Genomic DNA, 57,671 nt, shown 5'->3' with positions numbered 1-57,671 from the left:
GTAGTCCTGGGAGGGGAGTTCTACCTTGGCGGTACGCTGCTTAACCCAATGTATTCGGGACAGTTATCGGTCGTGGAAGGCAGCGCTACCTATCTCGACAGAAGATTTGCCATCACCGAGGGTTATGCCCGCCAGCCATCCAGCGAAAACATTAACCCACTTTTATCGGTAAATGCCCAAACAGAAGCAACTGATATTTCTACCGATGAAAAATATGAAGTCTTTCTCAACTTTTCAGGAGACCTTGACAGCCAGACAATACGCCTTCGCTCCAATCCACCGCTTCCCGAACCCAGAATTGTCAGTTTGCTTACCTTTGGAACGGTCAACCCCGTTGGAGTGAATCGTCAGGAGCTGGCAAAAAGCCGCGCGTCGGCCCTGGCCAGCCAATCCCTCTCGTCAATCGCTTCCCGCTATGCTACCAGAGCAGCCCGGGAGTTTTTCAATATCGACAGAGTTGAAATAGAGCGTATCTCATCCGCAAACATTTCCGATGAAGGGACATCTTTAACAGTCAGTAAAAAAATCGGTAAAAATGAAAATATCACCATTACCTATTCCGGAACGCTTGGCGACCCTGAAGATCAGAAGGCGATTGTTTCATGGAAAGTCTATAAGAATCTCTTTGTTGAAGGTGAGACCGATACCGAAGGTAATGCCAGTGTTGAACTGAAATACAAGATACGAAAATAATATGAGACATTATATATTATCTTTAGCAGTATTTTCACTTTTTACAGCACCGCTGTTTTCTCAAAATGAGCAAGCCGGAAGGTGGAACGATCGTGAAGTCTGGAAAGTGTCGCGCCTTAAAATTAAGGGCACAAAAAAGCTGAATAAACGAAATATTCTTCCCGCCCTCCGTCTTACACCCTCACTTTTCGATCAGAAGAAATACAGCCGGCGGACATTGCAGAAAGACAGTACGACCCTTTATCAGATCTACCGCAGTCATGGATTTTTGAGAGCCACAATTACCATCGATACCATTGTACACGACAGTTCGGACAGGAGAGTGCGTATCGTTTTTCTGGTTGATGAAGGTCCACAGACAGAGATCGACTCGGTTGATATTTCGGGGAATATCGAGGACTATGAATCGCCTTTGAAAAAGGAGCTTCAGGCAAATCCCGGCAAGGCACTCTCTTTCTCTATAATCAACAGCGACATACAACGAATTGAAACCTGGCTCGGGAATCGCGGATATCTGGAGTCATCGGCGGATTGTAAAATCGGACTCAATAACGACTCCCTGGAATCCTCACTCTCCTACACATTTAAAAGCGGCCCTCGAATCCGAATAGACAGCATTTATATCAGTCATCCGGAATCGGTAAAGCCCCTGGTGGTCGAACGGGAGCTGAAATTCGACAGGGAAGACACCTTGACCAGGAAGTCGATACGACGATCCGTCAACGATCTTTATTCGACCGGTTTATTTTCTTTTGTTACGCTCAATTACGATTCGCTTGCCGACATATCGCCTGTCGATTCTTCACTGCGGATTGTAAATATTGATGTGCGAAAACGGCATTTTTTTACGGCCGAATTCGGTCTGGGATATTATACGCTGGGTTCGAGCTATAAATTCTGGCAGCAGTTCCGGGGCAGTGTCGAATCAAGCTACAGCAATTTTCTTGGTCTGGGAATCAAGGGGCTTCTCAGAGGAAAGGCAAGTTTTATCAATCAGGAAATCGAGGGTGGTCTTGTTATCCCCTGGATTTTCGGATTACCTGTTGATTGGGATGGCCGCGTTCTGTGGGGGCATGATAATGAAAAGCCCATTAATTTTGCTCGTACCAGAGTTGAACTCAAGCAACGGTTTGAATACAGACCGGCAATAAATTCAGAAACCCACATTATCCATCGGTGGGAAAAGAGTAATACCTATGAATCGGCGGACCCCGATTCGGTTGAAGATAAAACGACACATAGTATCGGATGGGGATTCAGTTACGATTCCCGTTCGGATATAATCGACCCGGAAAAGGGCGTCTTCACGACAATGGATATCGAAATCGCCGGATTAGGCGGAGCCCGGGGTAATCAGTTCATAAAAGGCGAAACCGTATCGAGGGGATATATGCCTGTTCTGGGATCCAGTGTCCTCTCATCAGCACTCCGATTCGGCCTGGCGCTTCCCTACGGCGCCAGTGAAATCGTTCCTTCACAGGAACGTTTTTACCTCGGCGGACCAAATGTCATGCGCGGCTTCGAGGAAAAGCAGTTTGGAGAACTCGATTCTGTTGACGGCAAACTGGTACCAATCGGCGGAACAGCCTATTTTGCCATGAATGTGGCGGAACTCCGGTATCCTATCTATCGAATACTTGGCGGAACCCTTTTCCTGGACGCCGGTATTCTGAAAAATGTCCAGAGTACATCACTCGATCAAACACTCAGTTCACTTTCCTTTAATGATCTGAGTTTTAACGCAGGAGCTGGATTGCGAGTAAAAACACCCCTTGTTATTATCCGTTTTGAAGTAGGACATCAGCTCGACAAATCGCTTGATGACAAGTCATCCTATGCTTGGCACCTGAGTGTGGGAAACGCATTTTGAGTGTTTTTTGGATACCGATTTTTCTCTCAGTACTGATCGAAATGATACCACTCTGCATTTTCGAGCCATTCACCCGGGTGACGCTGAAACTCTTTTAAGGAAGTAATCAAGCGAGCATGTTTCTTTTCCTGGTCGATAATGCTTTTCAGTGTATCACGATACTTACCATCGTTCATACCGTCCCCAAGCTTATCCAGGGCATCGGTGTACAGGGAAATACTTTTATTTTCAAATTCGAGGGCTTTGTTGTATGCCTCATCCCGATCAATTGCGACAAAGCTTGCGGTCTTGAAATGGTCCGACAATTTCTGAAATGCCCCTTTTGCCTGTGTTAGAATACCGGTATTGTCTACTGAAGGAACAGCGCTTTCTTTTTGCCAGGAATCGAATATTTCATAATGCCGTTTTTCCTCCCGTACCAGAAACTCGAAAATACTCTCAAGCTCTTTAAGCTCCACCTCTTTAGCCAGATTTGAATAATGCTCGATACCTTGCGATTCAATCTCTTTGGCATAATCCAGAATATCCATTACATAACCCTTTCCATAAAAAATGTAACACTTTAAATGTATAATTGTTCTTTGATGAAGAAGGTGCAAGAAGCATGCCTGAGATGGCACATACAGAAAAATACTGCTGCACAGCCGTTTTTCGCAAAAGTGAGAATTGGTATTAATGATTTTGAGAATATAAAAAATCTAATACTATTGTATTAAATGATTGATAATCAAATTCAGAAGCTATACAATAAGGGCAGTATACTTTCTCCCTCATTACATAAACTCCAGTGCACAAAAGGTGCATTATCCATAGTAGAAATGAACGATCACGATCTCAAAAAGTGTCACACCATTGAGGAATGCATTGCAGAAATTAACACTCTGCAGAAGGAAAACGTCAAACTGTGGGATATTATAGAATTCCTTCCCGATGCCGCCTTTGTGCTCGATCATGAGCACCGTGTCACACACTGGAACAAGGCGGCTGAGAAAATGACCGGGGTTCCGAAAGAAAAAGTTCTGGGATCGCACGACTATTCAATCCCGTTTTATAAAAAACGGAGAACGATCGTTGTCGATCTGCTCGATGCCGATGATGAGGTCATAAAAAGCAAATATGAATATGTTCGCCGGAACGGTCACGTTATCAATGCCGAGACCTACATACCCCATTTCAACGACAATAAGGGTGCCTACATCTGGATTGCCGCCTCTCCCCTTTTCGATTCGCAGGGAAACCGAGTCGGCGCTATCGAAGTGGTACGGGATGTTTCGGAGTTGCGCCTGCTTTTAGATTCACTGAAGGAGAGTGAAGAACGATTTCAGCAGTTGGCGAACAATATCAATGAAATATTTTTTCTTCTCGATAAAGAAACCAGATCTTTTCTCTATATCAGCCCGGCAGCGCAGCAGATTCTCGGGATCCCCCCTCCCCGGGCAATGCAAATGGGTCAAGAGCTTTTTTCCATAATCCATCCCGACGACCGTGACACTTGCCGCTTTGCAGATCCGGAAATACGGTATACATCACCAATTAACGAGGAATTCCGGATTGTCCGCCCCGATGGCACGACAGCCTGGCTCAGAGTACGCACATTTCTTGTCAATGATGAAACCGGGAAAACCGTGCGAGTCGCAGGAATCGCTTCAGATATTACCATCTATAAAGAAGCCGAAGAAAATGCAAAACTTCATCAGCAACAGCTCGTCCAGGCCGACAAAATGGCCAGCCTGGGGATTCTGGTATCGGGTGTTGCTCATGAAATCAATAATCCGAACAATTATATCACGCTCAGTATTCCTCTGCTGCGCAAAGCCTGCGATGCTGTCGCGCCGATTCTCGAATCTCACTACAAAACCGGTATAGCACCGCCGCTCGGAGCAGCAAATTTTGAAGAATTCCGGAACAATATCAACTACCTGCTGACCAGCATCGAAGAAGGGGCCGAACGAATCAAAAATATCGTTTCAGACCTGAAAGAATATGCCAAAACAGATATGTCGGGCAAGGGTATGAAAGTCGATCTCAATGTGGTTGCCGAAGCGGCAGTTCATCTTGTAAAGAGCTATATCAAAAAGCACACTACCGCATTTTCGACGAACTTTACAGAAGGCAATGTGTTTATTACCGGAAGATTTCAACGCCTCGAACAGGTAGTCATCAACCTAATCCAGAATGCCTGCGACGCCTTAACAGACACCTCACAGACAATCCAGGTGTCAACCAAAATACTATCCGATAAAGAAGTGGCATTGATTGTTCAGGATCAGGGATGCGGCATTCCTGAAGAGGCGATCGGGAAAATACTGGATCCCTTTTTTACCACAAAACGCGACAATGGCGGCACAGGACTCGGACTCTCCGTTACCGCCGGCATCGTGCGCGATCACAATGGCGTTATCGATTTCGACTCCACTCCCGGTAAGGGAACCAGGGTTACGGTCATATTTCCCAGGAGCACGGAACCATGACCGGGAACATTCAAAAAATTTTAAAACCCGAAAATCCCATAGTCATCATAGACGACGACCGTAATTCCCTTCACCTCATGAATATGACACTCCAGGCAGCCGGGTTTAATAACATTATTATTTTTGACCGCAGCACAAAAGCGCTGAGGTGGACGGAGCAAAATGAATTTGACACCGTGGTTCTGGATATTGTTATGCCGGGAGAATCCGGTGTAGACACTCTTGACACATTAAAAAAGAATCAACCCGATGTTCCGGTAATCATGGCTACCGGCGTTAACGAGATGAATACGGCAATCGGATGCATGAAAAAAGGAGCGCATGATTACATTGTTAAACCACTTGAAAGCGAGAGGTTTGTTTCGAGTGTCGCCAATGCCGTAAAATTACGCCGGCTTCAGCGGGACTACCTGCAGTTAACGAAAACAATCCTGGCCGAGGACCTTCGAAATCCGGAAGTTTTTGCCCCTATCCGTACTAAAAACCCACGGATTCTGTCGATTTTCCGCTATATTGAAGCCGTGGCGGCGACCCACTACCCTATTCTGATCACCGGCGAAACAGGATGCGGCAAAGAGCTTTTGGCGCGCGCAATCCATTTGTCGAGCGGTGTTGCCGGCGATTTTATTGCGGTTAATGTTGCCGGCCTCGATGACAATACCTTTACCGACACACTTTTTGGTCATGTCAAGGGTGCTTTTACCGGTGCGGATTCGGATCGCGCCGGAATTATTGTTACAGCATCCAACGGAACCCTGCTTCTGGATGAAATCGGCGACCTCAGCCCTCAATCGCAGATTAAACTGCTCCGCCTTTTACAGGAGCACGAATACTATCCTCTGGGCTGTGACTCGCCGAAAAAAAGTTCATGCCGATTGATTGCCGCTACCAACAAAAGCATCGATGAACTGGCGGCATCGAAGTCCTTCCGAAACGACCTTTACTATCGGCTCAGAACCCATCATATCGCCATCCCACCGCTCCGCGAACGTAAAGACGACCTTCCGGTACTGCTCGATTACTTTATCGAAGAAGCAGCAGAGGAGCTGAAGAAAAAAAAGCCTCCATACCCCCGGGAACTGATCGACCTCCTCGCAACCTATTCATTTCCCGGCAATGTACGGGAAATGCAGGCAATGGTCAGGGATGCGGTTTCCATGCATACTTCGGGTACCCTGTCGACAGAATCGTTCCGCAAAACAATATGCCCTGAAACCACTGCCGGTCAGACATCCGCAGACTCAGAAAAAGAAACACGTGTTACTTTCCATACTGCCCTTCCAACCCTCTCACAAGTCCAGGATGCACTGGTTCAAGAAGCGTTCGACCGTTCGAATGGCAACCAATCCCTTGCCGCCCAACTGCTGGGAATCACACGCCAATCCCTCAGTTATCGCCTTAAAAACATGAAAAAGCAGTGAAGGCCTGCAGAAATATCTGACACCGCACATTTTTCTGCCCTCCCATAACCCTTTGATTCCCTGAAATATAGACACCCATCTCCCTGCCCCGACGCAGAAATATCTGCACCCCCATAGTCTTTCCGGAAAAACATTCCACACTGTAAGTATATGGTTTTAAAGAAATTAGCCCCAACAAGTATCCTCTGGCACAACCATTGCATTGATATTTGGCCATGAAAACAGCCACACAACAAGCTTCACGAATACTTGTTGCCGATGATGAGGAAAAAATCCGATTCTGCATCAATCTTGCCCTCAAGATGAAAGGGTATGATGTCGAATGTGTTGCCGATGGTATAACGGCGCTGAAGAAAATCATCGAAAGCGAGGAAAGTGACCGCCCCTATGATCTTTTTATCTGTGATATCCAGATGCCATCCATGAACGGTGAAGAATTGATTGCCAAATTGCAAACCGCCGGTATTGAGATACCGATCCTTGCAATCTCGGGATATGGCGACAAAGACCTGGTAATTCGCCTCATGCGTAACGGATGTCATGATTTTATGGACAAGCCCTTTGAACCGGAAGAAATAGAAACCCGTGTTGAAAAGCTCTTATCAGAACTCAGGTTCAAATCGGCAGCCCTCAAGAAAAAAAATCGCCTTGCCCGTCTGGGAAAAAATTTCAGATCCGTCGCCCATGATCTCAACAATCTGTTAGGTGGCGCCCTGGGCTACGCCGATATGGCGCTGGAGCATTGCAACGATGCTGGTCGTTCCGATGATTATATCAGAAAAATGCTCAAGTCGACAACCATAGCCGCCCAAGTGTGCAAATCCCTTCTGGCAATAGACAAAACCGGTTCTTCAACGGAATCCTTTATGGTACGAACCGAAGCCGGTGCGATAGTCGAACGTGCAACCGCAGCGATCGCCGGAATCGCACCATCGAATATTACCGTCTCCGCAGAAACACTAAACCATCCGGTGTGGATCAAAGGGGATTCTCTGCTCCTCCAACGGGCAATACTGAACCTTGCACTCAATGCCCTCGATGCTATGCCCGGTGGAGGAGCTTTACATATAAAACTACAGCACGCCCCTGTCCCTCCAAAACAGAGCGACAACGATTTTGGTTATGTTCAAATAGTAGTCGGTGATACCGGAACGGGAATTTCAAAAGATATCGGGGATATAATATTTGAGGATAGATTCACGACAAAAAAGGACGGTAACGGTATGGGCCTCCCAATTGTCAAAAACATAATCGAAAAGCACGGCGGATGGATCGAGCGATCGAGTAACGGGGAGAATGGCGCCGTTTTTATCCTGTCTATTCCGCTCGATAACAGGAGGTGTGCTGTCGATGAAACAAGTGAAAACAACCATGTATTACAACCACCAGTTAAAGGAGGTGCGGATGTTTAAGGATATGAAGCTTGCCACGAAAATAACGCTGGGATTTGGAGCATTGATTGTTGTTGCTCTTGTTCTGGGTATTGCCGGCTGGATGAGTGTAAAGGGTATGTCGGACAATTTCGCCAGGACCGATGCCGGCAACGAATGTCTTAACGTGCTGAATCAAACCGGAAGTTTGCGCAGAGAATTTGCCATTTATGGTTTTGATGTACAAAAAGGCGAAACCAAAAACGCCGCGGAAAAATGGGCGGCGTCATACGACAACTTCAATAAAAAACTCTCCCATCTGGGAACCCTTAAAGGTCTGAAAATGGTATACAGGGATAAGGCCATGCAGGCCCAGAAGAGCGGCGAACGCTACAAGGATGCATTCGAGCAACAAAAAGAATCGCGCACCAGTAAAGATGATGCCTTTTCTGAATGGGGCAAGATTGGCTGGGAAGTCACCGATTATTTCGAACATCTCGACAATCAAAATATCGGCACACTTCGACAGGATTTTGTCGAGCCCTTCCTGCTTCTTCGAGTGACCGCGGTCTATTTGCTTGCCACCGACGGTGAGGAACAATGGGAATCATTTTCCAATCAGATTATAAAGGTTAAAGATGGGCTTGAAGAGTGGCGGCGGGGCGCTGCCCAAATGAATGAAACAGCTGAGATATATGCAAAACTGAGTTCCTATATCGAGCGATATGGTCAGGCCGGCGATCAATACTGGGATGCAGTCAAGAAGAAAGAGAAAGCCGATCAGCTTATGGCCGCGGAAGCATCTCATATCCTCGGTGATATCACTTCGATTCGGGAGGGTCTCGAAAAAGACATGAAATCGATGGCTGCCCAGACGACCGGGATGGTAATCATTATTACGATAATTGCCATTATTATCGGCGGCGCACTCTCCTTTTTTATCACCCGGAGTATTGTGCGTCCTATCAATGCGGTTATCGACAGTCTGTCGAGTGGCTCCGAGCAAGTGGCATCGGCATCAGAACAATTGTCATCATCGAGCCAGCAGATGTCGGAAGGCGCCAGCGAACAGGCATCAAGTCTCGAAGAAGTTTCCAGCAGTTTGGAAGAGATGTCATCCATGACAAAACAGAATACCGGCAACAGCCGCCAGGCAACCTCCATGGCCGGAGAGGCTTCCGGGTCCGTCTCCCAGGGCAAAGAACGAATGGGCCGGATGAGTGATGTTATCAACCGTATCAAGGTTTCGTCTGATGAAACCGCAAAAATAGTCAAGACAATCGATGAAATCGCCATGCAGACAAACCTCCTTGCACTCAATGCTGCGGTTGAAGCGGCTCGAGCCGGTGAAGCAGGACGAGGATTTGCCGTCGTTGCCGAGGAGGTGCGCAACCTTGCTCAACGGTCGGCTGATGCTGCTAAAAATACGGCAAACCTCATTGCGGAATCGCAGAAAAATGCTGAAGACGGCGTTGAATCATCAAAGGATGTCAATGATATCCTGGAAGATATTACCGAGAAAGTGAAAAAAGTCGATCAGCTCATCGCCGAAGTGTCGGCCGCCAGTGATGAACAATCGCAGGGTATCGACCAGATTAACACCGCCATTGCCCAGATGGATACGGTCACTCAGCAGAATGCCGCCAATTCTGAAGAGTCGGCCTCTGCAAGTGAAGAACTCTCCAGTCAGGCCCAGCAGTTGAATTCCATGGTGGGGGAGTTGACCAGAATTGTTCAGGGATCATCGATAATAACCCATTCATCATCCCGGATCTCTGATCACTCAAACAGCGGCGGTTCATTGTCGCCCGCAAAAAGAAAACGGGGTTTTCAGGCTTTGCATTCATCCAGAGACAGCGGATCACTGCAATTCCATGCGAAAAAGAATGGAAATCTGAACAAGAACGACGGCAACGGACATCGTCCGGCAACAGCACAGGCCAAAGAAGTAAGGCCCCAGGAGGCTATTCCCTTTGACGAAGATATCGACCTGAAGGAGTTTTAATCGACTCAATAACACCCGGAGTGTCATACGCTGCCTCGTGTCAGTTTGACGCTCCGGATTTTTATCCGACCATTACGGCCCGGTCTCCCGTACCCTGCGTCTTTCACCGGCGGTGTATCGAAGTCACAGCCTTGCGGCAATCGGTGTTGCCTGTCATGAAGCAGGTCATGCGATCCAGCATTCCACCGGATTCGCGCCACTTCACCTTCGCACCGCGCTTGTCCCCGCTACCAATGCCTCGAGCTGGCTCTCCTATATAGTCATTATGCTTGGATTCCTCTTTTCCTCACAACAGTTCATCTTACTGGGTGCATTGATTTTCAGCGCTGCCGTACTTTTTTCGTTGATCACTCTTCCGGTAGAATGGGATGCCGGCTGGCGGGCTAAAAAGCTGATGGTCAGTACGGGAATAGTCTCCTCTAAAGAATCGGTGTATGCGGCAAAGGTACTGAATGCCGCGTTTTTAACCTATGTGGCTGCGACGGTCAGTTCGGTGTTGACGCTCCTGTACTATCTAATGCGGGCAGGTATTTTCGGCGGAGGAAATGATTAAGGTCTTTGCAGATATCCCCTATTTGGGCGGACGGGAATTCTTTAGACATAACGCCGTCAGATCATCGATATTTGCCTCTCCGGCACACATGACCGTATCCGCACCACCCCAGTATATTTTAACGGTACCATCATGCTCCGGTAGTGCACCGCAGGTAAAAACCACGTTATGCACATAACCGGTCACCTCCCAGGGATCTTGAGGTTGGAGAATCCATTCATCACCGACACCGATAATCTGTGAGGGATCATTGAGATCGTGCAATGCAACACCCAGCCGATACACGGCGCCAGCCATGGTAGGAAAAACACCATGGTAAATGTGAAGCCATCCTTTATCGGTCTCAATCGGTGTTGCACCAGGACCGATTTTCATTTCATCCCAGTGATAGGTGACCGGTTTCATTACCACGCGGGAATCACCCCAATGGACCAGGTCGGGTGAATATGATATCCATATCGACCATGGTGAAATCTCCGAATGAGGACGGTCCAGCCGAACATATCTGCCGTCAATTTTCCGGGGGAAAATCACCACATTACGGTAATCAGCTTCGGTGATCAAGGCCACCCGCTTAGCCGATGAAAAATCGGTTGTTTTTGCCAGAGCAATTCTGACTCCATGACGGGAATAGGCGCTGTAGGTAAGCAGATATTCATCTCCTAAAGCGCAAACACGGCAATCCTCAACGCCATACTCTTCGTATTCGGCAAAAATTCCCGACCGGGCGGGGATCAGAAAAGGTTCCGGACGAACGTCAAAATGAAAACCGTCACTGCTCTCAGCAAGACCGATAACCGAGCGGCCATTGCGCCGGTGAGATCTGAACAGCATGATATACCTGTCATTAAATTTTGCCATGCCGGCATTATGCACCGTTTCAACCGGATAAGGCACATCTTCTTTTGTAAGGATCGGATTACCTGAATATCGGCGAACAATTTCTTTTTTCATACTATATCCCCCTCTTATGAATGCTCCCTTTTTGTGGTTTTAAATCTCATGTGACGGTTAATCGAATGTAATTCGCATGGCCGGGATGACCATGCCACATATCATTCTATGTTTCTTAACGGGGAACCCGAATCTATGAAGACCGGGAAAGGATCTCGCGGTAAACGCGGACATATTCTCGGGCCATCCGTTCTTTTGTAAACCGCTGCTCGACAACGTCACGGCATGTGCTTCGATCGATTTCACCAATTCTTCCCACACATTCCACTGCTTCGGAAACCGTCTGAACCAGAAAGCCCGTTTTATTGTGATCGATCAGTTCGGGCATACTTCCCCTGGAAAAAGCGATAACCGGTGTTCCGCATGCCATGGATTCGACGACCGACAGACCAAAGGGTTCATTGAAATTGATTGGGTGGAGCAGTGCCACTGCACGACCGAGTATATCGTCCCGCTTATCCGGGCCTACGCTGCCGATATAGCGGACTTCACCGGATTTTACCGCCGGCTCAACATAACGCTCAAAATAGCGCGTATCCTGAATAACCCCTGCCATAATCAATTCTTTGCCGCAAAGCCGTGCAATTTCTATCGCTTCCTTTGCTCCCTTGTCGGGATGAAACCTTCCGAAATAGACCAGATAATCGCTTTCCGGACTGGGATGAAATTTTATGGTACCGATATCGACACCGTGATATATCGTGGCTTTGTAGGTCAAATCAGGAGACCGATCGGCATTACTGATGGAAACATAATGGGAAAGACCGTTATACCTTTTGTAAACCGTTAGGATTTTCGGTGATGAAAACCCGTGGATGGTCGTGAGTATCGGGGTTGAAAGTAAATTGCTGTAGGAAAGAGGAAGGAAATCAAACTGATTGTGAACCAGATCGAATTTTTCAGCATTTTCAAAACAATGAGCGATATGAAGACACTCCCATACTTTCGGCTCGATTTCCGGATCATCTTCGTAGCCGCGGGGACAGACGGCTTTAAGTTGTGCCGTGGTGATTGAATCCTCCGTAGCGAACAACGTGACATCAATACCAATCCGTACAAGTTCTTCGGTGAGAAGCGAGGTCACCAGTTCCCAGGGACCATAATGCCGGGGGGGTGTCCTCCAGGCAATCGGAGCAAGCATGGCAATTCTCATGTGATTACCTTTATAAGAATAGGGGTGATGGAGTAGTGGAGTAATGGGACAGTGAATGCAATTCCTTGATTCCGAACTCCGTTACTCCATTCCTCAATTCGTTATTTCCATTCCATGGCGCCAACTATTTCCTTAATATCGGCAAGTGCGAAACTGGTTGCATAATCAGACATGGCATAAGGGATGATGAGTTTACCCTTATGCAGTAATGCACCGCAAGTGTACACAACATTGGGAACGTATCCTGCCCGTTCATTTTCGTTGGGCGCCAGAAGCGGCTCCCGGAGTCGTCCGATAATATTGGATGGAATGTTCTTATCAAGAAGAAAGGCGCCGATACAATATTCTCTCATCGGCCCGACGCCATGACTGAGCACCAGCCATCCCTCATCGATCTCAACCGGTGAACCGCAATTTCCCAGCTGAACATACTCCCAGGGAAAGGTCGGTTTAGCAATCTGGTGTGGATCGTACCAGAAATGGATATTGTCGGAATACATGATAAAGAGGTTTTCATTGTCCTGCCGGGAAAGCATCGCATAGTTACCGTTGATTTTTCTGGGAAACAGGGCCATTCCTTTGTTCTTGACCGCTGGTCCGTTGAGTGTAATGAATCTGAATGAGACGAAATCTTCGGTCCTCAGAAGTTCGGGGATAACGGTCTTACCGTCAAAGGCGGTAAAGGTACCATAGTAACACGTTGAGCCGTCATCGTCCACAAAGCGTACAAACCGGGCATCTTCAATACCGTTTCGTTGCGTTGCTGTTGATGGAAAGATCGTTTTTTCCGAAGTTCGTTGATAGGCCTCGAAGGTGACTTCATAATTCGAATAGGCCAGTGAGAGCATGCCTTCAACCGTATGCTCAGCCTCTCCGGAGCCCGGATTTTCCCGCCGAATATTATTGGTGACCTCTTTCAATTCATTGAGCGTGAAATTTTCAGGGAGTGTGGAGAGTGCGTGCCTGCTGAAATAATTTTCGAATTCGAGTTCCCCCAGTTTCCGGGCAAAAACATCTTTGTCGTACGTTTTATTCGGAATTTTCACCGGCTCCGTTACAAAAGTCGTCGGCCGTCTGAGTTTTACTTTAAAATTATCGGTAATTATTCCTTCCCGGAAAACAATCGAAGAAATATGCCCTTCACCGGTAGCCCGCAAACTCATGATAAACCGTATAGCACCCGAAGGAAGATCCGATTGATCGGGATGGAGAACAATTGACGGATTAAAAAGAGCGGCCGATTCAAGCGAATACTCCTGCGTGAAATAGGCGCCGATAAGTAGTCGGCGTTCTTCGGACAAGGGGGTATCGGTTACCGTCCATTTCTCCACCTTTTCAAAATGTTGAAGAAGCACATCTTTGATATTCTGATGCCTTTGAGTAAAGTCGGTGATTACATTTTTGAGATAATGACGAACCTGCTCTTCGGTTAATGTCATGACCCGGGCAATTATCCTCGAACGTTTGTTTTCATCCAGAGGAATAAAGGGACGGACCAGCACACGTTCCTGCGAGGGTTTGAGTATAGCCTCGAGCCGTTGTAATGAAATTTTCTTTTTCATAGTATTACTCATCTTTGCCTTGTTATTGGTTCAGCTTAATGTTCGATTGGATTAATATATTGTAATCGTTTTTGTTCTGCACAAAAACCATGCATTGCCAGAAGTGAAAGCAGCCAGGCAAGGGTCGATTCGGCTCCCTGATTCAAATTCGGCCCGTCGGGGGTCAAACCGTCCCGGCAACCACCGGTTGTATAATCGTAGAGAGGTTCGTTGAGATCGTTATGCCCTAAAAACCAGTTGAATACCATTTGCGCCATGGTGCTGTAATGATCGTTACCGGTCATGTTATAGGCAAGAATGCATGTTTCTACCATCGCCTGCGCTTCAATGGGCTGCTGATCGAACAGCGGCTTGGTTTCTCCCTTTTTCAGCCATCCATGGTTGCCGATGGGAGAGAACCGGTCGTTTCCTTTCTGAATATTAATAAGCCAGTCGAGCGTCTTGAATCCGGTCTCGATCATGTCGTCCCGTTGCAGCCATTGACCGGAAAGAAGCAGTGCCTGAGGAATTTTGGCATTAGCATAGGTAACAATTTCATCCTCGAACCACGGCCATTCATCATCAAGATGGGAATTAAACTGACTGGACAGGGTATTTGCAAGCTTCTCCCGGATTCTCCGAACTTCACTGTCACCGGAAAAGCGCGCAAGATAAGCATGAATCCCTACCAGGGCAAAGGCAAGTGCCCGGACATGTTTCAATTTTTCCACAACCTTAATGCCCTTATGAAACATGGTGGTACTCAGCGCCGTGCATCCCCGGTCCCGCGAAAGAGCCGCGCATACTCCCAGACCCCAAATGGCTCTTCCCTGACTGTCTTCACCACCTTTTGATTCGAGCCACCGCCTGTCGTAGGACATAAAATTTCGAAACCACCCGTTGTTACCGTTAAATGCATGCTTGATAAAGGCGAGATATTTCTTCTGAAAACGAACAAGCCGGATATCATCAGGCATCAAATTGTGAGCCATCACCATGACGATCAACGCCCGCGTATTGTCGTCAATACAGTAACCATGGTCATAATCGGGCACGGTAAAGGATGCATGCTGGGTCATTCCGGTATCATCGGTCATAGCAAAACAATGATCGAGGTTAATTTCCGGCAGGCTGGTTTTTTCCTGGTCCGGGATTTTATGATCAAATACGATTCGGGACCTGCTGGCGCGCTCGGCCTTTGCTTCACCCAATACCATCATGTAATCCGCCGCCACCTGATTCCAGACAGCTCTGCGGGAAAAGGTGTACGCCCGTTTCCTGATAGCATTCCGCTGTACTTCATCATCAAGAAGCTCCCTTACCGCACAGGCCAGGGCACGGGAATCTCTGAAATCGACAATCACCCCGCGATCATCGGCAATCATCTCCTGTGCATACCAGTACGGCGTCGAAACGGTAGCTTTCCCCACCCCCATTGCATAGGCAAGGGTCCCCGATACAATTTGCGCTTCCGAAAGATAGGGAGTGACGTAGACATCACAGGCCCCAAGGAATTCACATAATTCTTTGATATCCACAAAACGATTAAAAAACTTTATATTGCCATAGACACCTTTGGACATGGCTAATCGCTCGAGGTACTGACGATACTCTTCACCCTGTGTCTTCTTGATATGAGGATGTGTTGCACCAACAACGATATAGACAACATCAGGATGATGGTTTACAATCATGGGAAGTGCCTCAATCATGTATTCGATACCCTTATTGGGCGAAATAAGTCCAAAAGTCAACACAACCTTTTTCCCTTCCACCCCAAATTTGTCTTTATAATAATTAGGATCCACAAAAGGCATATCCGGAATTCCATGATGAACAAGAGCAATTTTCTCAGAGGGGATGTTATAAATCTCTTTTAAAAAATGTTTTGCCTTTTCCGACATCACCACCAGACGAGTAGAAAGGGAGCTGATTTCATCAAGCGCTTTTCTCTGCTCCGCAGTGGGATCCTTTAAAACGGTATGGAGGGTAGTCACCACCGGCATCCGCAAGCTCCGCAGGAGTGAATTGACATAACTCCCCGCTTCACCGCCAAAAATCCCATACTCATGCTGGACCAAAACTACATCCACCTGACTGATATTGAGGTAGTCTCCTGCAAGACGGTATTCGCTGAGACGGCTCTGATTGATCTCGAAGTGTACCTTATCGGGATAGCGATAGCCTTCAAGCCTGTCGTTCATTGCCACCGCCCAGCAATCGATATCGTTTCCCGCTTTTGACAATGCAGAAACAAGATCCGTGGTAAATGTCGCAATTCCGCACATACGGGGCAGATAATTCCCAATTACCGCAACTGTTCTGATTTTTTCCATGAATATGTCTCACCATCTCTTGTTAAGGTTTCGTACGACCATACCAGGTTTATCGAGGTAACAGCGATATCACCGTCTGTATCAGAGAATCAAATGTAAGCAACAAAGGAATGCGGACTATGAATCGCCCTAAAGAGTCATAATGAATATAAAGAAACTATATTCTCTTGTTTCGCCGTCTCCAGTCTCTATCTGAATTGTGCGAATCATGATTGGAATTGAAACTCTTTAAAAATATTCCATGGTGACTAAATCTTCAATAAAGAAATAAAAAGTTACGTCTCACGTATAATAACGGCGCATGCACCAAGAACTATTCCGGCGCCGATTATCATGGAAACGGTAAGCGATTCATTGAAAAAGAGTACGCCCGCCGTTACGTTGAGCACCGGGGCAGTCATGATAAAAAGCGCTCCGGTTGCTACTGATATATACCGATATCCTTCGGTAAATACCAATTGACCGATTGCAGCCAGTATTCCGATTATCAGAACAATTACCCCCGTCTTCATTCCCATAACCATGGGTGATTGCGAAGAAAACGCAGGAATCAGAACAAGCCATAAACCAACAATACATTGAGAAAAGTAGATCGATGAAGAATTGTCGGTAGCATGCAGTTTCTTGACCAGAACGACGGCGATTCCTCCGGAAACGGCCCCGACAATCGCAAGGATTTCATATTTCCCGATACCCAACAGGCCCCGGGAACCATCGCCTCTTGTTATAATCATTATGAGTCCTGCAAAGGCGGCGGCAATAGCACACCATTTCAGAATACTGATACGTTCTTTCAGAAACAACCCGCTGAACAGGGCGGCAAAGATCGGATAGGCATACAATACGACCGACCCTTTGATCACTCCCAGATGGGTAATGGAAGAAAAGGCAAAAATGATTGCTACTCCTCCGAACAGCCCCCGCAAAAACAGCGTCCTTTTTGCAACAAATTCGAGTTTTATTTTACCTGCCACGGCAAGAGTACTCAGCAATGCTATGCCGATCAGAAATCGGAACATGGTTGTCGTGTACGAATTAAATTCCGCTACATATCCAACAAGGCACACCATTGTACAGAAAGCCAGATTTCCCGCACAGAGCAGGGCTACTCCTTTGATTGTTCGACTCTCGATCATACGTCCCTCCCTCAGAGCCGTTAAATAAAAAAAGCCCGCCGTCGGACTCTACCAACGGCGGGCTTGCATATTCGTTGTATTACTCTGTGCACTAGGTCACCCACCATTGGCAATGCCGGTCGGCCTTAAAGGCGCGCGCTTTTACGGCTACTGTTCTGAGCCACTGCCAATTGGTGATATGTGCACACGAGTAAATCATGATTTTTTTTTCTTGATGTAATGAAAGGGTAATATACAAGATCGCAGGGAGATGCACAAATTTACCATTGATAAGCTCCCCGCTCAGATCTATTAAAAGCCGTGTAAAACCGCTATCGTCATGCTAAAACCATATCCTCACCCCTCTTCATCGACCGCTTCCGACTGCGGGTATTATCGCACCATTCCCTTTAGGGAATCTTTTCCGTGAAAAACCGGGATAATATGGGTATATTATAATAAATACTATTATATGAAACCCTCCCGGTTCAAAATCGAGAATTTGGGGATTCAGCAAAAAGGAGTCTACCACGTGAGGGAAGCAGCACGAGGGATATTGTGCCTTGCACTTGTCATTCCAGCCCATACGCAGGTTACTCTCAGTTCCACCGGTTCCGAAACAACGGTGCCGCGCGAGCGGATGATTACCTATCTTTTTATTGGTCATTCGAATATGGCCGGGCGGACCAACGATCCAGAAGATTTACGCCCGGTTTTCCACCAGCCCCATTCCCGCTGCTGGAATTTCAATATTGTCGATGATTTCACCGATCCTGCACTCAACGATTATCACCACCAGTGGATTCCGGCACAGGCACAGATCCATCAAGACATGAACAGCAGTTCCAGCCAAGTCCAATGCGGTCCGGCAATGGCTTTTTTAAAACAGATGGCCACCGAATATTCCGATTACTATTTCGGTGTTACTCAGAATGCCGAATCTGCGGCGTCAGTATGGAAATATCGTAACGATACCAACAAGAGCGACGGCCCCCCTCTGTATTCCCAGATACTTGCCGCGGCAACTGAAATAAATCAGAATACAACAATCGGTGGAGTGGTCATGATGCTCTGCCTTGCCGACGGGCTCCGTCACCCCGACACTTACAAACAGAATGTTAAGGACCTTGTGGCAATGCTCAGAAACGATCTGGATCTGCCTCAGCTCCCGGTATTTATTTCAGATTATGAATACGGCTCGACCGGACCACGCCACCCCGACGAACCGGGAGCGCAAATTGTCATCCAGGCCAATCAGGAATTACCCAATGAACTGGACCATTGCTATCTGATCCCTACCAATGAATGGTCGAACCAACAGGTGTATATGCAGGATGATCATCATTATAATCTCACGGGATATATACGGTGGGCCGAAGAACTGGTTGCGGTTATCAAGAACAACAATCTTGGCCCCGTGCCGTTGTCTGATACCGAGCCCCCCTCCGCTCCAGAGGGTCTTGTTGCCGAAAACGAATCCGCCAACAGCATTCGTGTTTCATGGAGTGCATCAAGCGATAACGATGCTGTTGAGAAATATGCTGTCTTCATTGACGGCGATTCGGCAGGAAGTACCGGAGGTATATCGTATCTTGTTGAAAATACTACTCAATGTCATACCTATACATTTTCGGTGAAAGCATTCGATTTTTCAGGAAATATATCCGGACCGAGTAATCCCCTGATCTTCGAATCAAATTGCACCTCCGATACTATTCCGCCGTCACCCCCGCCCTCCCTTTACGCGACCGATACGGCCTCCCGTTCAATTACCCTTTTATGGAAAGCCTCAAACGATAATATGAGCATCCACACTTATCATATTTACCAAAATGGACGTCTTGTCGACAGCACATCCGATACTACGACAAAAATCGTTAACCTTACCCCTGCAACATTCTATGCTTTCTTTGTAAGAGCAGTCGATAATGTGGGCAATTATTCGGTCCCGAGTGAAACGCTGACTGTTACTACAAAGAATATCTGTGCCGACTCTTTTCCCTTGAAAATTAATCTGGGAGGAGCGGCTTTCAACAATTACAAAGCAGACCAACCCTATACCGAAGAGGTATATTACGGCTATGTAACCGAAGGAAGAACCACCTCCACAGAAGCTGCAATCGACGGGACTGATGATGATGCTGTGTATCAGAGTATCCGTTACGGCGATTTTGATTATACGATCAGTGTCCCGCGGGGAGATTATATCATATCCCTTCTCCTGGCCGAAAGCTTTGCCGGGAAAAGTAGCGGATCGCGGCTTTTCGACGTCAGCTTCAACAACACCGTTATTGACGGATGCCCCGTTGACATTTTCGACAGCGCAGGAGCCGATGCTGCATTGAAATTGGTGCGAGAAATTCGGGTACAGAATACCACAATCGACATTTCATTCAGACGAACCCCGAACTCATCATATTCTCCTGTCTGTTCGGGATTCATTATTGAGCAGGCCCCGGCATATCGCATTGAACCCTTGACACACGACACCGCTGAAGCATACGACACTGTGCAAATCAACTGGAAAACCAATGAAGGTCTGGTAAATGAGGCCCGATTGTGGATTTCCCCGGATTTCGGTATAACATGGCACGAAATTTCGCCCGGCTCTATATCCGACCTCGATTCATCATGGGAAAACTTTGCCTGGGCAATACTCCCGGTAATCGAAGGTGATACGATTGCGGGTAAAACATGTTCGGTGAGAATTACCGATTATGATAAGATCTACAAAATTGTTGCAGATGATCAATTTTATGTATCGCCTTCCTTTGCCGATGCACACCCCCGTACCGGATCGTATTCTTTTCCCGCTCATATAAGGACTACCATATCGGATCGCAAAGCATCGCTCCATATCGGAGGGAAAGGTTCTTTTCGCATCACGCTGAATACGCTTGCCGGACAAACTGTTTACCGGTCCCGAGGTAAAGCTCCTGCGACAATCTATCTGCCGCACTCGAGTTATAAGGTGCAGAACTTCTTTATATTGCAGTTAGAATATAACGGCATAACAACCGTTCAAAAACTGCTAACCATATACTAAAGCCGGTCCTGCCTGTTTGCAAAGAACATACTCCTTTTTTTTATGTCCCTGTTCGAACCACGAAGCCCCTGTCCTGAAACCTGCTATTCCCCATTTTAATTCGGATTGGTCTACCATAGCGACATTCCCTTGCTCCAGGGTATGGGTTTTAATATTTTCATATAGCTGGATTTATGATGGTATGGGAGCACTGTTTACCTATGCGCTCCCCCCATCGTACAGGCAATAATACGTTTGCCCGTCGGCAGAACGCCGAAAAGGATGAATTTTTTCGGCAAATCTCACACAATTTCCCCCCTTGGAGGAATATATGAAATTCACTCATTGCAGTCGTGGTATTGTAGCGATACTCACCCTTATTGCAGGATTGTATTGTAGCAATCCAACCAGCGTCAAACCGAGCGACCCGATAATTCGTACGCTCTCTGTGGAAAACACCAGTGTTGGAATTAATGATTCGGTCCACCTTCACGCCAAGGCCAAAGACACCTATACCGGAGCAATCGTGAGCTATGAATGGAAAATCGGTGATGGATCATGGATTACGACCGACAGTGGGGGTGATACGACCATTATCGCTCCTTCAACGGCCCAAACCCTTGTCTGCAGCCTCAGAGCGACCGATGATGACGGTAAAAGTGTCAAAGGTGCGATAACCATAACGGTCGAAACACGAGCGCCGACTGCCGACGCCGGAAACGATACAACGGTCGGTATCAACGACACGGTCTATTTCAACGCTACCGGCGCCGATGAAACCACGGTTGCCGAGTATGCATGGAAATGCGGAAACGGCGACTGGATCGTGGTTCCCGACGGCGACACATCACTTGCCGCACCAGCAACAGCACAGACATGGACGTGCAGCCTCAGGGTAACCGACGACGACGGCAACATGGTTTACGATACAAAGACAATTACAATCGAGTCGCGGATCCCTACCGCCGACGCCGGAAACGATACAACGGTCGGTATCAACGATATGGTCCATCTCAAGGGAACCGGGACCGATGAAACCATGGTGACTGAATATGCATGGAAATGCGGAAACGGTGATTGGATTGTGGTTGATGACGGCGACACATCACTTGCCGCACCAGCAACAGCACAGACATGGACGTGCAGCCTCAGGGTAACCGACGACGACGGCAACATGGTTTACGATACCGTCGCAGTAACGGTGGAAACTCGTGCGCCGGTCGCCGATGCCGGAACGGACAAGACCGTGGGAATCAACGACTCCTACGAGCTTATCGGGAGCGGCAGCAGTGACGAAGGTGCTTTGGTCGCGTATGCATGGAAAATCGGCAACGGCGACTGGTCACCGGACAATGACGGCGATACGACACTTACGGCACCGTCCACGGCACAGACACTTATCTGCAGTCTCCGGGTCATGGATGACGACAACACCTTCTCCTATGACGCCGTAACCGTCACGGTCGAGACACGTGCCCCTGTTGCCGACGCAGGAACAGATACGCTGGTTGCTAGGGGCGAAACCGTTCATCTGACCGGCAGCGGCAGCAGCGATGAAACATCGATCACTGAATACGCATGGAAATGCGGCACCAACAACTGGGTGGTTGTTGGCGACGGCGATACCTCGGTAGTCGCCCCCACTTCGACAACGGAATGGGAATGCATTCTGAGAGTCACCGACGACGACAATAATATGTCCTATGACACGGCTTCCGTGTTCGTGACCGTAATTGCCTTTGATACTTCATCATCTCAGAGAATTTCCGGGGACTCGACGTTCTCCTGGGAACATAGGATTGGTGGAGAAAGTAACAGAGTTCTGCTTATCGGTATCGGCGCCAATACCGTCGTAGAGAGCAGCACCGCCAATATCGCCGTCAGTGTCACCTACAATGGTGTGAATCTCACCCGGGTGGCAAATGAAGGCGAGCTTGGTTGGGGCCACGACGCCGACGTCTCGTTGTGGTATGCGCTTGACGCCGACCTTCCTGCGACAGGGAGCTATACCGTTGAAGTTACTTTTGACAGCACGATCGATGACGGGGCCTGCGGGGGAATCAGCCTGTACAATGTAGCCCAAGCTGCTCCGGAAGCCATTGACTCATCGGTAATACGAGGACAATGGGACAATGTGATAAGCACTGATGTGACCACGCTGACCGACGGCGCCTGGGTTATCGACGCAGTTACCAACAAACCCGGGTTCGGGGCATATTCTCCTCTCGTGCCGACAGAAAAAGGACAATTCGAACGTCTTGACGTTGCAAATGCAAACGGCGGTGTGGCCATGAGCACAAAACCGGTCATATCGTCCGGACCATCAACCCTTGGCTGGACTTTCGACATTGGCCACGGCGGATGGGCCGCTCAGGTACTGGCGGTATTCGCTCCGGCTGCGCCGTAGTGAATATTGGTCCCCTTGGCAAAAAACGATCGCTTGAACGGGAGCGGGACGGGGATGGGGACGGCATTATGTTTTCGCCCCCACAAACTCTGCGATGTTGATGGAACAAACAATATCGCAGATAGAGCCTTCCCTGTCCGGCCGTTCCGGCCCATTTTTCCCGGGAAATCTATTTTGCCGTCCGTACCGCCCATACCTCGGTCTGCCGGAGAATTATAGTGAAATAGCGTCGCTGGCAATCATGCTGTAGATTTCCTTTTTGTTGTACATCCCATGGGGTCTTTCCTCAAGCAGGCCCCTCCAGCCTCAGGTCTCTTCCGGGAAGCAAAATCAACGTCCTTCATTCATCACCCGCCCTCAAAAATTATTTTGTTATAATATCACCCTGCGTGAAAAGGAAGACCTCTATGAATCAGGACTATCGTACAGAACACGACACCCTCGGCGCAATGGAAGTACCCGCCAACTGTTACTGGGGTGCGCAGACCGCACGGTCACTCAAAAATTTCTCGATCGGCACCGAAGGCATGCCCATTGAAGTGATCAGGGCCTTCGGCAGTATCAAAAAAGCCGCCGCGCTGGTCAATAATGAATTGGGCCTGCTTGACAATCTCACAAAAGAGCTGATTATCAAAGCGGCAGATGAAGTAATAACGGGGAAACTCGACTCCCATTTCCCCCTGCGGGTCTGGCAGACCGGAAGCGGGACGCAGAGTAACATGAATGTCAATGAGGTCATCGCCAACCGGGCAATCGAAATCCATGGCGGTATAGTAGGCAGCAAAGATCCGGTTCATCCCAACGACCATGTCAACAAATCCCAGTCATCCAACGATACCTTCCCCACGGCAATGCATATTGCCGCGGTTGATGAAATTCATAAACGGTTGCTTCCCTCGCTGGAAAAAATGCGGGCAACACTCGAGTCTAAAAGCAGGCAATTCGATTCTATTGTCAAGATCGGCCGGACCCATCTCATGGATGCTGTTCCCCTGACCCTGGGCCAGGAATTCTCGGGGTATGCATCACAGATAGAGAGCGCGCAGGAATCGATCAACCGCAGCCTCTCCCCTCTCTATGAGCTTGCCCTGGGCGGCACTGCGGTCGGCACCGGTTTGAATACGCATCCCGAATTTGCCGTCAAAACCGCTCAGAAACTCGCCGAACTCACCGGCTATCCTTTTGTCAGCGCCCCAAACAAATTCGCGGCACTTGCCGCGCACGACGCCTGTGTCCAGATGAGCGGGACACTGAAGACCCTCGCCGCGGCACTGATGAAATTCGCCAATGATATCCGATGGATGGCTTCCGGGCCGCGTTGCGGGCTCGGTGAATTACACATCCCGGCAAACGAACCGGGATCATCAATCATGCCCGGCAAGGTCAACCCCACGCAGGCCGAGGCGGTTACCATGATCGCCGCGCAGGTGATGGGAAACGATACGACCATAGGCATAGCGGGAGCATCGGGAAATTTCGAGCTCAATGTGTTTAAACCGGTAATTACCCATAATTTGCTTCAGTCAATACGGCTTCTTGCCGACGGCTGCACGAATTTCAACGACAAATGTGTTGCAGGCATTGAACCGGATGAGCATGCGCTTAAAAGGTATGTCGATAATTCACTAATGACCGTTACTGCGCTCAATCCTCATATCGGGTATGACAAGGCAGCAGAGATTGCAAAAAGAGCGCACAAAGAAAATACCAGCCTCAAAAAAGCGGCGGTTGCTTCGGGATATCTGACCGCAGAAGAATTCGACCGGACCGTTGTGCCAGCCAGGATGACACGCCCCGGCGCAGAATAAATGTACACTTGGTAGCTGTGCCCAAGCCGGAAAAAAGGCGTGTCTATCTATACACCCTAAATGTCTTGAAATTGAATCAAGATCACCCCTTTAGACAGCATACAAAACTATAATGATTTCATATGCCGGGCAAAAGCAGCTCCCAGTTCCTCTGCATTTTTCAGGTCCTCTTTTGTTGCTCCGCCCGGAAATTCATAGGACCTGAAGATATTCCATTTGAGGGGCTCGACAATTTTCTTGAGATGAGCCAGAGCGCCCCCGGACCATCCAAAACTGCCGAACAGCGCAGCTTCCTTATTTTTCACCGCTTTACGTGCCGCAAGCTCGAGTAGATCGGCAACGGGCGGAAACAAAGCAGCCTCATAGGTCGGCGTCCCGACTATCACTCCTTTTTTCGCCCAGAGGGATGGTAAAATGTAGCTCGGATGTATACGGGCAGCATCAAATATTTCCACATTGACACCTTCCTGCGAAATCCCCTGCCCCATCGCATTCATCATTTTTTCGGTGTTCCCGTACATCGAAGCATAAATGAGGGTTATGGCAGTCTCACCGCCGTCTTTGCCGTATTGCGACCATTTCTGATAAAGTTCGATAATCCGCTCCGGACGTTTTCTCCATACCAGCCCGTGAGAAGGAGCTATTGCTTCAATGGGAAGATCCGACAGTTTATTAATCGCCTTGAGTACCGGCATAAAATATTTCGACACAATATTTGAATAATACCGGAGCGCTTCCTGTTCATAAAAAGCGCAATCCGGACACTGATCGTCAAATATCGAACCTCTGAGCGCACCATACCCTCCGAATCCATCACAGGAAAACAGTATTTTGCCGGTCTCCTCGTAGGTCATCATGGTCTCGGGCCAGTGAACAAAGGGGGTCGAGAAAAACTTGAGCGTATGCTTTCCCAGCGACAATGTTTCGCCGTCGGATACCTCTTTGATATTTTCGGTAATACCATAAAAGTCTTCCAGCATCTTCCGGGTTTTGGGTGAACCAAGAAACTGGATCGAAGGAGCCATCCGTTTCAATGATTTTAATACGCCTGTATGATCGGGTTCCATATGATTTATGATGACATAATCGATCTCACTCAACGGAACAATATCGTCAATCTGATCAAAGAAATCATCGGATTTAAAAGCCTTGGCCAGATCGATAATCGCCTTTTTCTCATCGTTGATAAGGTAGGCATTATATGAAACCCCTTCCTGGGTAATGGGCCATAAGCCCTCAAAGAGATCTGTAGTGCGGTCATTGACTCCAATCCAGTAAATATCGGAAGACACTTTTATTGAACTCATATCTATCCCTTTCCTATAAACCGATTAATGGATCAGCAAATTCTGTACCACTATAACATACAAAATGGGAGCGAGAGAAAGACGCATGACTTGCTGATATTTTCCAAAATGTTTTATTACTACAATTATGTGTATTGGCATAACGTTTGCACCAACAAGAAAATAGTTGCTGTTAATTGAGAAGCGGAAAAGACTTGCGCAATGCCCTTGATGCTCTTTTAGAGGGCAAACCGGTTTCTCCCGATCAGAAGCCCAGTATCGGATGTAATATCAAATGGAAACCGGGGAATGAACCCGGCTATTTCGCTTTATGAGAATCAGGGATATTTCCCTTCAATTGAAGGTGGCGGTAAAGCCGAATCGATTACCTTGTCCGCTATGAAGGCACCGGCAAAACCCAGAAGAAACCCGCCTATCCCGACAATAACCGCCCCGCCGCCTTCAACGGGCAGCCCCAGAAGACTGTTCCATAGCACTAACGCCGCAACAAGTCCTGCGATAGGTAAACCGAAGACCAGAAGTGATGCAAAGGAGCGGCTCAGTCGGTAAAAGCGGATTCTCACATGTTCACCTTCGGAAAACTGTTGAGGATTCTGGAGAGGGACAGTAATTCGTTCAGGGTTTTTCTCCTGACCGCATCCTGAGGATTTTCCACAAGTTGCACACGCCGTAGAAACTGAACATCCGGGATTGACATGAACAACAAGATAATTCTCCGAGATTTTCGCCACGACCCCATTTTCGGTGCATTCGTTCGCAATTGCGGCGACAATTTTATTCATGACTACTCCAGGTACGCTCCAGATATCCTTCTCTCCCCGATCCTTTTTTGTACATTTTATAACGGAAAGGAGATTTTTTATAGTAGTCTTGATGATATTCTTCTGCAGGATAAAACTCACCGGCTTTTTCTATCCTGGTAACTATCGGGCTCTCATACTTTCCCGATTCCTCAAGCTTTTGTTTCGACCTTTCCGCCGCTGCTTTTTGTGTTTCGTTATGATAAAAAACAGCCGTCTCATACTGCGGTCCCCTGTCGGCAAATTGACCACCGGCATCGGTAGGATCGATATTTCTCCAGAACACCTCAAGAAGTTCTTCATAGCTTACCTTACCCGGATCGTAGGTTAGCTGAACGACTTCTCGATGCCCTGTCTTTCCCGAACAAACTTCTTCATAGCTCGGATTGGGGGTTTGACCGCCCGTATAACCGGCTTCAACCGAAACAACGCCATCAAACTGCTCAAAGGGCGGTTCCATACACCAGAAACACCCTCCCGCAAAAGTGGCTTTCTCATAGTGTTCCCCTGAAAAGGAGACACCCATAAATCCAAAAACCATACGTAATACTCCTTCCTTTATATACTTCACGTTTGATGTTCTCTTTTTTCCATTGCCCTGAGCGACGCAATTATTTTGGAGGCCTTTTTCTTTGGCAATCGATTCAAATTACGGACATGAAATCGCCGCCATATAAAAGAATCAAGCGCCTTATTTTTACTTTCCCTGTCAGGAGCCCGGGTTACTCTGTTCCATAGATATTGAATGAATCGAAGTTGCCGGGAAGAGGCATAAATTTTATCATACAGCCCCGGTGTTTTTTCAATTAATTGTTCCAGCTGTTCAATCAATTCAGAAGCCTGATCTCGAGACAATTCACTACTCATCTTAGCAGGTCTTCCCGGTATTACCCTAAATGATTGCACCATACTATGATAAACATCATCCTCAAGGCCCAGATCGTTTTTCAAAGCGTGGATCTTTTTTATTTGTTCGACCGTTGCCATAGCTGGGTACTCATCGCTCCCATCGTAGTGCAATTTTTGTGTCATCAGGTCCATAATCCAGGATCAGATCTCCCTTGAATGATCTATATAATCCCTCGCCGATCTTTTGAGCCAGACGAATCCCGGAAGTAGCGATAAAAGCATGCCCATCTTCAACATCATAGGCGACTATTCTTTCAAGAGGATGCAACTCCCGCTCTTCATTCTCGATATCGCGAATTTTTCGCTCGACCTCTTCTGCGTGAGTCCGGTAAAAATCACCCTTCAACTCGATCTGTCCGGCCAGCATCTCCTCTTCCTCTTTGCTGCATGCAGGGCACAATGCATATGCTTCCGCCTCCTCATCATCGGTCCTGTCCCATATCCATTCGCCGTTTAAATAGATACCGCCGCATTCCGAACAGACAGTTTTGTCTACCAATGCAGGTTTCTTTTTTATATTTTTTTCAACGGTTTTTCCGGTTCGTTGATCTTGTCTCGAATGCGCATCAGCCATAAAAATCCTCCTCATAATAATACTACGGTGCACTTTATTAATAGTTGGAATCAAAATGCGTGCCATTCTATTATTTGCAGGTCACTATCCCCTTTCTTTCTTATCATATATGGCACGCCGGAAATACATTATTTTTTGGTATACGATTTGCGCCAAAAAGCAAATAAACGTCTCAACCCAAATTAAAGGAGGCCATCAATGGCTGATCATGTCTACAAACACATTGATATCACCGGTTCATCAGAAAAGGGGATCCAGGATGCTATTGAACATGCAATTGCACGGGTATCAAAGACAGTCCGGAACATGCGGTGGTTTGAGATTGTCGAAACGCGGGGTCATATAGAAGATAACAAGGTTAAACACTGGCAGGTAACAATCCGTATCGGCTTTGATGTTGAAGAATAAGATACCGTCAGCCTTAATCTGTACCTATTCTGCATTCTCTATACCCGGAAAATCCCAGGCAGTGGCTAGGAATGTAGCCACTGCTCAAAAACAGGCCCGGAATCACCATAGACAGGGTCGTTGGGGGGAAGCGAAACATCATGAATACGCTTATCCGCCCGGGGGCGTTCTTCTTTTTTGCCATAAAACATGTCAAAATCATCCCCCTTTGGATAGGCGCCGACAACGGTAAAATCCCTGGTTGACTCCACTTTTTTGTGGGCAACTCCAGCAGGAATCAGAATAACATCACCTGCACCAACCGGTGCTGTAATGCCGCTCCTGGGTCCTCCCAGTAATACTGTTGCATTGCCGCGGGCAATTCCCAGTACTTCATGGGTATTGCTGTGATAATGATCGAATGAATAGATGCCGTCGACCCACGAATTTTCCCATCCATTAGTTTGAAAAAGGGCCCTGATCGTATCGGAGGGGTCAGAAGATGACAATTCGATTGCTCCGATATAAATAATCAGCGGCAATTTGTCATTATTGGGAAAAACACCGTCATCTTTTATCATTTTCACTAAAATTTCTTTTGTTGGTGATACCGGATTCATAATAAAAAACCTCTTTTAAGTGCTGGAAAGTATCTCCTTACCCGCATTAAAAGGCAAATTTTATGCCGGAATTATTATTTCTGTTCCTCTGCTTTTTCCTGTTGCTCTACATACTTCCGGGGAACGGCTTCGATGGTAGCATGAAAAATTGAATACTTTTCTCCCAGGAGGTGTTTTGCCTTGTCGATAATATGAGCCGCTTCGGAAAGAGAATCTGTTGTTAAGGTAATGATTGCCGAAAAATTATACATGTTTTCAGTAATTTCCGTCACATGCATATCTTCCACACTGTAAATACGCTCGTCGTTCTCCCTGAGAACTTTGGCGATGGTCTCCGTATCGAGCCCCCGGGGGGCAAACTCAAGGAGGACCCGTACCGAATCCCGCGTTACTCCCAGCGCCCATACCAGAATCAGTAGTGAAATCATTATGCCCAGGAACGGATCGATCATCACAAAACCGGTGAAATGGATAATGACTGCGCCGGCAACAACCCCCACCGATGAGAGTGCATCACCGACCATATGCAGAAAAGCGGCTTTGATATTCCGGTCTTCATGATGGTGACCGCCAAGAATACGAAGCGTGAGAAGGTTGACAATCAGACCGATAATCGCAATAATCAGCATCTCGACCGATGCCACCTCGGCAGGAGAAATCAGACGTTTAACAGATTCATAGATAATCAACCCTGAAACACCAAGAAGAAAAATCCCATTGAACAGAGCACCCAGCACTTCAGCCCTGAACATCCCAAATGTCCGGTGATGACAGGGATCCACGGATGCCAGACGAATGGCGATATAGCTGATTAAAAGTGCAAAAAAGTGGGTAAACATATGCCCGGCATCACTTAAAAGAGCAATACTGTTGGAAAGATATCCTCCAATAATTTCCACAATCATTGCTGCAAAGGTAATTACCATGGCCCAAAGAAGTTTTTTCCGTGCTACCATTTTAAATGTCTGATGATCATGATCGCGAAAATATGGCAGATGCAAGTTTCCGACTCTCATTGAGTTATCCTTTCACCTATCGACTGCATGTCATACCGGTTTTTCCAAAATAGTATATAACAAGCTACCCGGATTGAAGTATCCTCCAGCAATACCTGCAGCTCTTTGGCCCGAAAAGCGGCCTGAAAATATATCCTGATGGCATCATTATTATTTCTTCAAGGTCCCTTGCCAGGGTAGTGGACATCAGATCCACACAAGCAAGGAGATGGTTGTTAATCGCTTAATTTTTGTGTATAATATGTATATCGAAATTTGAAATCATGCCGTAGGGTGCCGGCAGGGATTATTCCCGGGTGCCCGATGAAGTCTGAGCTGGAAATATGAAATTGGCCGGGAATAATCAAAATAAAAATCCAGGGTCCGCACATTCAGAGCCGGAAACCAATCAGTCCGCATCCAGCCTGCCTTTATATCATTCAACAGTCTACGAATTATTCGGCCGTCCGCTTAAAAGCGACAAATACACAATTCATGAGAATCTTGCCGAAGGTGGTATGGGGGTTATTTATCGCGCCGATGATCAGGATATCGGCCGTGAAGTCGCCCTTAAAACAATCGGTGCCGAGGAAGATAAAGAACGGTGTATCCGGTTTATCAATGAGGCCCGTATTACCGGGCGCCTTGAGCATCCCAATATCGTTCCGCTCCATGACTTTTCAATCAATAAAGACGGTCTTCTCTATTTTACCATGAAACTGGTGAAAGGGAGGAGCCTCAAAGATATCCTTCAGGAGTACCGGAACAATCCGGATGATTTTTTCTCGGAAAAAACGCTGGCGCAACTCATCGATATATTCATTGACATATGCAACGCCGTTGCATATGCCCATTCAAAAAGTATTATACACCGCGACCTAAAACCTGCAAATATCATGATAGGTGATTACGGCGAGGTTCAGGTTATGGATTGGGGGCTGGCAAAAAGCATCAGTCATGATTCGTCGCTATGCCGGACAGACAGAAACCTTTCAGAGACATCAACAGGTCTCCTTGTGCTCGAGGAAGATATGAACGAGGATGACATTGACGGCAAAATATGGGGAACCATTGCCTATATGCCGCCGGAGCAGGCAAAAGGAGCCCTGCACGATATTGATGAACGCTCGGATATTTTCGCCCTCGGTGCGATCCTGTATGAACTATTGACCCTTAATCCACCTATACAGGGCAACACTCCAAAAGAAATGATCGAAAAAGCCCGCACCGCCGACATTGTCCCTATCGATACCTGTGTTCCGCCATCGAGGCATATCCCCGGAGAGCTCTCCGCCATTGCCACAAAAGCTTTATCGGAAAGTAAATGCGATCGATACCAGAATGTCGACGAATTGAAACATGATATAGATCTTTATCTGGGAAATAAGCCGGTAAGCGCTAAAGAAGATTCTACCTGGGAAACTATTGTCAAGCTCATAAAGCGGAGCAAAGCGGTGAGTATCTCAACTGGAATCGCTCTGATTATTCTGCTTTTTTCTGGTATATTCTTTACCTATCTGAATATTCAGGAACGGGAAAAGGCCGAGCAGGCGCTCAGAAGCTATAGGCAGGAACAAAAAGAAAAAATGGCGCTTATACAAAAGGACATAAAAGAAAGGGAACGTGAGTGGGTGCTTGTTTTCGAAGACAACTTTTCCGATCCTGATTTCCTTAAACACTGGGACATCATTTACGGCCAGTATAAAGTTATTAATGGAAGCAGAAGTTTCGTTCCTGTAAAGCCTGACTGTAAAGTCATCAATGGTGAGTTTTGTATAAAAGGCGGTACACCGCAAACACTCCTGCTGAAGCAGCCGATGACCGGTGACATTGCCATTGAATTCGATTGTCATCAGGAGAGCAATTACCTGAATGATATATCCTGTCTTTTTGACGTTACCCGGTCGACCCAGTTAAAAAGGGTTTACTCCAACGGATACCTTCTACAATATGGCAGTCAGGATAACACCAGTATCAGAGCCCTGCGAGCGAATGCCATATTATGGCAGAAATATGAGTCGCCCGTGGTAAAAGGCAAACATTATCATATCAGAGCCGAGCGGGTGGGCAATCATCTTACCATGACTGTTAATGGAAAAGTTGTAATCGATATTGTCGACGATAAGGGGCTGCACGGCAAAGACCGCAATACGGTCGGAATCACGGGTTGGGGATCGGAATTATGGATCGATAATGTTAAAATATTCAAAATGGGCACTCCTCTTAAAGAAGATGCACTTGAACTTGCCGGACGTCAACTCCACAAAGGTAATTTTACGACCGCCTATGATATTTATCGAGAAATTTATGATGGCGCCATAGATCCCACAAGAAAAATGTCGGCATTTAAGGGAATGGAGAATTCCGAATATCTGATTATGGTACAAAATAAACTTCCATACTACAAATCACTTCTGCAAAAAGTCTGGCCCAATACCGATTTCACCCTCGCAATGATTGAAAACGGATTAAGTTTTGAAATAGGGAATCAAAATATCCGTCACAGTATAACCTCCCTTTCCCCCCTGAGATATATGCCGCTTTCCCGACTGGATATTCACAACTGGAGCAGTATCAAAACCCTTTCTCCGCTTACCTCCATGGATCTTCGCTGGCTGAATATAAGCAAATGCACTTCAATTAACGATATTTCACCCCTCAGAGGAATGCCGCTTGTTTTTCTCAACATGAATTATTGCAAAAATATTTCATCTATCAATCCCCTGCGTCATGCTCAACTCACAACATTTTATGCCTATGGAACTTCTATCAATGATCTTTCTGCCCTTAAAGGTATGCCACTGAACAGCATTAATATTCAGAACTGTATCCATGTCTCCGACATTTCAGCACTAAAAGGAGCACCGCTTGAAATCGTCTATCTGAATAATGTCCCAACCAACAATTGTGCAGCAGTGGCACAACCTGAGTTGAAATTTCTCGATGCCTCCGGAATGATGATTTCTTCAATTGAGCCACTTAGAGACATTCCACTGAAGACACTTAAAGTTGAAGGATGCTCTATTGGAGATTTCTCGCCTCTGGCAACAATGGACCTCTTCTATGCCGATCTTACATCTACCGACTTTTACGATTTACACACAATAGAAAACCTGAAACTATCAGATCTAATCTTGAAGGACACACCGGTCAAGGATTTGTCGTCCCTTAAAAATACCCCGCTTTCAACCCTCGACATAAGCTACACAGATGTCACTGATTTATCTCCTATCAAAAACAAGGACCTTCTTAGCCTGAACATACAGGGATTGAAACTCGACAGTTCCGCCTTAGAAATCGTCGCGTCACTTCCTCTTATCGGATTATCTATTGATATCACCAATCATACACGTCTTAAGTATATAAAAAAGTGTCAAACGATCAAATATATTAATGGCTTAAAAAAAGAATATGTATTCAAAATTATGCCGGCAGTGTTTGATGCTCTTTCCGGTAAAAGCGGCGCTACTTGCAGCTTGATGGCTTTTGCCGAGCGAGTAGGCGATCGATATTATCTGCCTGTTCCGACACCATTTGATATCAAAAAGGCCCAAACCTTTTGTAAAATGCACAAGGGATCTCTTGTCTCACCGACTAACAATGCAATATATAATAATCTCAAAACCTGGCTTGGTACAAAATGTACCCAGAATGCGCAGTTTTTCCTTGGCCTTGTCCGCACACCTCCTGGAAATGAGCTGGGATGGGATTCTGGGGCAAAAAACAATTATCAGGAATTTGAAAGTACCTGGGACAAAGAGATGATCCGGAAAAAGGGAGCTGCTTATTTTATGCCAAACTCCCATTATGCCGGCTGGCTTGCTCCGGATAATATTTCACAAGAATGCTTTGTAATTGAATGGCGGGAAGATATATTCGAAAATATTAACAAATAGCTATTCCGGAAAATTTACAACATAGTCACAAATCTCATCATTGGTCGCAAACCAGATCGAATCGGAACCTCCGGCAATCCGCGCAAATTCTTCGATATGACTCCAATTACGGTTGTCTTCGAACTCATAGCTGTGTCCCCAGAGGTCAAAGAGCTTCGCTGGTGATTTATTCTCGATAAACCGGCTCCACAGGCCGGTAATGTCGGCATTGTGATGACAAGTTGGCCGCCAGTAATGAAAATTGTCGGGCAATGAAAAATCCCGGCATTCTTCAACGGGCCTGACGTAAGCAATGCCGGTTTTTTGTATCAGAGAAGCCACACGATCATTGGAGCGTCCATAAGGCAGGGCAAATCCTCGAATTGGATAACCCACGATTCTTTCAAGCGTTGCGCAATCGTCAATGATCTCCGACAGAACCCGGTCATCCGGCAGCCTGTCAAGGCGAGGATGTGTCACCGTGTGCGAGGCAACCTCATGCCCCACATACAATTTGGGAATGTCATCCGGGCGCACATACGCTTTCCAGCCCGACTGCTCAGCAGTCAATCCCAGCTTGCCACTGTTGAGATTAAATGTCCCCTTTAATCCATATCTGTTAAGTATCTCGACCAGCCTGAAATCATAAACAGTGCCATCATCCCAACTGGTCGCGCATGCCCCGGACTTGCCGCCGGGCCAGGTGAAATCAAAGTGCATAATTATCCTCCTTCGTCCTCGTCCTCATCATCATCTCGTCATCATCATCTCGTCATCATCATCGCATCCTCATGCTCATTCTCGTGATCGTTTTTTCTTTTCATGCCTTGCATTTTCTTCGACCGGCAAGGATTACAACAACTCTAATTACCCACAAAAACCTTCAATTAATGCAATTTTTCATTCATTTTTTAAAGCAAATATTTGAGTATATTATTAAAATATACTTATACAGCCTTCGTTCAGCAATCTATCAAGGAGCTATCCATGCAGAATTTCCACCGTCTTTTTCTCGCCGCAGGCTTTTTCTGGCTTACTCTCTCTCTTGGCTTCAGCACAAACCGAGTATACCAATTCGGTGAACCTGGTCATGAAACCAATTGTTTCCGGTTCTTTCAGAATGGGTGAATATAACGGCACCACGACATCCGATATGCCGCAACTCACCGACCGCCAGGTATCCAAAGCCAACACCGGCAAAGGTGAACCCGATGAACACCCGGTGCATACGGTCACGATCAGCACGGATTTTTTTCTTTCCGAAACCGAAGTCACGATCAATCAGTTCAAGCAGTTCGATCCGTCATACGATCATGCAAAGCGATTGTCGACCGGGTGGGGACGGCGCACCGATGACGGCTCCTCGGATGTTTATGCATTGACAAACTGGTACGAATCGGTTGCGTTCTGCGAATGGCTGAATTCACAGGAGCCGGGTAAGCAGTACCGTCTTCCCACCGAAGCCGAGTGGGAGTACGCAGCCCGCGCAGGGACCGAAACCCTCTGGCCAACGGGAAATACCCCGCCCTCGGGTCACGATATCGCAAACCCCTGGGGCCTCAAAGGCATGTTTCACCTTCCGGCAGAATGGTGTCATGACTGGTACGATGTCTATCCGGAGGAAAATGTTACCGATCCGGTGGGACCCTCATGGGGTCATGTAAAGGTAGTCCGCGGCTCGAGGGTAAGCAGCCATTCCCGTGACGCCGAGTTGCATTGGACCGACTATTATATCCGCACGGCAAATCGCGGGGCCATGGCGCCCTCCTACCCCTCGGTGCCCGATGGTATTACCGATCTTAATCCCAAATGTACTTATTACGGAACCCTTGTGGGATTTCGTATTGTCCAAGGCCCATTGCCGTCAACCCAGCCATCGCGGTATGTCGCTCCTATGCCGGGCAATTGTGTCAAACAAAGCACCGATGAGCACATCGCCAAAGGTCCCGACATGCAGCAACCCTGGTTCAGAGCCCGTCCGATTCTTCCCATGCCGCCGGATGACCGTGACGGCCAGCATACCGGACCTGCCGGCGAATTTGACGTTATCCGCAGTGCGGGATTCTACAGTTTCGAGCATGTACGCAATCACAGTCCCGGCCTTGAAATACTTGACAAAGGCGATATGCTTGCTGTGTATTACACCGATGAAACCGAGCAGTCGCCTTCGATGAGCTTTGTCGGCACGCGGCTCCAGGCCGGCGCAGAGGAGTGGGACTGGCCTGAAGTATGGATGGACTGCGCGGACCTGCCGGAATCGAAAATCCGCTGAGCCTGACCATGGATGCCGATAAGCTGGTGTTTGCCGTGTTTACCGTTAATGGTACCCGAAGCAACAAAGAATCTGCCACTCGTTCTTTGCAGTACTATACGCTCAGCCTGCAAAGCAGCCGGGGCACATAGTTGCTCACCTTTCCGATTGAATCCGCATACCATGCAAAAGAGAATCTCGATATCAGGCTTTATTCGGCAAGCGGCAGGATGGTATCTGGAAAAGCGGCCGCGAGCAGCAAAGGTCGACGCACTGCAAAGCTTGACATTTGCTATCCTACTGCAGGCATTTATTATATCAGGGTCGATTCGCCGGGATGGTCACGCACTATTCCGATTGCAATTATGCATTGAGTTCTCAGATCCGCGATAATCTGCCGGGACCCGCGTTATCCGCATGCTACCCCTCTTCCCCCCGGTATTCAAACCAGTGGAAATCGGCATGGTTACCGCTTTGGGCTCCGTTGCTGCTTGCATACATGCCGATATAGATGCCGGTGAATCCGCCGGCGATCTCGGTGCTGAGAACACGGCCATCGACCTTCTCGGCCAGCGGAATTTTTGCGGTTTCATCGGAACCATAATAAAAGCCGTACTCCTGGCCCCGGGCTGACGCTGTGAGGACCAGGATTGTCGAATCGATTTCTTTGCATGACAGGACCTGCTCGTCGCCGGCTTCCCTTTTTGTCAGCATGACAATCCGCCGGCCATCCCTGAATCCGACTTCCAGCCGGAAATGAAAATTATTGTTTTGCAACAACACCAGGCCGGCGGTTTCAAATTCCCTTGCAGGATCGAATTCAATTGCGCAGGAGGCTGAGAAATTCATATGCTGCTGCCTCCTCCCGATAAAGCTCGGGTTGACACACTCGGAGAGCTTCTCCGGCCGGAGTTTCAGACGGAGACATCCTGTGCGTTCGCTCAGGCTCCAGAATGATTCCCTTGGCGTCCTCAGAAAATTCCAGCAGAAATCAAGCCTTTCCGCATCAAAATTATCACGTGAATAAACCCTGTTCCACGGGTGAGGCTCCAGATCCGGCACAGCATGCTCAAACTCAACTCTTCCACAGCCCGGGCTGACAATCGGCCAGCCGTTTTCCCAGACAACCCGAACCAGAAAGGTTTCTCTTCCAAGATTCCTGAACAGTCCGCCGTAGGGACGGGACCCTAAAAGAACCATCCACCATTCCCCATTCTGCGTTTGCACCAGATCGGCATGCCCCACATTGGTGATGGGATAGTTATTTCCCATGTTCCGATGCGTAATCAGCGGATTACGTGGATTATTCTCATAGGGCCCGGTAACTGATTTACTTCGTGCAATAGTCACCGAATGCTTATACCCGGTGCCGCCTTCGGCAACCATCAGATAGTACCATCCATTAATTGTATAGATATGGGGCGCCTCAGTGTGCAATGCCGCACCGTCCAGCGCTCCCTGCCAGAGATAGTAACGCTCACCAATAAGCCGCATTTCTTGTATATCCATCTCCCGGCACCAGATCTCATTGTTCCCTTTATACTGTGAGCCCTGGTGCGGATAGCAGGTGGCCATGAAATATGCTTTGCCGTCATCATCAAAAAAAAGTGAAGGATCGATCCCGGGGGCATCATCGAGCCGGTATGGCTCCGACCATGGTCCGGCCGGATCGGTTGCAGTCACAATAAAATGGCCGCCGACATCCGATTCCCCCCGGGGCTTTCGCAGCATGTTCGTCGTGCACATATAAAAAACACCATCATGAAACCGGATCGTGGGCGCCCAGATTCCCCGTGAACAGGGCGAATTGTCCAGATCGAGCTGGGATGGCCGGTCGAGTACATGACCGATCTGTTTCCAGTTGACAAGATCCTTGCTCGTAAAAATCGGCACCCCGGGGAAATACTCGAATGATGAAGTCACCAGATAAAAATCACGACCGACTCTGCAGAGTGATGGATCAGGATAAAAACCGGGCAGGATTGGATTTCGATAGCTGTGCATACATCTGTTTCCAATACATTCTGAGGATAAATGAAACCATCATACATTAATATAAATATCAGAAACCTGAATGATGACTGGATTATCCTACTTTGCGTTAAATATCATTAAGGGGAATAAAAAAAAAGCCGCCCGTTGCAGGCGGCTCTTAAGGCTGGCGATAGGTAGAGATGCTTTATTTTCTTTTTTTCCGTCCGTAGAGTCCCAGGCAGAAAATTCCCATGGCAAGAAGAGAGATTACCGAAGGTTCCGGAACACTGACCGGAGTCTCTTTTTCAACGACATAGCCGCGGATATTGGAACTGCCGTGCTCATCATTCCAAGCCCATCCGGTAAATGATTCATTGTCGGCGCCTTTTCGGATACCCAGGTGATTCTCCAATGTGCCATTCCATTCATTGGGTTCGCCGACAGCCCAGTTGGTATAATTCCACTCTTCCTGATTACCAAAATTGTCCAGCTCCCAGCTCCATCCTGCATCCGGATCCGCGATCCTCTCTTCATCGGTTTGTGGAGCCTGCGTTGCACCAAGCCAGTATTCATCACCGGCCGCCGACGCATCCATCATGGCATCGAACAGGGTCTGCTGCTCTTCCTGGCTGGTGATCGTGGCAAGATGCCAGTCACTTTTCACTTCCGCCTTTGCCTGATCCCAGGTAAGGTCCCCTTGATACACCTCATAGGTATGAACATAATTATCATCGGTCCATGTCCAGCTGATAGCATCAGCCATAGCAGAAAATGCCATGCTGCCGATAACGAGACTACTCATCAGTATCAATGTTCCCTTTTTCATAATACGCCCTCCTCTTAAAATATTGTTCAATTTCATTTGCCCTTATACATTGCAAAATCCATGCCGGCTCAAAACCGCCTTAAAACCGCTGCTTTGGGGCATTTTAATAAGGAAAGTGTAAAATCCACCCCCTGTTTGTCGGAATTCTTTACAGTTTTTTAGTGTTCCAAGGGATCGATGCAGTAATTATTTTTATTCTCAAAAACAATGCCGGAGCTTTCTCTCATTACCAATTCGCTCATCGACACGCTAATCGCCAAATCCAGAACCGTACCCGGAAACGATGCATGCATGTGATTCGGGAATGGTTACATTAATCTTAGCCGGTAATTCAACAGAAAGGCCTGCTACAAAAATAAAAAACAGAGTTGTTGCAAAAAATTTCACTCCATACAATTTTGCATTGAGTCTCACGCAATAGTTTTTATGCTTATACCGATTTATTTATGGACATCATCTGAAAAAAAGGACTTCATGAAAAAACCGGAAATAGAATATCCATGTAACTGGTCGTACCGGATAGTAGGCCAAGACAAAGAACTCATGCGCAAAGCGGTGGATACAGTGGTTGAGGACAACAAAGAATTCGATCTTATCAATTCACATACCAGCTCGGGCGGGAAATACCATTCCCTGATTCTGGATATTCAGGTGAGTGACGAACGCGAAAGACTCCACATCTTTGAATGCCTGAAAAAAGATCCCTCAGTGAAATTTGTGTTGTGATTTTATCACATTTGAAAAACGTTTTTTGAAGCCATACATGCAGATACGGAAAGGGAAATCACTGAATGGTAATAATTCGGGATTGTGAGAATTGTGCCGACCGAAAGTAAACCACATAAACGCCCCGTGCATATTCCTTATGGAAAGGCACTACCGTCGGCTCCTGCCTGGGGCCGGAAAGGTACCGGACCGCACCATTGACCGTGGATATCCTAACAGTATACGGATACAGTGATGAGGCAGGGGTTACCCTGAGCGCATCATCTAAAATTCCGAACAATTTTACCCCGGGGTTCATACCCTCCGGCGTACCTCTTTGAAGTACATCGATATTATTATCCCATCCTGCAAGCCGGGCCCAGAGCCACCATGCCGCGACACCTTTTTGTACACAGTTAAGTCTGCGGGAATGGGCACACCCACCGCATTCTTGGGTGATTTCCGTCAGAGTATGAGACGGGTTTTCTTCAATCCACCCATCAGCCCAGTTAGCACTTCCCCCGCCCTGCGGTGTATAGTCGCATTCATCATCGGCATGATACTGTTGATAGTTAACGTCGCCGTCGGGATCATACTTTTCAATATCCGCAAAATCGTAACACACCTTGTTATTTGTGCTGCAATACTCCCTGATCGTCTGATTCGCCGCATACAAAGAGCCGTCCGGCCCCAGTCCTTCGAGATGCCCGGTCATATATACAAAGGTAACGGAAGGATATTCGGTTTCCAGTTGCGACATGGGCGTAAGATAGTGCGCATTCAGATTATCGACATTATTCACCTGGCCACACCATGACCAGATGATAACATTGCATTCCGGGTGAGAATCCAAATATTCTCGTGTTTCATCATCCCACCCGGTATAACCGCAATCATGATCTAAAAGGCCATCGCCATATCCGTCACCTTCAAAAAGGTGCAACTCCCCTGTTACCCCGCTGTGGCTCCAGTCGAACCGGCCGTCGGAATAGTAATTCTCCAACGCATTCATACCGGTGGCAAGCTGACTCCCATGGGAGGTATGTCCATATCCGATATGCAACATGCTCTTTGCAGAATCGACCCACGACAAAGGTATGGCATCGATATCTGTACAGGAATGATCAACAACAATTTCTCCCTGTGAATAGCAGATCGATACAAGAAGTCCCATCAGAAAGCAATACCGTACATAGTAAAAGAGCCGGTCCATTTATTCCTCCTTTAAGGACTTAGAATGGTTATGCATCAACCGTATTTTTCGAGGTATCTCTCGATTTCATTGGATGGTGAATGATATTTCCCTCCTTATCGGTAACCAGGTCATTATCGCCGGTATAGAGTGCCCGGATAATGTTGCCTTTTTCATCAATACTGTAAAGTCGTATCTCGTTTCTCTCTACGAGTTTCATTTCCCTTTTTGTTACCGGATGTACAACTTTTTTATCCGGATAATATTCGGTTATTACGACTTGACCATCATCCTGAGCAATATATTCATGATATTCACGGTACATAATATCCGGAAGGACCCCTTGTCTGGATGCAAGTACCAGTGAAGAATCGGAAATGATTGCCGTAAGAAGAAGTTTTTCTACCTCTTCCCTGTTGTCGCTAACAGTATCTGCCTCTTTTGTATTCGACCCGGCACAACTGAGGAGAGCGGCATCGATGATTGAAATGCGGGCAAATTCTACCGACAGCAGGAGGACCGGCACCAGAACAATCATTAAGTTTAGGAACGGAGCAAGATCAAGATCCTTTGCCTCAGAAACATAGGTAAACCTCTTCTCTCTCATATCGCCCTCCTTTTTTACGACCAAGAAACCGCATTCCTGATTATAAACGAGTGGCCATGAGAATTTGTTACATAAATTTTGGCCGGTATTTTCAGAGCTTTACAGAATCTAACAGTAAATATCGGATTACGCGGGTGATAGAGACCGGTTTATGGAACAAACATTCATCTGTTTAATAAACCTCATTTCTGCTACGGCATTTTGTTTTTTTTGGGGATAAAGAGAAGGGACACAAAAACTAATAAAATTCCGCTCCCACTTATTATGATTATTTATGTATATTTAAAGAGCAAAATCGGATATTTATTGAACACTCATCTATTCATCTTTTTGCAGGAGGTCACCTATGCATAAAGTTATTGGCCTGATGTCTGTTGCTGTTGTATGCATGACAGGGATTTTTACCGGCTGTGCCCAGGCGCCGGAAGAGGAACTTGCCTCGGCAAAAGCCGCATTTCAAGCGGCAGAAGAGGCCGAAGCGGAAAAATACCTGCCGAATAATTATCAAAATGTGCAAAAAGCACTACAGGCCGTTGAGACAGAGATTTCATTGCAGAAAAAGAAGTTTTTTCTGGCAAGAAGCTTTGCCAGGGCCGATGCGATGTTGGAAAATGTATCAGTGCTTGCCGAAGATCTCAAGAACGAGGCACCCAAAGCGAAAGTGGAACTAAAGGCCCAGGTTGAAGCGGGATTGACTTCCGCGGAGGGAATGATAAAAGACACACGGGCCGCGGTCAAACGGGCACCACGATCTCTGGGAAGAAAAGCTGTTGTGCAAATGGCCGCGGATGTTGACACTGCTGAGAGCGCGATTACCGTGGGAATGGCATCACTCAATGGGGGTGACATCCTCGGGGCCCGGGAAAATCTTGCCAAAGCCCAGTCATTGCTGAAAAATGTCTTTGGTCAGCTTAAACCCGATGATGAATAACTTTAAATATTCTAAACCATTTAGTAAGAAGGTATCATGAAATCAACGTCAAAACTGGTTGAAGGATATAAATCGATTGTTGACAATAGCCGCAATCACGGTCTCGTTATTGACCTGCCCCCGGCAAAAAATGGTACGGATCTTGGGCCGACCGCTCTTGAATTGTGTGTGATGGGTCTTTCCGGTTGTATCACCACAATATTCTCTGTTGTGGCCACTAATTCCAAGCTGGAATTTGACGGCATAACGGCTGTTATCGATGCCGATCAACCACAGGGGGCTCCGACTATCACCAAGGCGGTGGCGGATGTCACGGTAATCTCATCGGAACCCGAAGAAAAGGTAAAGAGAATATTTGACAAAACGCTGAATGCCTGCCCTGTGGAAAAACTCTTCGAACAGGCCGGAATTTCGTTGGAGCATAATCTGGTTGTAAAAAGTTCTTAGAAGCCTTTTGATAAATACGGACCGAGGATGTCGAAGCGCGAGGTGACCATATGTGAGGCGCAAGATCGACGCATACCGGGCGTATGCAACGATTGAGCAACGAAGCAGATGGGCTCGTCGCGCCCGATCGGTTGATGGGAGCACGTGTGAAATGGCTTTTAGAGCATGTCTCAGAACCCCCCTCCCGGTTCGACCGGCGATTTATATCCGGTTACAACACCGGTTATTTCATGCTGGTTGCAGATTCTGGTCCCAGAGAAAGGGCTGTTCGTTGAGCACCTGTAAAAATGCGGTAATGATTTGTGGATCGAACTGGGTCCCGACATTGGCGCGCAGCTCCCGCACGATGAATTTTCTGGGAAGCATTGTTCCCCGATAGATCCGTTGCGAATTCATTGCATCGAAGGCATCGGCGACAGCAATAATCCGCGCGCCCAGTTCGATAGATTTTCCCTTCAGTTGTCCGGGATACCCCTTGCCGTCGAAACGCTCATGGTGCTGACGCACAATCCGGCTTTCTGCACCGAAATGCTTGAGGGGTGAAAAAAAATTAAATGACGAAACCGGGTGCTTCTTGATTTCAACCCATTCCAGATCATCCAGAGCCTGAGGTTTTTGGATGATCGAATCCGGAACACTCATCATGCCGATATCGTGCAATAGCGCCGCGGCGGAGAGAATTTCGAGTTCCTGATGTGTCATGTTCATCTTTTTGCCGATTTCCTTCGATAGCAACGAAACATGGCGGGCATGACCTCGCAGATGGGGATGCTTCTGTTCCAGGGTATTCTCAATTTTTTCGTAGAGAAGCATTTCGGTTGTTTTGATTTTATCCCGCAATCCTATCAGCTCAACATTCATTCTGAAAAGTTTATCGCGATCCCGTATTTCCTGAACCCACAAATAGATACAAAATGCCAACGCCGAACCAAGAAGAACACTGTCGGGAATAACCATTTCACCGGGAAACCGGGTTACATTGAGGATTTTAAAAACAATTAAACAGATAAAAATGATAACTATTGTTAATTTAAAGTGCGACGAAATATTGAATTGAAAGGATCGATTAGGTGATGATTTTTTTTCCATGGCAGACCCCCGGTGCAGAGTAAAATTTGTTTGTCCACCTTTATAGTACCATTGCGGGCAGCTTTGCTGCAATAGCCGGCAGGATGAGTCGCTTTTTGCCGGGGATCTGTGTATTATTGTGGATGAAAAAATCTGCCCGATGGTGAAAATATTTACCGAAGATATGGCAATGGATTCGGTATCGATTCGTAAAATTGCCGGAATGGATAATATCCAAACGGTTTATACTGCTCACTCAGGATATACTTCAAATTCTGAGAAGGCATTCGAGATGTGGCGTTGAAGAGGTGGGAATGTTTTTCGATTCCCCAACCCTGAAAATCCTCACTCACGACAATGCGGAGAAAATACTACCGCTTGACACCCAGTTTCACCCTGGTTGTCTGAGTATCGCCGTTGATGTCGGTTGTTGAGATAACCAGGAGGTAAGCACCTCCGCCTACTCGCCGTCCGTTTGCATTGAGGCCATCCCAGAAGACACCGTAGTCGGTGGTGGTTTCCTGATAGACGCGCAGGTTTTTACGAACCATATTGGCGACAGCATCGTAAACAACCGCTTTTCCATAGGAGCCGTCGGATTGACGCTCCAGGGGGCCTTGAGACTGAATGCCGATAATCGTGCCGGATGTTGAATTACTGCCCGATTGCGAATAGATGACATTGTCGTAAAAATTGCGAACCTGGTAAGGAATGTCATCCACCCCCGGTGTAAAGGGGTTGACAATCGCTCCAGCCCAGGGTTCACCTCCGGCATACAGGACCGGCGCTTTACGGCCATTTTCGGGCGGGGCAGTGCCTGAGCTGTCGACTATCCGGCTGTTGTCGTCCAACTGAAGACTGTCAATACCGCCCACCGGCAGGAAATCGCCGGTCATCATAACGATCGCTCCCGCTGGTATTTGACCAAGATCCGATGCATCGGTTTCTGAAAATGCCTCATCTTTAAGCGTATCCAGCCGATAGTAATTGAATACCTCCGGGGGTATTACACTCGACGACTGCCATATCACCGGTTCGCTGAACTCTACAATTAGCGAATCCCGTCCTGTTTGCGGGTCGCGATAATAGCGCGCGGTTTTTATTACCGGTCCGGCCCGATCGACAATATCCGCTATGTAAAAATAGCTGCCGTCCCCTGCCACAGGAACCGGAGCGAGCTGCACCTGCGCCGAATCCCATCCGGTCTCAAGTGTCTCTACGGTGTTTTCTTCAAGAATCACCCGTATTGTCTGATTTGCCGTATCCACTTCCATGGTATCTGCACTAAGCGCTACGGTTTTTCCCTCACGGGTTGCGATCTGCAACAGGGTGACAAGCTCGGATACCGTGGGCATCGAATCCCGCAACGCGCGGTTGTCCGACCAGGTCAAATCGATCCGGTCGAGGTGGCCGTCACCATTGGTATCGAGAAGCGCTGCGGTTACCGGAATGCTGTCGGGAGTAATAACTTCTTCACAATACAATTCGATATTATCGGGCACGGATGCCCCTGCTACACGCTTGACAAAAAATTGTGAAGTAATGGTCGAATCGTTAATAATATTATCGGTCGTATCACGATATCGGTAATTGATATCTAATGAAAAGGGCGTCAGCGTGTCGCTCAGAGAAAAACCACCGGCAAAGATAAAGGAGCTGTCCATATAGGCGGTGGATGACCGCTCGTTGATCATAATCCGGGTAGGATTGCCGGGGATAAGAATATTGGTGAGGATTTTTTCCATAAAAAGATCCATAAGGTCATCATGCGATGTTTGTATGGTCCATAAAGCACTTTTAGGATTGGTTACCGAATAGCCATTTTGCTTGACATTATCGGCCATTGTTTCCAGACTCGATGGCGCATCGCCACTGGAGGTAAAAAACACCGTAAATGTGGTGGGAACATTCTCACCTTTACTGAAGTAATAGCGGTCATCATAACCGGCCATCTCATTTCCTCGTGCATCGCCGTCGGAAAGAAAGATAACAAATTGCCGCTCAGGAGGATTTGAAGCACCATTCATGGCATCCTTGACAGCTTCAAAACCCATATTGATATTGGTCGAACGATTTATTTCAAAATCGGGTTTATACACCAGATCAACATAGCTGTATGGATTGTTATTCTTCGTCGTATCCACCGTATCGGTTGCGAGGACATCTTTGATGATATCAATTCCTTTCCTGCTGCCGTATTGCTCGTTAAGCTCGATAAACGACAGATAGGCCTGATCGGGCTCATCATCATACGTTTTCGGCATGCGCTGGAAATACTGGCTGAAATATTCGTTAGTTCGGGGATCGAAATTAAGGTGATTGGTAAAAACCGCAATACCCACTTCTGCATTGGGCTGGGTTTTGTGGATCGTGTCAAGGAGTGCGCGTGTCACGGTAAAACGAGAGCCGAACTGATCATTGGCATCATCAGCTCCGACACCGGTCATACTCCCGGAATTATCGATAACAAACATAATCGACGGCGTATGGCTTTGATTGGATGTATCCAGAAACATCACCGATGACAAACATGCGCGAATATTTGATGACAGTGCTGCCACGTATTCGGGCACGATAATGGTATCGCCATCGTACGTCTCAGGACATTTGGTCAGGCGGAATTCGCATATCTGCTCGGCCCGGGCAATCATCCCCGATAAGAGGATAAGAAAAAAAAGCTTCCCCGGCCACAAGAGAACATTGATAGATTTTCCTGATGCTCTGTTATTCAAAAGACAGCTCCAGGGTAAATGGTCCACCGGTATCGGGGTCAATAGACTGATCGTTCCATCTCATCTCCCGCCATTCGCCCCCCGTATCCGGCCGGATTTCGCCTACAACGGTAAAAGGAGTACTGCTGGGAGTAATCAATTTATATATAGAATACTCGCCGAAAGTGATAACTTCATCCCACGTAGAATCCAGAGCAGAGAGGTTGCGTATATGATAGCGGATTGTGTCGCCACCGATAGTGGTCACACGATTGGAATTGAGGAACCGCATTTCAGGAGGGCCGTCCTGCTTTGCCGGAGGGTTCGAATTACTGGATGGATTGGAACCGCCGCACGTCAGAAAGAGGGCGGTGGCGCATATGGCAAACACACGTGTTCCGGAAATCTGCAGCATACTTTTTCCTCTCTTATCGCCCTTCCAGTGCTGTCCTGTGAATGCGGCCTGTACTTAAAGAGTCGCCCCTTTTTACAAAATAACCTAATTTTCCAGAAGGTTCAAGCCTTTTTCAGGCACGGGGTCACGAAAGATCGTTTTTAAATCTAATCTTCTTGTAATTTTCATAAACTGAAGCAATGTATGCATTCCGAATCGGCATAATTTAAATTGATTATCATGACAAATGGTTATTCACACAATCAAAAAGGTACATCATCGCTGCATTCCATGGCGCTGATTGCTGGAGCCGTGGTTTCGTTCCTGATTCCGGGAAGGGCTCATGCTGCAAAAACAGGAGACTATTTCAGCCCGAGCGAACGGGCACGCATACAGGCAGGAACTGCAATAGAAACCGTATATACGTCCAAAGAAATTTCATCAGAAGCTCTCCCGCCCCCGCTTAAAAATCGCTCTTTCGATTATGCCGTCTTTCTCAAAGGTGAAATTCAAACCGATGTGTCACTGCTTTCCATTGCCAATGTCTTTTTGGATATTTCATCAATGAAAGGCATTCATTATTACTCGGTAACGCAGGATAAAATTCTGCCACTCATCGAAGAATCATATACTATTACCGACAGCAATTTCTCTCAGCCGATCCCCAACCATCAATTCACCGAGCAGGTACCGGAGTTTGATTTCTGTTTTTTCCAGAAAGATAACCGTTCGGGAGGATTATTCTATCATTCGAAAATAGCATTCCAGGACAGTTCTCTTATTTTTGAAATCAGCAATGTCGATACAGTACGCAGATTTTTAATATTTCTCATTTACCCGGATGATGTCTATCGCTATGTACGTCTTTTTCCCACCGAGAACGGCTATCTTTACTATATCGTCATGCTTGCGGTCATCCCCCACTTCGCCCCCCGCCCGAAAACAGCCAAAGATTCCTTTCTCAACCGTGCCAGGGCAATGAAAGATTTTTACTGGAAAGCGATAAGGGGGAAAAGGGATGAAAAATTACGAGAATGATTACGATGAACGAGGGGGCCCAATTAAGAGCGATTTGAGACAAAAGCCCTGTCCCGAGGTGCTACCGGGAGAGAGACAACGAAGTGAGAAGTTGAAGGTGAGGTTGTGGTTAAGCAAAAGTCCTGACTTTTAACGCTTAACCTTCAACTTTCGACCTTCCACAATTATTTATATTCCATCCCATGCGAACAATCCATACCATTGGCCATTCAACTCATTCGATCGAACGCCTGATCGAATTATTGACAATGCATTCGATTTCGGCGGTTGTCGATGTGCGCTCATCACCCTACAGCCGTTTCAATCCGCAATTCAATAAGGAACCGCTTCAAAATGCATTGCGCAATGCAAACATTGGATATGCGTTTATGGGACGGGAACTGGGAGCACGGTCTCCGGTTGCCGAATGTTATATCAACGGTAAAGTACAGTTTGACCTTGTCGCGAAAACCGGTTTGTTTCGAAAGGGGCTCGAGCGCCTCAAAGCAGGTATAGATTCCTGCAACAGTTGTCTTCTGTGCGCGGAAAAAGACCCCCTTAGCTGCCACCGTATGGTTCTGGTGTCCCGTAATCTCCGTTCAGAGGACCTTCGGATAGAGCATATTCTCGACAACGGCTCGGTTGAAGACAACCGGGAAACAGAAATGCGCCTTCGGCGGGAACACCATATCGACCAGAGCGATCTGTTTGCCTCCGATGATGAACTTATTGAAAAAGCATATGCCCTCCAGGGAGAAAAAGTCGCATACACGGAGAAAAATGGTGAATAAAACCAGATTGTTCACTATCGGATTTACACAGAAAAGTGCACAACATTTCTTTTCGTCACTTGCAGGTGCGGGTGTCAAGCGGGTAATCGATATTCGGCTCAACAATGTTTCTCAGCTCGCGGGTTTTGCCAAGCGTGATGATCTGGCCTATTTTCTGAGAACCCTGTGCGGTATCGATTATATCCATCGTCCCGACTTTGCGCCAACAAAAGAGTTGCTCGATTCTCTTAAAAAGAACCAAATCGACTGGGATGAATTTGGACGACAATTCCTGCGGCTGACCGAAAGAAGGCAGATTGAAAAGGAAATCGATTTGGCCTTGCTCGATCACGCCTGTCTTCTGTGTTCCGAACCCGCGGGGACATGCTGTCACCGGCGGCTTGTAGCCGAATATCTTCAAACCAAACGTGGAGCCCTTGAGATATGCCACCTGTAAGAAAAGTGATCTGTCTTGCCAATTCCCGGAAACACGTGGCTTTCTGTTTTGCAGGAATCGATCCTGAATCGGGCACATGGATCCGACCTGTGTCGCATCTCGATGACGGCCGGATTGAGCGGAGCACTATGACCATCGACGGGCAATTACCTCAACTCGGCGACATGATTGAAATACCCCTCGGTTCGGCGGGGCCCGATTTCGGCTTTGAATCGGAAAACCTGTCCCTGCTTCCCGGAAAGTGGCAGCTAAAAGGCCGCCTCGAACCCGAACAGTTGTTTCGATACTGCACAAAGGACAAACACATCCTTCACAACAGTGAAATTTACGTGACGGTTGAGTATCTTACCTTACTTGATACAGAGCAGCGCCGCACGCTGCAGCTTGTCGAAGCATTCGAGTTCGAAGCATTCAGCGTGGGACCGAGTGCCCGGGGCGGACAGAAATGGAACGGTTCCTTTGTTTCGCTGTCGGGGCGACGGTTGTGCACGCGGATTACCGATCCGGTACTTATCGAAAAACTCGAAAAGGGCTATGTCCCCGGGCAACACTGCCTGATAACAGTCACCCTGAGCATGCCCTATACCCCGAAAAGCTGGACAAAAGAAGGCCTTCCATGCTGGAAATTAATTGCGGGCGTTGTCGAACTGGAACCTGGTACATGGCCGCAGAGTGCGGCTGCAGCTGCCAGCAGCAGGGAAACAGCATCAAAAACCGGAATGGCTATCAACAACCAGAGAATGCTCCATACACTGAAATCGGTATTCGGTTTCGACACATTCAGGCCCTATCAGCGTGAGATTGTCGAAGCGATCGTTTCGGGACGCGACTGCTTTTCGGTCATGCCCACCGGTGGCGGCAAATCGCTCTGCTTCCAGATGCCCTCATTGATGATGAACGGAACCTGCCTTGTTATCAGCCCGCTTATTGCTCTGATGAAAGATCAGGTGGATGCCGCGCGCACCAACGGAATCAGGGCCGCCTGTATCAATTCGGCACAAAGTGACCAGGAACGCATCCAGGTTTTCGGCGATCTTTACAATGGAGCTATTGATCTCCTTTATATTTCGCCCGAACGTTTCACCATGGATACCTTTCTGAATAATCTCTCGCACGTCCCCCTATGCATGGCTGCGGTCGATGAAGCCCATTGCATTTCCGACTGGGGTCACGATTTCAGGCCTGAGTATTTGTACTTATCCGAAATTATCAAACGATTTCCCGAAGTACCGGTTGCCGCATTCACGGCAACGGCAACCCACCGGGTCCAGAATGATATTATCACACGGCTGGGACTCCGTAATCCACTTACTGTACGAGCATCCTTCAACCGTCCAAACCTTTACTACCGGACAGAACAGAAATCGGATATCGAAAAGCAGATTGCCGAGTATATTATCAATACACAGGCCGGAAGCGGCATTGTGTATCGTACAACGCGCAACAATGTCGAATCCACTGCCGAATATCTCTGCAAATGCGGCATCCGGGCGATCCCCTATCATGCCGGTCTCGACAATGAAATACGGCAACGAAATCAGGAGGCCTTTAATCGTGATGAAGTCGATGTGGTCGTGGCGACGATCGCCTTCGGTATGGGAATCGACAAACCCAATGTCCGGTTTGTCATCCACGGCGATCTTCCCAAGAACATGGAATCGTACTACCAGGAGACCGGCCGTGCCGGAAGAGACGGCGATAAGGCGGAATGCGTGCTCTTTTTCGGATGGGGCGATGTCCCTAAAATCCGGTATTTTATCGACAAAATCGAAGACACAACAGAGCGCCGACGGCTGGGGGCATCGCTGAATGAAATGGTCACCTATGCCCAGAACCGGACCATATGCCGCCGAAAAAAGATCCTCGCCTATTTTGGCGAAATGGCTGAAAGTGACAAATGCGATGCCTGCGACATTTGTGAATCAAGTGTCCTTCTGCACGATGCCACCGGTGATGCACGTTTGATAATCAAAATAATCCACCAAACACACGAGCGGTTCGGTATCCTGCATATTATCGATATTATCCGGGGCGCCAATACAAAACGTATCCGGGAACAGGGCCATAATGAACTCGAATTTTACGGCAAAGGCAAGGAAAAACCCAAGAAATACTGGCAGGGACTTATTGACGAAATGATCGGACAGGATATCCTCGACCGCACCGCTGGAAATTATCCTGTTGTTACCCTTTGCGTTGATGCATTCCGCATTCTTCGCAACGAGCGCTCATTGAAAACGGCGCTCAAAGCTGAAACACCGAAAAATGCCGCGCCTAACGCCAGGACCGGAAAGCCATCTCGCCCTGTAAAAGCCTCAGGCGGGGATATCGTGCTTTTCGATCGTTTGCGTGCCCTTCGCCGCCACCTGGCAAGCGAAAAGGGAGTTCCGCCCTATATCATCTTTTCCGACAGAACTCTTCACGACATGTGCGCCAGGATGCCATCTTCATTAGGGGCGATGAGCATGGTCAACGGTGTCGGTGATGTAAAGCTTGAGATGTATGGAACGATCTTTTTGAAAGAAATCAAAGCCCATATTGCTTGAAAATATAATTACGGAGGAACTTCTGAGCGCCGGGAACGTCATGCCTGCAGCGATTACACTGTTGCATACAATATCGCCTTGGTTTACCGTGGTATCAACCGGTGCACTTCTGTTTTTTGTTAAACGTTAATAATATACCATGCTTGTGAACAATTCAGATTTGCGCTATGTATGGAAAAAACTATCTTATACTGATGATATCTAAAAGGAGGACTGTTTGTATGAATATTCTTATCACCGGCTCGAACCGAGGTATCGGCCTTGCACTGGTCAAATCATTTCTCAAGGAAAAGGCATTGGTAATTGCCGCCTGCAGAAATCCCGAAAAGACGGGGGAACTGATCAAATTAAAAAGAGAACATGAAGGCAGTCTTGAAATTGTTTGCTGTGATGTTGCTGATGACAATTCAGTTTCTGCGTGTGCAAAAGAAGCGGGCTCTTATGTAACCGGGCTGGATATTCTGATCAACAATGCAGCGATTTATCCCAAACCCAACGAGGAGCGACTTGAAGAGATCGCTTTAAAAAAAATTACCGATGCAATTAACACCAACACCATTGGCCCCATGCGCATGACAAAAGCTTTCCTTGGCTTGCTGAAAAAAGGCGACAACCCCCGTGTTGTCAATATCAGCTCCGGTGCCGGATCAATATCGAAATTAATGGCGCCGGCCCCCTCTTACGGGTATGCCATTTCAAAAGCAGCCATGAATATGGCGACCAGAAGCATGGCCGGCGATTTGAAAGCATACGGCATCACAGTTGTTTCGGTATCCCCCGGTTGGGTCCAGACCGATATGGGTGGTTCCAATGCTTCAATTTCTCCCCAGGAATCGGCCGAATCGATTACCGCCACGGTCCTGAATTTAAACATAGATAAAGCATCACTCTGGCTGAACCGACAGGGGCAGGAAGCAGAATGGGCATGGTGATGAGAAATCGGGCCTCTGCATGATTCAACCGCCGCCTGTTATCAGAATAGGCTTGTAATCACCCATTGTGCCGTTACAATGAAAAATGTGGCAATGAGTCCAATCAGAAGCACCCGGTAGCTGTAGCCTAAGAACCGGTATTTCTTACGATAGAGTATGTTCCCCAACTGATGGGTATCATTGAGGATCGCCTTATACACATTCTCATCGGTGCTGATAATCTCTTCCATTTTTTTCATGAATTCAACATCAGAGAGGGAGGAAAAGGAAGAAAAGAAAAGCCAGTTCGGTCTGGCCATGCCCTTCCCCTTATAGGTAGGCATTATCGCCAGAAGCGCAAAGGCTGCAGAAATCAGCATGGTAATTCCAAGGGCCAGCAGCCACAGCGAGGCCTGACCTTCCTGAACATACCTGAAAATAAGGGTAAGGATAACCGCTTCGGTTCCCATGAGAATACTTGCTTTCTGATCAGCCATGGCGCTGAGTTGTACATGATGCCATTGAAGACTTCTCAGCATCATATCGACACTGTTGCGGGCTTGAATATCCTTTAATGCTTCGATTTCTTCCATACAAAAGAGGGGTCTACTGATATTGATTAATGATTTTTGTATTTATTGATTTTCTACAGCCTATATGATATCATATTTCATTACGATAATTCAATTATTGTAACGATTTCACTGATACTGAGCATGCTATATGATCACAATCAATTATCCTGTCTATACGCTTGATAATCGGCCGTTGCTTGGTGCCGGGCACGAAATCACTCCGGAAATTCTCAACGATCTGAATGCTCCCTCCGATGAGACCAGACAAACCTATTCTCTTCTCAAACATGCCGCGGTTCAGCTGGATCTGAAAGAATTTTTGCAGATATATCCCTATGATGTCATATTCAGCGATAAGATTGATATGACGGCGCTCTATGGAAGTATGGGTGAAATATATCTTTCCACACCTGTTCTTGGCACGCTGGATTATTTCAAGATAAAGGATTACTACACCTATCGTCATATTATCACTGTTTTTGCACTCACCACGCTGATCGGCAGTGATCTTCTTGATGATTGTGATGAACGCATTATCGGTTCGGCCGCGGGTCCGACGCATGATATCGGTAAGATTTGTGTGCCTCTGTCTATCCTCAGAAAAAGTACCCCCTTGACTTCAGAGGAGCGGAAATTCCTTCAGCACCACACCGTTGCCGGATATGTCCTGCTCAACTATTACAATGCCGGATCAGTTGCCGCCGAGGTCGCCCTGAATCATCATGAACGGAAGGACGGCTCAGGATATCCGCGCGGGTACAACGGTATCGACAGGATGGCGGAGATTGTTGCCGCATGTGATGTCTACGATGCGCTCATTTCGATGCGTCCCTACCGGAAGGAATGTTATGATAACCGCACAGCACTCGAAGAAATTACAATTATGGCAGAGGAAGGCAAAATCGGGTGGGATGTTGTCAAATCGCTTATAGCACACAACCGCCAAAATAAGCCACATTACACCGAAGTTGTTATCTCAAAAGAAAAACGCGGCGCACCACCGAAAATGAATTCCTACGGCAAAATCGCTGGCAGCTGAAATCTACCACATCACCGCGTCGTCGCGTCGCTCTCTCCCTCCCCGCCGCCAAGCTTCGCCCGCATCCCTGCAAAAAAATCAGTGACATAGGACTGATAATCTTCCTTTTCTTTCTCCCCCAGCGCGCCGTCGAGAAACTCTCCGGGGATTTCATGAAGAAATTGTGAGGGAACCACCTTCACCATCTTTGCACGATACACCTTTGTTGCCGGATAGGTAAGTACCAGACGCTTTTGGGCCCGTGTCATACCAACATAAAACAACCGCCGTTCTTCATCAATCTTCCCTTCTTCAACCGACCGGAGTGAGGGCATAACACTATTGTCGAGACCTGCAAGAAAGACTACCGGAAACTCCAGCCCCTTGGCCTTATGAAAGGTCATGAAGGTGACTCTATTTCTGGAACGACCGGCCTTATCATCATTATCGTTGGCGACAAGACTTAATTCTCTCAAATATTCGGAAAGAATATCCTTCGATCGCTTATTTTTTTTCTCGAAGGTTTCTAGGCCATGAATTATTTCTTTGACATTATCGACTCGCTCTCGGTCGGCCTCCGACTGAGTGGATGCCTTTTTAAGGAGCTCGAGATATCCACATTCGTTCAACAGCTCATGCAACGCTTCGGCACAACCACCGTTTTTGAATTTGTGAAGGTATTTATCGACAAAGTCGACAAAATGAGTCAGCGTTTCGCTTTGTGAAGGTTTAAGTGTGGTACACTGCTCATGACTGCGAATAGCTTTGAAAAGGGTGCATTTTTTGCCCGATGCAAAACTGTCAAGTTCTTCAAGGGTCGATTTTGTGATCCCCTTATTCGGAACCTTAATAACCCGCATCAAACTGAGTTCATCTTCACAATTGGCAAAAAACCTCATGTACGCTATAACATCCCTGATCTCTCTGCGGTCAAAAAAGCTTGCAGCGCCTACTGTTTTATAAGGGACATTTTCCATCCGGAAAGCTTCTTCAAACCGCCGCATCATTGCATTGGTACGAAAGAGAAGTGCATTATCACCAAGACAGAAATTGTTTTTCTTTGCCTCTGTTTTAACATTCTGGGCAATCCAGACGGCTTCATCTTCCTCATCATCACCCCGGTAATGCATAATCTGTTCTCCAGCACCCGCAGCGGCAGTAATTACTTTTTCAATCCGCTTTTTATTCCGGGCAGCAACAGCGAGTGATGCATCGAGGATCTGACTTGTCGACCGATAGTTTCTGTCTAAAACAATCTTTTTACATCCCTTGAACGTACGGGTAAAATTGAGGATATTATCGATAATTGCACCACGCCAGGAATAAATACTCTGATCATCGTCCCCCACCGCCATAATATTGTTTTGGGGTGCGGCAAGAAGTTTAGCCAGTTTCATCTGGACGGCGTTGGTATCCTGAAACTCATCAATTGACACATACACATACCGTTCCTGATATTTTTTAAGAATATCGGGATGTTTTTCGAAGAGTCGAAGGGGCAGGAGAAGAAGATCGTCGAAATCGACGCTGTTACGATGGAATAAAATCTGCCGGTAAGCATTATAGATTCTTCCGGTTTTCTGCTTGGCTTCATCGAGTTTTTTATAATCATCAGGATCTAATGAAGCATTCTTTGCCAGACTGATTGCGTTTGCATGGGTATCGTGGCTTTCATCTTTCATCCCTTTTCCGATGGTGCGCATTACTCCTTTTATCACCCCTGTCCGCTCATAGTCGTTAATAATAGAAAAATTTCTGTTGATTCCGATAGCATGCCCGTCTTCCTTGAGGATCCGGGCACCCAGGCTGTGAAAAGTTGAAATGGTCATTGTTTTCGCCGCTTTGGGAGAGACAATTTTTGCAATTCTCTCTTTCATTTCTTTTGCGGCTTTATTGGTGAACGTTACCGCCAGTATCTGGGACGGCTTACAGGCATTCTGTTTAACCAGACGGGTAATTCGGGTAGTCAGCACACGGGTCTTGCCCGATCCGGCCCCGGCAAGAACCAGGAGGGGACCTTTGGTATGCATGACTGCCTGTTTCTGTGATGGATTCAATCCGGAGAGATAATTGTTCAAGGCGAAAACTTCCTGCGAATCAATGGTGCCGAAAACGTGATAAAATACACTGATGCAGATAAAAAGTCTAAGATCGTTTTACAGGAAAGAATCAGAGGTTTATCGGGCTGGTTTTCCAGTGGTACTTCGGATAACCAGATTACCCTCGATATCGGTAATTTTCTTTCGCCATACCCTTTTAAAGCTGTACGGACGGAGCACAAAATTGATCATCGCTTCGGTAACAGCCTGAAAATTGAAATTATAACTCGTGATACGCTCCCCCATGGCATCGAGCGTATCATCGAAACCAACCACCGAAAGATCCTGGGGGATACGCACGTTTTTGCTCCAGAGATAACTTAATGCCATGGATGCAACCAGATCATTTGCACAAATCCATGCCGTGATATCTTTTTGTTGAAGGGCTTTTTCCATAAGAGGGATGCAATTTTCGAATATTATTGCGCTTTTCAGGGTTATCCATGCAGTCCGCTTGATCGGAAAATACATCTGCTCTCGGTAAGCAAAAGGCATTTTTTCCCACCATTCTTCAGAATCTTGGACGGGATATGAATCTGCTTCGTGAAGTTCCAGTGATTTTTGCGTCGCTGCCTGTACTGGTGATGAATTTTTTGTAAACCCTTCGACCCCGTCGGCATATCCGGCAGCAGTATATACGGTACCTAATGCCCTCAAGCGTGTTTTTGACCATGTCATTTCGTGGATCGGCGAGATATAAGCGATATTTTTATGCCCTAATCCAATAAGATGCCGGGCAACCTCATAGACCGGTTTCTCAAGAACCGACATACGAAACATCTGAAAAAAGGGCATGCCGATAACTGCTTTGCTCAATTCCAGTTCGCCGGTAAAATCCAGTATCCCTAAAGGCTTCTTAAAAGAAGAGAGGTGAGAGGGAATAAAATCGAAATCATGGTCCATACTCTTAGCCGAGTAGATATAACCGGCAACAGAATCATTATCGATATTGGAAATATTTATAGAGGCATTGGTAGCAACAT

49 protein-coding genes and 1 pseudogene (1 of these 50 running past the window's edge) are annotated in these 57,671 nt (G+C 47.2%); 26 read left to right on the top strand and 24 right to left on the bottom strand.

Annotation, left to right across the window (positions count from 1 at the left end; genetic code table 11):
- Both GF401_14145 and GF401_14140 read left to right on the top strand, forming a co-directional pair.
- A protein-coding gene (locus GF401_14145; GenBank protein ID MBD3346194.1) for a hypothetical protein crosses the window boundary here: on the top strand, window positions 1-693 show its end. 3,408 nt of this gene lie to the left of the window's left edge; 693 of the gene's 4,101 nt are visible here — the last part of the coding sequence; its start codon lies off the left edge, out of view; it ends in the stop codon at window positions 691-693.
- 1 nt (window position 694) lies between these two features.
- Window positions 695-2,563 carry a BamA/TamA family outer membrane protein gene (locus GF401_14140; protein MBD3346193.1) on the top strand — a complete coding sequence of 623 codons (1,869 nt, stop codon included), beginning with the start codon at window positions 695-697 and terminating at the stop codon, window positions 2,561-2,563.
- 26 nt (window positions 2,564-2,589) lie between these two features.
- Here GF401_14140 and GF401_14135 read toward each other — a convergent pair whose 3' ends face one another.
- Entirely contained in the window at window positions 2,590-3,093 is a 504-nt protein-coding gene (locus GF401_14135; protein MBD3346192.1) for a hypothetical protein, read from the bottom strand.
- A 186-nt stretch (window positions 3,094-3,279) separates the two neighbouring features.
- Between GF401_14135 and GF401_14130 the strand changes: the two genes are divergently transcribed.
- From GF401_14130 to GF401_14110, 5 genes are all read left to right on the top strand, one after another.
- The gene (locus GF401_14130; protein MBD3346191.1) at window positions 3,280-5,034 is read left to right on the top strand and encodes a PAS domain S-box protein; all 1,755 of its coding nucleotides are present in this window, start codon (window positions 3,280-3,282) and stop codon (window positions 5,032-5,034) included.
- On the top strand, window positions 5,031-6,455 hold the full coding sequence (locus GF401_14125) for a response regulator (protein ID MBD3346190.1): 1,425 nt from the start codon (window positions 5,031-5,033) through the stop codon (window positions 6,453-6,455). Before GF401_14130 ends, GF401_14125 begins: the two co-directional genes overlap by 4 nt.
- Before the next feature lie 215 nt (window positions 6,456-6,670).
- Complete coding sequence (locus GF401_14120; GenBank protein MBD3346189.1) at window positions 6,671-7,867, top strand: response regulator; 1,197 nt, start codon at window positions 6,671-6,673, stop codon at window positions 7,865-7,867.
- Complete coding sequence (locus GF401_14115; protein MBD3346188.1) at window positions 7,752-9,830, top strand: hypothetical protein; 2,079 nt, start codon at window positions 7,752-7,754, stop codon at window positions 9,828-9,830. The genes GF401_14120 and GF401_14115 overlap by 116 nt, the downstream gene beginning before the upstream one ends.
- Before the next feature lie 94 nt (window positions 9,831-9,924).
- Window positions 9,925-10,383: a peptidase gene (locus GF401_14110; protein MBD3346187.1), complete on the top strand. Its 459-nt coding sequence runs from the start codon at window positions 9,925-9,927 to the stop codon at window positions 10,381-10,383.
- 18 nt (window positions 10,384-10,401) lie between these two features.
- Here the strand turns inward: GF401_14110 and GF401_14105 are convergent, their stop codons facing one another.
- From GF401_14105 to GF401_14085, 5 genes are all read right to left on the bottom strand, one after another.
- A complete protein-coding gene (locus GF401_14105; protein ID MBD3346186.1) occupies window positions 10,402-11,337 on the bottom strand; it encodes a glycosidase in 936 nt (311 codons plus the stop codon).
- 133 nt (window positions 11,338-11,470) lie between these two features.
- Window positions 11,471-12,490 (bottom strand): glycosyltransferase, encoded by a 1,020-nt coding sequence (locus GF401_14100; GenBank protein ID MBD3346185.1) that lies wholly within the window; start codon window positions 12,488-12,490, stop codon window positions 11,471-11,473.
- A 101-nt stretch (window positions 12,491-12,591) separates the two neighbouring features.
- A complete protein-coding gene (locus tag GF401_14095; protein MBD3346184.1) occupies window positions 12,592-14,040 on the bottom strand; it encodes a glycosidase in 1,449 nt (482 codons plus the stop codon).
- Between the two features lie 47 nt (window positions 14,041-14,087).
- Window positions 14,088-16,367, bottom strand: coding sequence for a glycosyltransferase (locus tag GF401_14090; protein ID MBD3346183.1), 2,280 nt, complete (start codon window positions 16,365-16,367; stop codon window positions 14,088-14,090).
- Between the two features lie 275 nt (window positions 16,368-16,642).
- Window positions 16,643-17,503, bottom strand: a complete 861-nt coding sequence (locus GF401_14085; GenBank protein MBD3346182.1) for an EamA family transporter — start codon at window positions 17,501-17,503, stop codon at window positions 16,643-16,645.
- A gap of 451 nt (window positions 17,504-17,954) precedes the next feature.
- Here GF401_14085 and GF401_14080 point away from each other — a divergent pair, with 451 nt between their 5' ends.
- The 3 genes from GF401_14080 to fumC all read left to right on the top strand — a co-directional run bounded on the left by GF401_14080 (window position 17,955) and on the right by fumC (window position 24,722).
- A complete protein-coding gene (locus GF401_14080; GenBank protein MBD3346181.1) occupies window positions 17,955-20,528 on the top strand; it encodes a hypothetical protein in 2,574 nt (857 codons plus the stop codon).
- Window positions 20,529-20,838: 310 nt separating this feature from the next.
- Window positions 20,839-22,914: a PKD domain-containing protein gene (locus tag GF401_14075; GenBank protein MBD3346180.1), complete on the top strand. Its 2,076-nt coding sequence runs from the start codon at window positions 20,839-20,841 to the stop codon at window positions 22,912-22,914.
- Between the two features lie 407 nt (window positions 22,915-23,321).
- Complete coding sequence (fumC, locus tag GF401_14070) at window positions 23,322-24,722, top strand: class II fumarate hydratase (protein ID MBD3346179.1); 1,401 nt, start codon at window positions 23,322-23,324, stop codon at window positions 24,720-24,722.
- 107 nt (window positions 24,723-24,829) lie between these two features.
- Here fumC and GF401_14065 read toward each other — a convergent pair whose 3' ends face one another.
- Entirely contained in the window at window positions 24,830-26,029 is a 1,200-nt protein-coding gene (locus tag GF401_14065; protein ID MBD3346178.1) for an FprA family A-type flavoprotein, read from the bottom strand.
- 182 nt (window positions 26,030-26,211) lie between these two features.
- On the opposite strand from GF401_14065, the pseudogene GF401_14060 reads away from it, so the two are divergent.
- Window positions 26,212-26,343 (top strand): annotated as a pseudogene (locus GF401_14060) (thioredoxin family protein).
- Window positions 26,344-26,346: 3 nt separating this feature from the next.
- Here the strand turns inward: GF401_14060 and GF401_14055 are convergent.
- Genes GF401_14055 through GF401_14040 form a run of 4 tightly spaced genes read right to left on the bottom strand, consistent with a single transcriptional unit; the run spans window position 26,347 to window position 28,312 of the window.
- Window positions 26,347-26,811 (bottom strand): hypothetical protein, encoded by a 465-nt coding sequence (locus tag GF401_14055; protein ID MBD3346177.1) that lies wholly within the window; start codon window positions 26,809-26,811, stop codon window positions 26,347-26,349.
- A complete protein-coding gene (msrA, locus tag GF401_14050; protein ID MBD3346176.1) occupies window positions 26,804-27,355 on the bottom strand; it encodes a peptide-methionine (S)-S-oxide reductase MsrA in 552 nt (183 codons plus the stop codon). Before msrA ends, GF401_14055 begins: the two co-directional genes overlap by 8 nt.
- Before the next feature lie 41 nt (window positions 27,356-27,396).
- Window positions 27,397-27,870: a DUF1018 domain-containing protein gene (locus GF401_14045; GenBank protein ID MBD3346175.1), complete on the bottom strand. Its 474-nt coding sequence runs from the start codon at window positions 27,868-27,870 to the stop codon at window positions 27,397-27,399.
- The gene (locus GF401_14040; GenBank protein ID MBD3346174.1) at window positions 27,827-28,312 is read right to left on the bottom strand and encodes an ATPase; all 486 of its coding nucleotides are present in this window, start codon (window positions 28,310-28,312) and stop codon (window positions 27,827-27,829) included. The genes GF401_14045 and GF401_14040 overlap by 44 nt, the downstream gene beginning before the upstream one ends.
- Window positions 28,313-28,510: 198 nt before the next feature.
- Between GF401_14040 and GF401_14035 the strand changes: the two genes are divergently transcribed.
- The gene (locus GF401_14035) at window positions 28,511-28,720 is read left to right on the top strand and encodes a hypothetical protein (GenBank protein ID MBD3346173.1); all 210 of its coding nucleotides are present in this window, start codon (window positions 28,511-28,513) and stop codon (window positions 28,718-28,720) included.
- A 65-nt stretch (window positions 28,721-28,785) separates the two neighbouring features.
- On the opposite strand, the gene GF401_14030 is transcribed toward GF401_14035, so the two are convergent.
- A complete protein-coding gene (locus tag GF401_14030) occupies window positions 28,786-29,280 on the bottom strand; it encodes a hypothetical protein (GenBank protein MBD3346172.1) in 495 nt (164 codons plus the stop codon).
- A gap of 113 nt (window positions 29,281-29,393) precedes the next feature.
- Window positions 29,394-30,335, bottom strand: a complete 942-nt coding sequence (locus GF401_14025; protein ID MBD3346171.1) for a cation diffusion facilitator family transporter — start codon at window positions 30,333-30,335, stop codon at window positions 29,394-29,396.
- A gap of 323 nt (window positions 30,336-30,658) precedes the next feature.
- Here GF401_14025 and GF401_14020 point away from each other — a divergent pair, with 323 nt between their 5' ends.
- Entirely contained in the window at window positions 30,659-34,210 is a 3,552-nt protein-coding gene (locus GF401_14020; GenBank protein ID MBD3346170.1) for a protein kinase, read from the top strand.
- Here GF401_14020 and GF401_14015 read toward each other — a convergent pair whose 3' ends face one another.
- Window positions 34,211-34,909, bottom strand: a complete 699-nt coding sequence (locus tag GF401_14015) for a polysaccharide deacetylase family protein (GenBank protein ID MBD3346169.1) — start codon at window positions 34,907-34,909, stop codon at window positions 34,211-34,213.
- 370 nt (window positions 34,910-35,279) lie between these two features.
- Here GF401_14015 and GF401_14010 point away from each other — a divergent pair, with 370 nt between their 5' ends.
- The 3 genes from GF401_14010 to GF401_14000 are packed head-to-tail and all read left to right on the top strand — an operon-like array spanning window position 35,280 to window position 36,814.
- The gene (locus GF401_14010; GenBank protein MBD3346168.1) at window positions 35,280-36,461 is read left to right on the top strand and encodes an SUMF1/EgtB/PvdO family nonheme iron enzyme; all 1,182 of its coding nucleotides are present in this window, start codon (window positions 35,280-35,282) and stop codon (window positions 36,459-36,461) included.
- Window positions 36,419-36,592, top strand: a complete 174-nt coding sequence (locus tag GF401_14005) for a hypothetical protein (GenBank protein ID MBD3346167.1) — start codon at window positions 36,419-36,421, stop codon at window positions 36,590-36,592. The genes GF401_14010 and GF401_14005 overlap by 43 nt, the downstream gene beginning before the upstream one ends.
- The gene (locus tag GF401_14000; protein MBD3346166.1) at window positions 36,593-36,814 is read left to right on the top strand and encodes a T9SS type A sorting domain-containing protein; all 222 of its coding nucleotides are present in this window, start codon (window positions 36,593-36,595) and stop codon (window positions 36,812-36,814) included. It begins immediately after the preceding gene.
- A 46-nt stretch (window positions 36,815-36,860) separates the two neighbouring features.
- Here the strand turns inward: GF401_14000 and GF401_13995 are convergent, their stop codons facing one another.
- Both GF401_13995 and GF401_13990 read right to left on the bottom strand, forming a co-directional pair.
- Window positions 36,861-38,444, bottom strand: a complete 1,584-nt coding sequence (locus tag GF401_13995) for a family 43 glycosylhydrolase (protein ID MBD3346165.1) — start codon at window positions 38,442-38,444, stop codon at window positions 36,861-36,863.
- 175 nt (window positions 38,445-38,619) lie between these two features.
- Window positions 38,620-39,276 carry a PEP-CTERM sorting domain-containing protein gene (locus GF401_13990; protein ID MBD3346164.1) on the bottom strand — a complete coding sequence of 219 codons (657 nt, stop codon included), beginning with the start codon at window positions 39,274-39,276 and terminating at the stop codon, window positions 38,620-38,622.
- 438 nt (window positions 39,277-39,714) lie between these two features.
- Here GF401_13990 and GF401_13985 point away from each other — a divergent pair, with 438 nt between their 5' ends.
- On the top strand, window positions 39,715-39,966 hold the full coding sequence (locus GF401_13985; GenBank protein ID MBD3346163.1) for a DUF493 family protein: 252 nt from the start codon (window positions 39,715-39,717) through the stop codon (window positions 39,964-39,966).
- A 58-nt stretch (window positions 39,967-40,024) separates the two neighbouring features.
- Here the strand turns inward: GF401_13985 and GF401_13980 are convergent, their stop codons facing one another.
- Together GF401_13980 and GF401_13975 are read right to left on the bottom strand one after the other, a co-directional pair.
- Window positions 40,025-41,158: a hypothetical protein gene (locus tag GF401_13980; GenBank protein MBD3346162.1), complete on the bottom strand. Its 1,134-nt coding sequence runs from the start codon at window positions 41,156-41,158 to the stop codon at window positions 40,025-40,027.
- A 28-nt stretch (window positions 41,159-41,186) separates the two neighbouring features.
- Window positions 41,187-41,744 carry a hypothetical protein gene (locus GF401_13975; protein MBD3346161.1) on the bottom strand — a complete coding sequence of 186 codons (558 nt, stop codon included), beginning with the start codon at window positions 41,742-41,744 and terminating at the stop codon, window positions 41,187-41,189.
- Window positions 41,745-42,090: 346 nt separating this feature from the next.
- Between GF401_13975 and GF401_13970 the strand changes: the two genes are divergently transcribed.
- A complete protein-coding gene (locus GF401_13970; protein MBD3346160.1) occupies window positions 42,091-42,675 on the top strand; it encodes a DUF4398 domain-containing protein in 585 nt (194 codons plus the stop codon).
- Window positions 42,676-42,711: 36 nt separating this feature from the next.
- Entirely contained in the window at window positions 42,712-43,122 is a 411-nt protein-coding gene (locus GF401_13965; protein MBD3346159.1) for a hypothetical protein, read from the top strand.
- A 228-nt stretch (window positions 43,123-43,350) separates the two neighbouring features.
- On the opposite strand, the gene GF401_13960 is transcribed toward GF401_13965, so the two are convergent.
- Window positions 43,351-44,211: an HD domain-containing protein gene (locus GF401_13960; protein MBD3346158.1), complete on the bottom strand. Its 861-nt coding sequence runs from the start codon at window positions 44,209-44,211 to the stop codon at window positions 43,351-43,353.
- A 118-nt stretch (window positions 44,212-44,329) separates the two neighbouring features.
- Here GF401_13960 and GF401_13955 point away from each other — a divergent pair, with 118 nt between their 5' ends.
- On the top strand, window positions 44,330-44,494 hold the full coding sequence (locus GF401_13955) for a hypothetical protein (GenBank protein MBD3346157.1): 165 nt from the start codon (window positions 44,330-44,332) through the stop codon (window positions 44,492-44,494).
- A gap of 67 nt (window positions 44,495-44,561) precedes the next feature.
- Here GF401_13955 and GF401_13950 read toward each other — a convergent pair whose 3' ends face one another.
- Window positions 44,562-46,922, bottom strand: a complete 2,361-nt coding sequence (locus GF401_13950; protein MBD3346156.1) for a hypothetical protein — start codon at window positions 46,920-46,922, stop codon at window positions 44,562-44,564.
- On the bottom strand, window positions 46,915-47,316 hold the full coding sequence (locus GF401_13945) for a hypothetical protein (protein ID MBD3346155.1): 402 nt from the start codon (window positions 47,314-47,316) through the stop codon (window positions 46,915-46,917). The genes GF401_13950 and GF401_13945 overlap by 8 nt, the downstream gene beginning before the upstream one ends.
- Window positions 47,317-47,535: 219 nt before the next feature.
- On the opposite strand from GF401_13945, the gene GF401_13940 reads away from it, so the two are divergent.
- The 5 genes from GF401_13940 (at window position 47,536) to GF401_13920 (ending at window position 53,017) form a co-directional block, all read left to right on the top strand.
- Window positions 47,536-48,333, top strand: a complete 798-nt coding sequence (locus GF401_13940; GenBank protein ID MBD3346154.1) for a hypothetical protein — start codon at window positions 47,536-47,538, stop codon at window positions 48,331-48,333.
- A gap of 182 nt (window positions 48,334-48,515) precedes the next feature.
- The gene (locus tag GF401_13935) at window positions 48,516-49,103 is read left to right on the top strand and encodes a DUF488 family protein (protein MBD3346153.1); all 588 of its coding nucleotides are present in this window, start codon (window positions 48,516-48,518) and stop codon (window positions 49,101-49,103) included.
- A complete protein-coding gene (locus GF401_13930) occupies window positions 49,093-49,539 on the top strand; it encodes a DUF488 family protein (protein ID MBD3346152.1) in 447 nt (148 codons plus the stop codon). The genes GF401_13935 and GF401_13930 overlap by 11 nt, the downstream gene beginning before the upstream one ends.
- A gap of 740 nt (window positions 49,540-50,279) precedes the next feature.
- Window positions 50,280-52,085 carry a DNA helicase RecQ gene (gene recQ, locus GF401_13925; protein MBD3346151.1) on the top strand — a complete coding sequence of 602 codons (1,806 nt, stop codon included), beginning with the start codon at window positions 50,280-50,282 and terminating at the stop codon, window positions 52,083-52,085.
- A gap of 167 nt (window positions 52,086-52,252) precedes the next feature.
- Window positions 52,253-53,017, top strand: a complete 765-nt coding sequence (locus GF401_13920; protein MBD3346150.1) for an SDR family NAD(P)-dependent oxidoreductase — start codon at window positions 52,253-52,255, stop codon at window positions 53,015-53,017.
- Between the two features lie 41 nt (window positions 53,018-53,058).
- On the opposite strand, the gene GF401_13915 is transcribed toward GF401_13920, so the two are convergent.
- Window positions 53,059-53,589 (bottom strand): hypothetical protein, encoded by a 531-nt coding sequence (locus GF401_13915; GenBank protein ID MBD3346149.1) that lies wholly within the window; start codon window positions 53,587-53,589, stop codon window positions 53,059-53,061.
- A 130-nt stretch (window positions 53,590-53,719) separates the two neighbouring features.
- Here GF401_13915 and GF401_13910 point away from each other — a divergent pair, with 130 nt between their 5' ends.
- Window positions 53,720-54,610 (top strand): HD domain-containing protein, encoded by an 891-nt coding sequence (locus GF401_13910; protein ID MBD3346148.1) that lies wholly within the window; start codon window positions 53,720-53,722, stop codon window positions 54,608-54,610.
- An 11-nt stretch (window positions 54,611-54,621) separates the two neighbouring features.
- Here GF401_13910 and GF401_13905 read toward each other — a convergent pair whose 3' ends face one another.
- Both GF401_13905 and GF401_13900 read right to left on the bottom strand, forming a co-directional pair.
- Window positions 54,622-56,667, bottom strand: a complete 2,046-nt coding sequence (locus tag GF401_13905; GenBank protein MBD3346147.1) for an AAA family ATPase — start codon at window positions 56,665-56,667, stop codon at window positions 54,622-54,624.
- 99 nt (window positions 56,668-56,766) lie between these two features.
- The coding region (locus GF401_13900) for a hypothetical protein (GenBank protein ID MBD3346146.1) at window positions 56,767-57,671 on the bottom strand (905 nt) is incomplete at its 5' end.

Source organism: Chitinivibrionales bacterium (assembly GCA_014728215.1).
Lineage (GTDB): Bacteria > Fibrobacterota > Chitinivibrionia > Chitinivibrionales > WJKA01 > WJKA01.
The sequence above is the reverse complement of the archived record's forward strand: the minus strand, read 5'-3'. Positions and strand labels throughout refer to the sequence as shown.

Excerpts from the sequence above, each read along its gene's own strand:
- GF401_14115 (MBD3346188.1), top strand. The coding sequence starts at position 7,752 with ATGGCGCCGTTTTTATCCTGTCTATTCCGCTCGATAACAGGAGGTGTG.
- GF401_14025 (MBD3346171.1), bottom strand. The coding sequence starts at position 30,335 with ATGAGAGTCGGAAACTTGCATCTGCCATATTTTCGCGATCATGATCAT.
- GF401_14105 (MBD3346186.1), bottom strand. The coding sequence starts at position 11,337 with ATGAAAAAAGAAATTGTTCGCCGATATTCAGGTAATCCGATCCTTACA.
- GF401_14010 (MBD3346168.1), top strand. The coding sequence starts at position 35,280 with ATGAAACCAATTGTTTCCGGTTCTTTCAGAATGGGTGAATATAACGGC.
- recQ (MBD3346151.1), top strand. The coding sequence starts at position 50,280 with ATGCTCCATACACTGAAATCGGTATTCGGTTTCGACACATTCAGGCCC.
- GF401_14035 (MBD3346173.1), top strand. The coding sequence starts at position 28,511 with ATGGCTGATCATGTCTACAAACACATTGATATCACCGGTTCATCAGAA.
- GF401_14040 (MBD3346174.1), bottom strand. The coding sequence starts at position 28,312 with ATGGCTGATGCGCATTCGAGACAAGATCAACGAACCGGAAAAACCGTT.
- GF401_14085 (MBD3346182.1), bottom strand. The coding sequence starts at position 17,503 with ATGATCGAGAGTCGAACAATCAAAGGAGTAGCCCTGCTCTGTGCGGGA.
- GF401_14005 (MBD3346167.1), top strand. The coding sequence starts at position 36,419 with ATGGATGGACTGCGCGGACCTGCCGGAATCGAAAATCCGCTGAGCCTG.
- msrA (MBD3346176.1), bottom strand. The coding sequence starts at position 27,355 with ATGGGTGTCTCCTTTTCAGGGGAACACTATGAGAAAGCCACTTTTGCG.
- GF401_14080 (MBD3346181.1), top strand. The coding sequence starts at position 17,955 with ATGAAACCCTCCCGGTTCAAAATCGAGAATTTGGGGATTCAGCAAAAA.
- GF401_14065 (MBD3346178.1), bottom strand. The coding sequence starts at position 26,029 with ATGAGTTCAATAAAAGTGTCTTCCGATATTTACTGGATTGGAGTCAAT.
- GF401_13980 (MBD3346162.1), bottom strand. The coding sequence starts at position 41,158 with ATGGACCGGCTCTTTTACTATGTACGGTATTGCTTTCTGATGGGACTT.
- GF401_14125 (MBD3346190.1), top strand. The coding sequence starts at position 5,031 with ATGACCGGGAACATTCAAAAAATTTTAAAACCCGAAAATCCCATAGTC.
- GF401_14135 (MBD3346192.1), bottom strand. The coding sequence starts at position 3,093 with ATGGATATTCTGGATTATGCCAAAGAGATTGAATCGCAAGGTATCGAG.
- GF401_14120 (MBD3346189.1), top strand. The coding sequence starts at position 6,671 with ATGAAAACAGCCACACAACAAGCTTCACGAATACTTGTTGCCGATGAT.
- GF401_14140 (MBD3346193.1), top strand. The coding sequence starts at position 695 with ATGAGACATTATATATTATCTTTAGCAGTATTTTCACTTTTTACAGCA.
- GF401_14130 (MBD3346191.1), top strand. The coding sequence starts at position 3,280 with ATGATTGATAATCAAATTCAGAAGCTATACAATAAGGGCAGTATACTT.
- GF401_14090 (MBD3346183.1), bottom strand. The coding sequence starts at position 16,367 with ATGGAAAAAATCAGAACAGTTGCGGTAATTGGGAATTATCTGCCCCGT.
- GF401_13965 (MBD3346159.1), top strand. The coding sequence starts at position 42,712 with ATGAAATCAACGTCAAAACTGGTTGAAGGATATAAATCGATTGTTGAC.
- GF401_13990 (MBD3346164.1), bottom strand. The coding sequence starts at position 39,276 with ATGAAATTGAACAATATTTTAAGAGGAGGGCGTATTATGAAAAAGGGA.
- GF401_13970 (MBD3346160.1), top strand. The coding sequence starts at position 42,091 with ATGCATAAAGTTATTGGCCTGATGTCTGTTGCTGTTGTATGCATGACA.
- GF401_13995 (MBD3346165.1), bottom strand. The coding sequence starts at position 38,444 with ATGCACAGCTATCGAAATCCAATCCTGCCCGGTTTTTATCCTGATCCA.
- GF401_13960 (MBD3346158.1), bottom strand. The coding sequence starts at position 44,211 with ATGGAAAAAAAATCATCACCTAATCGATCCTTTCAATTCAATATTTCG.
- GF401_14015 (MBD3346169.1), bottom strand. The coding sequence starts at position 34,909 with ATGCACTTTGATTTCACCTGGCCCGGCGGCAAGTCCGGGGCATGCGCG.
- GF401_14045 (MBD3346175.1), bottom strand. The coding sequence starts at position 27,870 with ATGGACCTGATGACACAAAAATTGCACTACGATGGGAGCGATGAGTAC.
- GF401_13985 (MBD3346163.1), top strand. The coding sequence starts at position 39,715 with ATGAAAAAACCGGAAATAGAATATCCATGTAACTGGTCGTACCGGATA.
- GF401_13940 (MBD3346154.1), top strand. The coding sequence starts at position 47,536 with ATGACAAATGGTTATTCACACAATCAAAAAGGTACATCATCGCTGCAT.
- GF401_14075 (MBD3346180.1), top strand. The coding sequence starts at position 20,839 with ATGAAATTCACTCATTGCAGTCGTGGTATTGTAGCGATACTCACCCTT.
- GF401_13975 (MBD3346161.1), bottom strand. The coding sequence starts at position 41,744 with ATGAGAGAGAAGAGGTTTACCTATGTTTCTGAGGCAAAGGATCTTGAT.
- GF401_14030 (MBD3346172.1), bottom strand. The coding sequence starts at position 29,280 with ATGATAAAAGATGACGGTGTTTTTCCCAATAATGACAAATTGCCGCTG.
- GF401_13930 (MBD3346152.1), top strand. The coding sequence starts at position 49,093 with ATGGTGAATAAAACCAGATTGTTCACTATCGGATTTACACAGAAAAGT.
- GF401_13915 (MBD3346149.1), bottom strand. The coding sequence starts at position 53,589 with ATGGAAGAAATCGAAGCATTAAAGGATATTCAAGCCCGCAACAGTGTC.
- fumC (MBD3346179.1), top strand. The coding sequence starts at position 23,322 with ATGAATCAGGACTATCGTACAGAACACGACACCCTCGGCGCAATGGAA.
- GF401_14020 (MBD3346170.1), top strand. The coding sequence starts at position 30,659 with ATGAAATTGGCCGGGAATAATCAAAATAAAAATCCAGGGTCCGCACAT.
- GF401_13920 (MBD3346150.1), top strand. The coding sequence starts at position 52,253 with ATGTATGGAAAAAACTATCTTATACTGATGATATCTAAAAGGAGGACT.
- GF401_14055 (MBD3346177.1), bottom strand. The coding sequence starts at position 26,811 with ATGAATAAAATTGTCGCCGCAATTGCGAACGAATGCACCGAAAATGGG.
- GF401_13935 (MBD3346153.1), top strand. The coding sequence starts at position 48,516 with ATGCGAACAATCCATACCATTGGCCATTCAACTCATTCGATCGAACGC.
- GF401_13945 (MBD3346155.1), bottom strand. The coding sequence starts at position 47,316 with ATGCTGCAGATTTCCGGAACACGTGTGTTTGCCATATGCGCCACCGCC.
- GF401_13910 (MBD3346148.1), top strand. The coding sequence starts at position 53,720 with ATGATCACAATCAATTATCCTGTCTATACGCTTGATAATCGGCCGTTG.
- GF401_14100 (MBD3346185.1), bottom strand. The coding sequence starts at position 12,490 with ATGAGAATTGCCATGCTTGCTCCGATTGCCTGGAGGACACCCCCCCGG.